Genomic DNA, 56,512 nt, shown 5'->3' on the forward strand with positions numbered 1-56,512 from the left:
AGCGTCGCGAAACACACCCCGCCGTGATCGCGCAGCAGCACCACGCGCCCGGCCACCGAGGTGCGCTCACCAGTCCTCGCGTCCGGCAGCAGGCCCTGGTGGCGAGCGACGACGACGCGGCAGCGTTCGGCGCACGGCACCGCCACCGGGTACGGGTCGATACCTGCTGCCCGCAGCGCCGCCAGCTTGTCCTGGCGCACCTGTTGCTGCTCGGGCTTGGCGCGGCATGGGGCATCCAATTCCGGTTTCGGCACGGTCACTTCCGTCGATTCGTCCAATGTAGACCGGTTATGTGGACCGGGCAGGAACCCCTCCGCCGCAGCTGATGCGATACCCACCCGCGCGAGGTCGCGGCGCTCGGCGAAAGCGACGTAGCGCGGGAACCAGTGCGGCAGGTACTTGACGTTCGACCGGTACAGCGACTCCAGCTGCCACCACCGCGAGAAGAACAGCAGCAAGCCCCGCCAGGCCCGCAGCACCGGACCCGCACCGATCCGCGCACCCTCCTCGAAGGCGGCGCGGAACATCGCGAAGTTCAGCGAGATCCGCTCCACCCCGAGCAGCGGCGCGGCCTGCACCAGCGAGCTGACCATGAACTCCACGACGCCGTTGTCCGCGTCGCGGTCCCGGCGCATGACGTCCAGCGACAACCCGTTGCCACCCCACGGCACCAACGACAACAACGCCACCGGTTCACCGCCGTCGGCCAGCGCTTCGACCAGCACGCACTCGCCGTCCAGGGGATCGCCGAGCCGACCGAGCGCCATCGAGAAACCGCGCTCGGTCTCGGTGTCCCGCCAGGCTTCGGCCAGCCGCGCGATCTCGGCCATTTCCGGTTCCGGCGCCTCCCGATGCCGCCGGACCCGAGCGGTGCACCCGGCGTGCTGCACCCGGTGCACCGCCTGCCGCACCGGCCGCATGTCGTGGCCGTCCAGGCCGAACTCGGCGACCTGCAACACCGCTTCGTCCCCGAGCTGCAAGATCTTCATCCCGGCCCGCGAATAGGCCGTCGCGCCCGGTTCACTGACGCCCATCACCGCCGGCGTCCAGGCATACTCCCGGCACATCGCCAGCCACTTGTCGATCACCGGCGGCCAAGCCTCCGGATCCCCCAGCGGATCGCCGCTGCCCAGGCAGACCCCGGCGACCACCCGGTAGGTGATCGCAGCCTTGCCACTGTCCGAGAACACCACTGCCTTGTCGCGTCGGGTGGCGAAGTAGCCGAGCGAGTCCCGTTCCCCGTGCTCGGCGAGCAGCCAGCGGATGTGCTGCTCCTCTTCGGGGCGCAGCGCGGCGGCCTGTTGCTGCGCGCGCAGGAGCAGGAACAACGTGACGAACAGCGTGGCCGTGCCGAACAGGCCGAGCACCAGGTTGACCCAGCCGGGCGCGTGCCCAACACGCGTGATGTCGAAGTCGACCGCGCCGCCGAGCACTCTTTCGACGGTCCAGGTGAACCGTTGCCACGCATCGCCCAGCGAGCCGGGGAACGTCGTCACCAGTCCGTAGCCGAGACCGACGAACACCGAGACGAGCAGCACGAACACCGTCACCGCCAGCTTCGCGCTGCCGCGTTTGGCACGACCGGAGAACTCGCCGCGCGCCCGCCAGAGCAGCCCGACGAAGATGCCGGTGACCACGATGTTCGCCACGAAGATCCACGTGTGGTCCACCGGCAGCTGGTAACGGCCGCCGATTTCGTCGACCCACAGCGCCTCGGCGTGTTCCGACAGCGCCACGAGCACCACGACGTCGGCGACCGCCTGCAACACCAGGACGGCGAGCAGGATCCGCAGCGCCAACGTCTTGCGGCGCTTCAGCGCCGCCGCGAGCACCGCGAGGAAAGCCGCGTAAGCCAGGTTCGGCGGCGCGGGAAACAGCACGTCGTCGATGAAGCGGCGGACCGGTTGCACGTTGCCGGACACCGCCAGTCCCACTGCGGAGACCGCGCACAGCAGCGCGATGACGAACAGCGCCCCGGCGGCGATACCCGATGCCCGGCCGCGCCACTGCCGCCCGCTGACCGCGTCGCGCCGGACCGCTTGCTGGACCACAGCGTCCTCCCCACTCACGGCCGCTGACCTCATTCCGCAGCCCCAATCTACGACCGCTGGAGCGCGCCGCCGCGCCAGGACGGTCGTGAGTGCGAAAGTCGGTTGGAGCCGGTTTTCGCACTCACGACCCCACGTCAACCTGCCGGGTCGGGCAACGAGGTGGCGGGCCAGACGAGTCGGATCTTGCGGATCCGGGAGAACAGTTCGTGCGCGCCATCCGCGGACGAGCACCTGGCGAACAGCACCCCGTCCAGGTCGAAGACCGAGGCGCGCTCCTCGAACTCCAAGCCCCACGCGAAGAGGGAGCAGTCCGCGCGCTCCCCGTGCTCCTCCACCAACGCGAACACGCGCGGCGGGGAGTCGTCTGCTTCTCCCTGCACGAGCTCGGCGAACTCGTCCTCCGGCATCGACCCCAGCAATATCCCCGACTCGAAGAACGAATCCCGACCAGGCCCGACTACCATCGCTACCTCCCGCAGTTGATCGCATACCGACAGTGACTAGAATGATCTGGACAGTCCATCTGTTCAAGTGGACAGTCCAGATCTCACGCCATTGGGCGAGGCAGACGGAGGAGGCTTGGGATGACTCAGGGCATCGATGGCGGGACTTCGGTGGTACGTCGCTGGCAGCTCGCCGCCGCCTTGAAAGCACTGCGCGAACAAGCAGGCATCCGTCAGGAAGCGGCCGTCGACAAACTCCGGAGAGGCCCCGGACGCTGGTCGAGATCGAAGCTCTCGCGGATCGAAAACCGCGAGCACAACGTCAAACCGCGCGAGGTAGAGCAGCTTCTCGATGCATACGGCGTCGATGATCCCGCGACCCGCGACGACCTGGTGCAACTTGCGAGCGCATCACGAGAACAAGGCTGGTGGGCCAGTTTCAACAACGAACTTCCCGACGACGTCCGGCAGTTGCTCAGCATCGAGGGAGGGTTGGTCGCCCTGCGCGACTTCCAAAGTCAACTCGTTCACGGGCTGTTGCAGACCGCCGACTACGCTCGTGCCGTAATGCACGCGGTCTACCCCGGCACGTTCGCCCCGGACGACGTGGAACGGCGAGTCGCTGCGCGGATGGTCCGGCAGCAGATCTTCGCCAAGGACAAACCACCTCGGATGCACTTCATCCTCGATCAAACGATCCTGGAACGAGTCATCGGACGTCCCTCGATCATGCGAGATCAGCTGCGCAAACTGCTCGACATGACGGAAAACCCGGACGTCACGATTCAGGTCCTGCCCAAGGAGGTGCCGGGAAGTCCGGGCCTGGAGGGCCCTTTCGCTCTCTTGACCCTGCCTGATCCGATCCCGGACATCGGCTACACCGAAGGTCCAGCAGGTAGCCTGTACATCGAAGATCGCGAACAGGTGCGAAGCCGCACACTGCGATTCGGCATCCTCACCGAGCTGGCGCTCTCGCGTGCGGATTCCATCGACGCGATCACCAAGGCAATGAAGGACCACCAGTGAACAACGGAGGTCACCATGGCACCGGTGAACCCCTTAGACGAGCCCCAGTGGCGCAAGAGCAGCTTCTCCGGTGGGGGCAGCAACGGTGGCGGCCAGTGCGTTGAGGCTGCTGCGTTACCTGACGGCCGCATCGCGATCCGCAACAGCAACGCACCCGAAGCAGGCGCGATCCTGTTCACCCGTACCGAGATCGACGCCTGGATCAAAGGGATCAAAGCAGGCGAATTCGACGACCTCACCTAGTGCCTCGTCTCTGAGCATCACCGCAGGACAGCGTCTTCCGCGCTGGCCCACGCGGTCGCGATCCTCCGCAATGCGGCGGCGTCTTCCTCGGTGAGTCGGATGTTGAAGAGATCGGCGGCGACGTCAGGCAGCTCGGCAGGGGCCACGGCTTGGTCCTCGTGCGCGCCGTCCGGCCGGCTGGTGGTGAGCGTGGGAGAAGTGCCCCTCAATGCCCGTCGGAGCTGAGGTTCCGTGCGCTGCAGCACCAGTTGCCTCCGGAACGGCGAGCGGGCGTGCTCGGCGGTGTAGAAGTTGCCCACGCGGTAATCGATCGGGAACTGGCGGTTGTCGGTGAACGCGTGCAGATCGATCCAGTCGTCCCCTTGCTGCTGGCGCAAGACCCAGGTGAGCCCGGTCAGGGCCTGTTCTCGGTCCAGCCGGAAGGTCCAGTCGCCTTGCCGCACCTGCGCACCGTCGTACAGCGGGATCGGTTCGAGGGCCCCGGCCCCGAAACCGACATCGACGAGCCAACGGCCGCCGTCCGCTTCGACGTCCAGGACCGCGTGCGTGGCTACATGGAGCTTGGATGTTCCCATACGTACGCGCGAGGAGTAGGCGTGGAAGCTGAAGCCCAGCTGTTCCAGCACCGCGGCGAACAACGTCGTGTGCTCGAAGCAGTAACCGCCGCGCGGTTGGTGCACGAGCTTTGCTTCCAAGCTCGGCAAGTCCAGGGACACGCCCCGGCCGAGCACGACATCCAGGTTTTCGAACGGGATGCCAGCGATGTGCGCCCGAGCCAGATCGGACAACGTGTGCGCGTTGGGAGTCAGCGATCCGGTGTAGCCGATCCGGGCGAGGTAGGCGTCCAGGTCGACTTCGTCGCCACCCCACAGATACTCGCCCATGTTCCCTCCCAAGTGCGGTTCAACGGAGGCAACACCACCTCGGACAGGGGTATTCCTGGCGTCAACCTTCAGGCGCGCAGGAAGTAGACGACTGTCATGGTGACAGCGGTCGTCAGGACTACGCCGCGTAGCGCCGCCGAAGGGAGGCGTCGGGCCACCTGGGCACCGCCCCAGCCGCCGATGATCGCGCCGACCAGAACGGCAGCGACCGGGACGGCATAGCTCAGCACATCCGCTGCGATGAGGAAGAACACCGCTGCGACGGTGTAGATGGCGGCGAGCTGGACGACTCGCGTCGGGTTGCCAGCCGCCGCGTCGAGTCCGACACCGATGCTCCAGAAGGCCAGCATGAGAATGCCCACCGCGCCGCCGAAGTAGCCACCGTAGATCGCGAGCAGGAACTGTCCGATTAGGACCGCCGAGGTGCTGAGGTCGAACGGACGGCCCAGTGCGGCGTTCAACATCCGCGTGATCTTGCGCCCGAACGCGAGGACCACGGTGGCGAAAGCGAGCAACCACGGCACGGCCGCGTCGAACGACGCCGCAGGCAGCACCAATAGCAGCCCCGCGCCGACGACACTCCCGAGCAGGCTTGACACCGTCAGCGGCAACGTGGCCGTGCTCCCCACTTGGACGACGTCGCGCCGGTAGGCCCACGCGCTCGTCAGCGCCCCTGGCAGGAGGGCGACCGTCGTCGAGGCGTTGGCCGCGACAGGAGGCAGCCCGGCGACGACCAGGGCGGGCAGGACCACGAAAGTGCCGCCGCCGCCCACCGCGTTCAAGGCTCCGCCAGCGACACCGGCCAGCAACAGAGCCACAGTTCCTAACACGCGCCCAGTATTCAGCGCGCGTTTTGCCAGTTCAAACGCGCCACTGCCCGCAGGGCGACATTCTCGACCAACGACCGGGCGTTCTCCGAGGTTCGGCGGACGCCCGATTCATCAATCGATTTCGGAGCTGAATTCCAGCGGAAGGAAGTGTTGGACGCGCTGGCTCGCCGGACCAATACTGGCCGCATGCAAGCCGGTCGTGAGCACCTGGGAAACGTGAACACCTCATCCGAATCCGATGCGGTTCGGCTGGTGCGGGCATTCGCGGTGCGCGCACTGGCTCTCGCGCTCGTCGCCAGCCTCATCGACCAGCAGATGCTCGCGATTTTGCTTGCGCTGGCCGGTTTCGGGCTCCTCTTCGCGCCGACGCCGGACCGCTGGCGAGACGCTTTCCCGTGAGATGTTCCAGCAGCACGCGGGCCGCCGGGTTCGTCATCTCCGACAGCCGCCCGGCCAGGTAGACGGTCCTGTTGAAGTCCACCCGCTCGATCTTGGCGAAGGGCAACCCGGCGCGTTCCGCGACCGCTTGCGGGATGATGGTGACGCCCAGCCCGGCCGCCACCAAATCGACCAGCAGCGGAACGTGCGTTGCGTCGCAGACCGGATTGTGCCGCAGCCCCGCATCGGCGAACCGGCGGCGGACCATCTCCTGCATCCCGCTGCCGACGAAATCCACGAACGGTTCGTCGTCGATCTCCTCCAAGCGGACGAGGCGCCGGTGTTCGAGTCGGTGCCCCGGATAGGTCACCAGCACCAAGCGCTGTTGCCACTGGACGAAGCACGCCAGGTCGGGTGCCGGTGGCCCGTCGGCGGCCAGGTAGGCCAGGTCGAGCTCGCCGTTGCGGACCGCGGCGGCGAGCTCGGGGGCGGTGCCGTCCCGAACGTGGATCTGGATGCCGGGGTGGCGCTTCTGGAACACCCCGAGTTCGCTCGGCAGGTCGATGATCGAAAGCGCCTGGATCGTGCCGATGGACACCCGGCCGCGCGACAGACCGACGACGGCGGACACCTCGCCATGTGCTGCGACGACATCGGCCACGAGCCGGTTGGCGACCGGCAGCAAGGCGCGGCCCGCCTCGGTCAGCATCACCCGGCGAGTGGTCCGCTCGAAAAGCGGTGCGCCCAGTTCGGCCTCCAGCTTCCGGATCGAGGCGCTCAACGCCGACTGGACGATGTGCGCGTCCTGCGCGGCGGCGGTGAAGCTACCGTTGCGGGCCACCGCGAGGAAATGCTCGAACTGCCTCAACTCCATTCAGCGATGCTATCGCGGAATAGCGGCTAACTGAGCACTCAGACCGCAAACCCTGCCCGCTCCAGAAGACCAACGCCCGCATCCTCGACCTCTGCGACGACACTCCCGCTGAGAGCCGGGTGTTCAGCAGCACGCAATCGACCCGAGTGAGTAGTCGCGCGCGCCAGCCGTGGTACTCGGGAGAGCGCATGTGTGTCGGACTTCCGATCAGCCGGTGTTCGCCAAGCGCTGCCGCCGGTGCGCGGCCATCCGGATCGGCGCATTGGCCACCGCGCAGCCTCGGTAGCCGTCGATGCGCTGGACGACCTCGAAGAAGATCCGCGAGCCGAACAGCTCGGTGAACAGGTGCAGGAACTCGCCGTGCTCGTCGCGGTCGTAGAGCACCGAATTAGCCCGCAGCTCGGCAAGCAGCTCCGGATCCAGGTCCACCCGTGCTTCGAGGTCGTCGTAGTAGTTGTCCGGAATCCGCAGGACCGGCGCGCCGCGCTCGTGCAGTGCCCGTGCGGTGGCCAGCGCATCGGCGGTGGCGAACGCGATGTGCTGCGGGTCGCGCACCGCCGGGGCCCATTCGCCACGACGTACCAGCGTTCCGTTCAGCGCGATGCGCACCGAACCCCGGTCGGTCACCCCACGGCTGCGCACCATCCCGAACGGTGCGGCGAATTCCGTGATCGGCTCCGGGTCCAGTCCGACGACTGCGCGGTAGAACAGCGCCGCCTCGTCGAAGTGGTCGAACGGCTGGGTCAACGCGATGTGGTCGATGCCGGTGATGCCCAGTCCCGGCGCTAACGGGGTCGCGGTGCCGGGGAAGTCTGCCAACCAGTCCGCTGCGTTTTCGGCTCCGGTGCGGCAGAAGAACACCTCCGTGCCGTCCGGTGCCGCTACTGACGAGAGGCTGGCCTCTTCGGGTCCACGTGAGCGCGGCAGGATCGGCGCACGCATCGCATCTGCTCGTTGCGCCGAGCGGATCGGATCCGCGCTTTCCACCGCCAGCGCGCCGATCGCCGCTGAGTCCGAAGTGGACGAATTGGAGTTGAGCAGCACGCGGGCTCCGCCCTGCTCCCACAACTGCACCGGTTTGCTCCGGTGCTTCCCGGTGAGCGTGAAGCCGAGCGCGGTGAGTGCGTCGGCGAGCCGACTACCCGCGCCCTCCCCCACCGCCAGTTCCGCGAAGGCGTAACCGGACAACTCCGGTGCTGGCACCAGCCCGGTGACCGGTAACCCGAGCTGTTCCTCCAACAGCCGCAGCGACCGCATCGCGTCCACCGCCGCCGGTTTCGGGTCGGCTTGCCGGAAGACGTCGTTGAAGACCTCCAGCGACAACGGCCCCCGGTAACCAGTGGCCAGCACGTTCGCGACGAAGGTCGGCAGGTCGAACGATCCCTGTCCGGGGAACAGCCGGTGGTGCCGACTCCACTGCAGCACGTCCATATCCATCCGCGGCGCATCGGCCAACTGCAGGAAGAACAGCTTCTCGCCCGGAATCGTGCGGATCAGCGCAGGGTCGCTGCCCCGCGACAGCACGTGGAAGCTGTCCAGGCACAACCCGAGCGCCGGGTGGTCCGCGCTGCGCACGATCCGCCAAGAGTGGTCGTAGGTGGTGACGAACCGGCCCCAGGCCAGCGCCTCGTAAGCGATGCGCATGCCGCGCGCGGCGGCCCGCTCGGCGAGCAGGCGCAGCTGTTCGGCCGCCAACTCGTCGTCGTCCACCGCATCCGGCGATACCGTCGAGCAGACCAGCATCAGGTCCGCGCCGAGCTGCTCCATCACGTCGAATTTGCGCTCGGCGCGGCGCAAGTTGGCCCGCAGCGTCTCCGGTGGCACCGCCTCGAAGTCCCGGAACGGCTGGTACAGGTCGATGGTCAAGCCGAGATCGACGCAGTGCCGCCGGATCTCGGCAGGCGAGGCAGCGGAGGCGATCAGGTCGTTCTCGAAGATCTCGACGCCGTCGAATCCAGCCGCCGCAGCCGCGACCAGCTTGTCCTCCAGCGTCCCGGACAGGCAGACGGTGGCGATCACCCGGCGGGCGTCAGGCGCGGACATGCACACCTCCAGCGAGTTCGGCGAAGTGGCGCAGCATCCGCTCGGCGTCCGGCTCGACACCGGTGAACAGCCGGAAGGAATCAGCGGCCTGGAAGACCGCCATGCCACCGCCGTCGAGCACCCGGCAACCGCTGGCCCGCGCGGCGGCGACCAGTTCGGTATCCAGCGGCCGGTAGACGACCTCGGCCACCCAGAGCTCAGGACGCAGCGCCTCGGCGGGCACCGGGAGGCCGGGATGCGCGAACATCCCGGTCGGAGTGGCGTGCACGACGCCGTTCGACCAGTTCAGCGCCTCGGTGACGGTGTCCAACCGACCCGTTTCGGCCCGATCCGCGCCGAAGCGCGCACGCAGCGACTCGACCAGTGCGGCGCTGCGTCGGAAGTCAGCGTCGAGCACCCGGAGCACTCCGGTGCCCAGCGTCAGCATCGCGTGCGCGACCGCCGCACCGGCACCGCCCGCACCGAGCAGCACCACGCGCTCCAACGACGCATCCGGCAGACCCCGGCTGAAGTTGCGCGCGAAGCCGGACCAGTCGGTGTTGTGGCCGATCGCGCGTCCCCCGTCGAAGACGACCGTGTTGACCGCCCCCAGCACGGCGGCGTCCGGCGAGAGCTCGTCCAAGTGCTCGACGACCACCTGCTTGCACGGGTGCGTGATGTTGAACCCGTCGTAGTCGGCCATGCGGGCGGCGGCCAGCAGCCCACCTATCTCCTCGGCGGGCTGGCCCAGCACGTCCAGGTCCCACCTGCGGTAGATGTACCGGAGCCCGAGCTCATCGGCCTCGCGCTCGTGCAGCGGTGGGCTCAACGACGGACCGATGCCCGATCCGATGAGTCCGATGAGGTAGCTGTCCTGCTTGCGCACCTGGGCTTCTCCGACCTCAGCTAATGAACGAACCAGCTAGTTAATTGTAGGGAGGAAGCCGGGCTTCGGGAAGACCCGCTGCACTACAGTGGGCCCGGAGTGCCCAACCGCAAGGGAGCGCCGTGGCTGCACCGACGTCCGACACCCGCGAGATCCGGCACCGCGATGCCGACCGGACCCGCGCGGAGATCCTCGACGTGGCCACCGAGGAGTTCGCCGACAAGGGCTACGCCGGTGCCCGCGTGGACGAGATCGCCGCCCGCACCAGCACCACCAAGCGGATGATCTACTACTACTTCGGCGGCAAGGAACAGCTCTACCTGGCCGTGCTGGAGAACGCCTACGCGGTGATCCGCGGCATCGAGAGCGAAGCCGACGTCGAGGACCTGGACCCGGTCGAGGCGATCCGCAGATTGGCCGAGCTGACCTTCGACCACCACGAGTCGCACCCCGATTTCCTCCGCCTGGTCAGCATCGAGAACATCCACCGCGCCGAACACCTCACCAAATCGGACCTGCTGCCCGGCCTGGCCAACCCGGCGGTGGAGGTGCTCGGCCGCATCCTGGAGCGCGGCCGAGCCGCCGGGCAGTTCCGCGACGACGTGGACGCCCTGGACGTGCACATGGTCATCAGCTCGTTCTGCGTCTTCCGCACCTCGAACCGCTACACGTTCCAAGCGATCTTCCAACGCGACATGCTCGCCCCGGACCGCCGCGACCACTACCGCAAGATGCTCGGCGACCTGGTGATCGACTACCTCACCACCTGCTGAAAGGGGTCGTGAGTGCCCAATCGGGCTCCAACCCGCTTTTCGCACTCACGACCGCAAACTCGGCGAAACAAACTCTTGACACGGGGCACGGCGCGCTCCAACCTTTGGTGACTAACTAGATGGTTCATAAGTCGCCGGTCTGAGCAACGGTGCACGGACTCCTGGAGTTTCAAGTGACGGACCCCTCGACCGCCACGCAGGGCAAGCCGCGGAAGGCCGCCATCGCCGCGTGGATCGGCAGCGCCCTGGAGTACTACGACTTCTTCATCTACGGCACGGCCGCCGCGCTGGTGTTCAACAAGATCTTCTTCCCGGCCGCCGATCCCGCCACCGGAACGCTGCTCGCGCTGGCCACCTTCGGCGTCGGCTACCTGGCCCGCCCGGTCGGCGCTTTCATCCTCGGTCACATCGGCGACGTCTTCGGCCGCAAGCGGGTTCTCGTCTACACCGTGCTGCTGATGGGCGTGTCGACCGTGCTGGTCGGCTGCCTGCCGACCTACCAGCAGATCGGCGTGACCGCACCGATCCTGCTGGTGGCGCTCCGGCTGTTGCAGGGCCTGTCGGCAGCCGGTGAGCAGGCGGGCGCGAACTCGATGTCGCTGGAGCACGCACCACCGAACCGGCGCGCGTACTACACCAGCTTCACGCTCAGCGGCACGCAGGCCGGGCAGATCCTCGCCACGGCGATCTTCCTGCCGGTGGCCGCGTTGCCCGAGCACCATCTGCTGAGTTGGGGCTGGCGGCTGCCGTTCTGGCTCAGCGCGGGCGTGGTGGTCGTCGGCCTGGTGATCCGCAGCAAGCTCGACGAGACACCGGTTTTCGAGCGGGAAGTCGCGACTGGCGGGACCAAGCGAGCCAAGACGCCGCTCGCCCCGCTGTTCCGCGACCACTGGGCCAGCGTGCTGCGCGTCGTGGTCGCGTCCGTGATCGCCGCGGTCAGCACCATCTTCACCGTCTACGCGCTGAGCTACGCGGTGAACACCGTCGGGCTGGCGAGGACGCCGATCCTGTGGGTCGGTGTGCTGGCAAACGTCGTGGCGCTGTTCGCGATTCCACTGTGGGCGCGGCTGGCCGACCGGATCGGGCGCAAGCCGGTGTTCATCGGCGGGTCGCTGGGTTGCGCGGTGCTGATGTTCGCGTATCTGTGGTCGCTGTCGATCGGCAACTACGGGCTGATCTTCGGTGTTGGGATTCTGATGTTCGGCGTTGTTTACAGCGCTACCAACGGGATCTGGCCTGCCTTCTACGGGGAGATGTTCCCCGCTCGGGTGCGGCTTTCCGGGATGGCCGTGGGGACGCAGATCGGGTTCGCGCTCGGCGGGTTCTCCCCCAGCATCGCCGAGGCCATCGGAGGCGGTCGGGATGGCTGGGTCAACGTTGCGCTTTTCACCGCCGGACTGTGCCTGGTGAACGTTCTCGCAGTGGCCAGCGGTCGGGAGACCTATCGGGTGCCAACCGGGGAACTGGGTTCGCCCAAAGCGAATCGACCGGCTCTCGCGGTGAACGGTTGAAATCGGAACAGATCACGGGGCGTCCGGCGTGTGCCGGACGCCCCTTTTTAGGTCGCCGGACGGCGGCGACTGCCGAACCCCGTTCGGCCGCATCACCTTTGCTCCTCGCACGCCGACTTCGCTCGTATTGGGCCTTTTCGCCGCTCATCGTTGGACACCCTTGCCGAACGCAATACGACGTTCGCCGTAATCGGGAACAAGAGTATTGACGGATCGTTCAACAATCCTTAGCTTTTAGCGATCCGCATCACAGGACGAACGAGATCGGATCGGCACGATGACAAACCCAGTGGAGACCGCTGACCGGCGCTCGTTACGCCGTGCGTTCGTGGCGAGTCTGTCGGGAACCACGCTTGAGTACTACGACTTCGCGGCCTACTCGGTGGCCGCTGCGACATTGTTCGGCAAGCTCTTCTTCCCGTCCGGGGACGACCTCGCGGGCACCATGGCGGCGTTCTCGACCTACGCCGTCGGCTACCTCTCGCGTCCGCTCGGCGGATTCGTGTTCGGTCGGCTCGGTGACGTGCTCGGCCGCAAGCAGGTTCTGGTGCTCACCTTGCTGCTCACCGGCATCGCGACGTTCCTGATCGGCCTGCTGCCCACGCATGCCGCCATCGGCGGGTACGCCGCCGTGCTGCTGGTGATCCTGCGGTTCGCGCAAGGCGTTGGCGTCGGCGGCGAGTGGGGCGGCGCCGTGCTGCTCTCCAGCGAATTCGGCGATCCGCGCAGGCGTGGTTTCTGGGCTTCCGCGGCCCAGATCGGCCCGCCTGCTGGCAACCTGTTGGCCAACGGCGTGTTGGCCCTGCTGGCTTTGTCGCTCAGCACCGCGCAGTTCGAGGCTTGGGGTTGGCGGATCGCCTTCCTGCTCTCCGGTGTCCTGGTCCTGTTCGGGCTCTGGCTTCGGATGAAGCTTGAGGAAACGCCCGTTTTCAAGAAGATCGCCGAACGCGGCGAGCAGCCGAAAGCACCGCTGACCGAGGTCTTCCGGCACGAGCCGCGTGCGCTGCTGGCCGGTGTGCTCGTCCGGATCTGCCCCGACGTGCTGTACTCCCTGTTCACCGTTTTCGTGCTCACGTACCTCACCACCGCGTTGGACATGCCCGCGAGTCAGGGGCTTGCCGCGGTCATGATCGGCTCGGCGTTCCAGTTGTTCCTGATTCCCGCTTCCGGCGCCCTGTCCGACCGCGTCAACCGGCGCACCATGTACCTGATCGGCACCATCGCCGCGGCGATCTGGCCGTTCGTGTTCTTCCCCATGATCAGCGGCGGATCCTTCGTCGCCGTCGCGATCGGCATGATCATCGCGCTGGCCATCCACGCCGTGCTCTACGGGCCGCAGGCCGCGCTGATCACCGAGCAGTTCTCGCCCCGCCTGCGCTACACCGGAAGTTCGCTGGCGTACACCTTGGCCGGGGTGGTCGGCGGGGCGGTCGCACCGCTGGTGTTCACCGCGCTGCTGGCCGGGTTCGGCACCTGGGTCGCGGTCGCGATCTACCTGGTGGGCACCGCCGTGCTCACCGTCGTCGGCCTGATGTTCGCTCGCAATCCGGACGCCGAAGAGCACGTCGCTTACGAGAAGTCCGAATCCGCGGCAGTATCCAGCTAGTCAGCTGCGGTTCGGCTCCGATGGCCGCGTCGGCGTGCTCGGCGACGCGGCCATCGGCATGTCTGCGGCACCTGAACAGTCCGCCACGCGAAGCTCCTCGGCGGGATCTCCGTGGGAGATGACGAAGTGCCTGTCTTTGATCTTGTTGTTGAAGCGGCGCAGCCGCTTAGCCCACCCTCCAAACCGGCACCACCGCGGGTTCTCAGACTGTGCCCACTGGCGTTCTCTGGGAGGACCTACCTCGACGTGGTGTATTGGACATACATGATGTCGGGGATCCCGGACCGAGAAGGCGTCTGAGGTTCCGCTACCCGCACCGCAAACCAAAGTGAGCCTGGAAACAGTCCATGAGCTGTTCAGCGGTGAGCGCCGGGGCGCCCGCCAGCGGGGCGCTGCGGTCGGCCGCCTTGCCCGCCGGGGTTGTTTCGACGCGGCTGGTTCACCGCGCGGGTCGCCCCGTTCCGGGCGGCGTTGTTGCGCGGGTTCGCGCTGTTCGGTGCGCCGCTGTTGCGCGGCGCCGCCGCGCGCTCCGGCGGGGCCGTGCGCGCGGGTCGCCGGGCAGGTGCGCGGCGTGGCGGCTCCAAGTCCAAATCGTCCAGATCGTCCCGGCGCGAGCGGCGCGGCGGCTGGCGGCGCATCGGCGACTTGCGGCGGCTGTTCACCCAGATGTCGAAGCCCAGGATCATCGCCGCCAGGACCAGCAGCACCAAGCCCAGCATGGGCACGCCCATCAGGGCGGTCGCCACGGCCAGAAGTAACATCGGCACCACGGGAATCCAGCAGAAAGGGTCGATCCGGCTCAGGATCCCGGAGGAACCACCACGGTCCCCATCACGTGCCATCGAGACTCTCACTTCCATTCTGCGCCCGGCCGAGGAAGTCTACCGGAGACACTCCGGCGACGACTTCGACGCCATGGACGTCCGCGGCACCACGCACCTCGGCCGTTGACCACGCGTTGTGCACGCGGCGACGGCGCATTAGTCTCATTAGAGAACGGTCCGTTTTCTAACTAGGCCCCAGGAAACGGATGAACCCGAGCGTTCGGGAGAACCGCAGTGCCGTTGGACGACGCCACCGATCACCGCAAGCGACCGCGTCGGCGCGGGAAGGCCCTGGACGACGCCATTTTCCAAGCCGTGCTCGCCGAGTTGGCCGAACACGGCTACGCGAAGTTGACCATGGAAGGGGTCGCCGAGCGCGCGAAGACCGGCAAGGCGTCGCTGTACCGCCGTTGGCCGACCCGGATGGAGTTGGCGATCGACGCGGTGTACCACCTGCTGCCCGACGCCTCGTCCACGCCGGACACCGGCAGCCTGCGAGGCGACCTGCTCGCCGTGCTCCGCGAGATCGCCGAAGTGCTGGCCGGTCCGACGGGTGAGGCGCTGCGCGGCGTGCTCAGCGATGTGCTGCACGAACCGGCGAGCACGGCCAAAGCGCGGCGGTACTCGCAGGGCGCGGGTCGTCGCCGAATGCAGGAGGTCATCCAGCGGGCGGTCGACCGCGGTGAGATCGACCCCGCCGACGTCACCCCGCGGCGGCTGGAGACGGGACAGGCGCTGCTGCGCCACCACTTCCTGTTCGACGGGGGCCCGATTCCGGACGAAGTCATCGTCGAGATAGTCGATGATGTGCTGATTCCATTGTTCAGTCGGCCGACGAACGATCGAGCACGGGCACGCCCCGAATAGTTACGCGACCGCAACTTCGATGCCGAAAAGAGTGGCGTGGCCGGGAAAGCCGGTCACGCCCTCCTCCGTTCTCAGGTATCAGCCAGCGTCGGCCGCGGCGGGAATCCGGGCGAGCGCGTGGCCCACCAACGTGATCAACGCGTTCTTCACCAGCCCCCGCTCGCGCGCGTCGCAGGTCACGACCGGCACCTCCACCGGAATCGCCAGGGCCTCGCGCAGTTCCTCCGGCTCGTAGTGGTACGCGTTGCTGAAGACGTTGACGGCCACCACGAACGGAATGCCACGCCGTTCGAAGAACTCCACCGAGGGGAACGCCTCTTCCACCTTCCGCGTGTCGACCAGCACGACGGCACCCACCGCACCGGCCGCCAGGTCATTCCACAGTGGCCAGAACCGGTCCTGGCCCGGTGCGCCGAACAGGTACAGCACGATCTTCTCCGAGATCGTGATGCGCCCGAAGTCCAGCATGACCGTCGTGGTCTCCTTGCGTTCGACACCGGTCAGGTCGTCGACGCCTTCGCTGGCAACGGTCAACTCCTCTTCGGTGGTCAGCGGCGGGATCTCGCTGACCGCACCGACGAAGGTCGTCTTGCCGACCCCGAAACCGCCTGCTACGACCAGCTTCACCGGAATCGGCGCCGAGTTGGAGTCCGCCTCGGTTCTGCTCGGGTCGTTCGCGTGCTGGCGAGGCCAGCGTTCGGCCCGGCTGGGATCCGCAAAGCTCACAGCGCACCTGCTCCAAGATGTCTCGGCTGACTTCTGCACGGGGCGAGCGCACGAAGATAGCGCCATGGTCGAGCAGGTCGCCACGCAGGCCCCAGGTCACGGCGGCGAACTCGGCGAACGCCACCGGGCGGGTTGGACTGCGGGCCCGGTTCCGGTGTGGGCAACGGATACGTGGTCCCGGTCGGCTTCGGTGCCGATGTGGCGGGCTGGTCGATCATGACACCATTCCAGCATCACCGCCGTGCTCGACGTCGCCGGAGTAACCGTTGCCGTCGGCACGGACGACGACTGCCCGCTGGAATAGGCCGTTCGGCGGCTGGCGGTGGTCGTCGCACTGCCGAAAAGCGGTCGCAGCGCGCAAATCCGGGAGATTTAGCACCGGCTGATCACATTCTTGAACAACGCTTAAGGAAAAAGACGCCAAAATCGTTGGCGGGGTTGACCGATCACCGGTTTCTGGTGTCTGCTCTGGAATTGTCGGAGTTCTCCCGGCGCAGACCGTTCCGCCGCCCGGTCGACGTCGAAACGAACGCGCGCGAAACCGCGCGCAGCAGTCGGATGCGAGGTGTAGGACGTGACGAAACGAAGTGGTGTCCGGCGAAGGCGGCTGATCGGTTTGGCCGGACTCTCGCTGGCCGCGCTGGTGGCGGTGGCGCCGCTACCAGCGAGCGCGGTGCCCACTGCCGCCGAGCCGTGGTCCGGTGGGTTCGCCGACTTCCCCAGCGATTCCTGGCAGCAGAACTGGGGCTACATCGCCGATGGCAACTTCGGCTTCGACCGGATGACCCCGCAGGGCGACGAAGTCGACGTGTTCTACGGCCAGGGCTCGTCGGCGCCGTCCTGCGGCGACTGCCCGAGCGAGGGCGGCGGCCAGTTCTACACCGACCTCCGCTCGATCGGCCGGGACGACTTGGCCGACGCCCCGGTCCTGCACCTGAGCTACCAGGTGCGCTTCCCCACCGACTGGGATTTCGGTGCGCGCGGCGGGAAACTGCCCGGCCTCTACGGCGGTCCGCCCGGCCAGGCCGGTGGCGGCCAGCACGGCCAGGCGTGGTCCACCCGGTACATGTGGCGCATCCGCGACGGCCAGCCGCAGGCCGAGGTGTACGTCTACGACCCGTCGCTGGGCGAAGGTTACGGCAAGGACGTCGGCCTCGGTGCGTGGTCGTGGAGCAACGACGGGCAGTGGCACACCGTGGAGCAGTCGGTGGACCGCAACAGCGGCACCATCACGGTCTGGTACGACGGTCAGGAAGTCCTGCGCGAACAGGCCATCGAGCAGATCGCGGGCATCCCGACCTCGGGAATCTTCTTCTCCACTTTCTTCGGCGGGCACGACACTTCTTGGGGACCGAGCCGGGACGTGCACGCGCAGTTCCGGGACTTCCGGGTCGGCGACACCAAACTGACCTGATTCCGCACTCATCCGTTGGGGCCGGTGGCACCGGCCCCAACGGTTTTTTCGCGCAATTCGAACGGCACATTTCCATTCCGCGCAAAAATTGCGAACCAGGACGAGCCGATCAACCGATGGTCAGAACGCGGGTCGCGCCGAGCGCACCAGCCACCTGGACGTCGATCACCAGGTCCCCGTTGGCGGAAACCACCTCGGCGGTGCCGGGTGCAGCGATGACCGGCATGCCCGCAGCGCCCCTCAGCGTCACCCGGACCACCTCCTGCCGCTGGGTCGGATCGGCGACCGCGAGACGCCGCTCGCGCCCCGCGCGACCGAGCACCAGCGACGCCGGTCCGGACACGGCCACCTCGTCGGCCGCACCAGCAGCGAAGAAGTTCGCCAGCAGAACGTCGTTGCGCCACAACCTGATCGCCTGCACGACCGGATCGTTCACCCGCAGCTGCCACGAGGCCCGCGCGGCGATCGTGGCGGCCGCCGAGGCGCCCGGCAGCACCGCGTACGCATAGCTCGCGTCGGCTGGCTGCGCGCCGTGCTCGATCAGGATCTTCTGGTACCGCCGCGTGTACGGGTTCGTCGTGCCACCGGTGTTCGCGCCCTGGTCCACATCGCGCCAGGACCCGGTGCGGTCCTCCCGCACGGCACGCACTGCGGATTCGGCCAGGAACACGTATCCGCCCACGCCTTCCAGGTGCAGCCAGCCGGGGCTGTTCAACTCCGCCTGCCCCGGTACCGGTACGCCGTCGGCGAGCAGCGCGCCCTGCCCGTTCTCCCCCAGGTTCCGGTTTTCGACGGTCGTGCGGACCGCGGCCGGAGTGCCGTCGGTTATCCCGGCGCCCAGGCACACCACGCCCTCCGGCGTGAAGAACCAGGACTTCCGCGCGGTCAGGGTGCCGTCCTGCGACACGAAATCCAGGCCATGTGCGCCGAAGCGGTCGTCGTAGCGCGCACCACCGGCGAAATCGCGCGGTGCCAGCGGGGTCGACTCCAGCTCGGGCGGCGTCGAATCCTTGGTCGTGGTGCCGGGCAGCAGCGTCGCGTCGACGGTGGGCCAGTAGGCGTCGCTGTAATGGCCCTGGTCCTGCGGCAGGAACACGTACAGCACACCGTCGCCGGTGTACCAGCCGTGCAGGTTCATCTCGTTGATCGACTCGTACCGGCAGATCCGGCTGGAACCGATGCCCAGCGACGCCGACCAGTCCTCGGTCACGTGCACCAGCCGGTCCTGCTGGCCGAAAACCCGGTGCACCGCAGCCACTTCCGGTCGCTGCGGGTTGGCAGCCAGCAGTTCCTGGGCGTATTCGACCTCCGCCACCCCGACGGGGTGCAAACCGCCGGAGAACCGGTCCAGCCCGGAGACCTCCAGGTACGGCGCCCAGGTCCCGCTTTCGATCCAGCTCGCCGCGAGCCCCGCCAGCCGGGACCGCACCGGCTCGGGCGCGGTCCGGGCGAACAGCACCGCGGCGGCGGTCAGCTGGTGTCCCGCGTCGTGCGCGGTTTCGCCTTGGCGGGAGAGGAATCGACCGCGCACCGACTCCATCATCGAACCGGCGAACACGAACGGCGCGCACGCGTCGATCAACGCGGCGCAGCCCGCCTCCCGCACTTCGGTCGCGAGTTCCCATTCGGTGCCCTGGGTGAGCGCCATCAGCCCGGACAGCGACGTCAGCAGCACCAACGCGTAGTGCCCGGCATACGGCACCACCTCGTGCTGCAGGAACGACCCGTCGGTGTGGAAGCCATCGCCCGCGGTCACCCGGCTGACGAGGCTGGCCGCGCCACCACCGGCGACGTCGGTGACGGCGTCGATGCCCAGCTGGATCCGGGCGAGGTCACCGAGCATCGCGCCGGAGACGACCGCGATCAGTGCCTTGTCCGACCGGTTCGCCCCGGTCTCCACCGTGGCCGGATCCTTGGCCCGCCGGTTGGGATCGGCGACGAACCGTAACACCGGCCGCAGGTAGCGCCGCTGCTGCTCGGGTGTCAGCTGCTCGCCCAGCACCGCGATGATCTGCAGCAGCCAGAGCGGAACGCCGATCTCGTAGACGTACCAGTTGCCTTCCTCGGCGGTGTTCTCGTTGTACTGGACCCGGTAGAGCGTGTCGAGCGCGGTGCGCACCCGCTGCGGTAGCTCCGGCCGGTCGGACAACGCCGAACCCGGTGTCGCCCACGCGACCGCGATCACCCGCAGCCGGTAGTACATCTTGGGGAAGTAGGTGCTGCCGGGTCCGGTCGGCAGGTCGTCCCAGAGCTGATCGGATCCGATATCCATGGTCGCGTCGAAGGTCTCGGCGAGTTCGTCGAGCGCGGCGACGGCCTGGTCCCGCTCCGGGGACCGGCGGCCCCGGCCCACCTGGAGTTCCCGGTACCGCGCGACGATCTCGGCGGGCCCGGCACCGGCCGCCGCCGCGGACCGCGCGCCGCCGGACAACAGCCATGCCGCCGTCAGCGCGCTGCTGAGCACGAAACCCCGACGGTTCAACGACATCGTGGTGCCTCCCTCGGTGGGCTCACGTCGGCTGGTGGGCCTGTTCGACGGCACGGCGCAGCTCGGGCCAGCGGGCGGGCCCGGCCAGCCCGAGGTGGTAGAGGTGCAGTTCGTCGGCGCCCGCGTCGCGGAGTTCCTGGACGTACTTGGCGATGTCGGCGAGCTCTGGGCCGACGGCGGTCACGTAGCTCCCGGTGTCCACTGTGTCCGGTAGTGATCCGGCTGCGGCGGCGACGGTCGCCACCGTCTCCGCACCGGCGTTCCAGCAGGGCAGCACGACGGCGTCGACCTCGTGCACGGCCCTCGGCGTCAAACCGGGTAACGCTCCGGTGGCCCACGGATCGGTGCTGCCGTGCAAGACGACCCGGCAATCGATGCTGATCTGCTTGCACACGTCCTGCCGCAGCCAGTCGGTTGCCCGCTGCCGGTTCGCCAGCAAGATCTCCCGGACTTCCGCGGGAAGCCGGTCCTCGGTGGTGCTGAGGTCGCCGTCGGCGATCAGCCGCCGAACCTCGTCCCGCAGCAAGTCGCGGACGGTCTGCGCGGCCACGTCGTATTCCGCCCAACCGGCCGCACAAGCGGCACAGCAGCACACCGACAGCAGCCGCGCCGCAGCAGGCGACCAGACGGCGTCGGTTTTCTCGTGCTGGTGCTGGTGAATCGCGCCGAGCTGCCCGCACGCTTCCAACACCACGGACCGAACATCCAGCTCAGCGAGGGATTCCGCGGTCAACCGCGCGGCGAACTCCCGCACAGCTTCGTGCGCCGGGCACAGCGCCCACGGATAGCTCTCCCCGAAGCAATTCCGCACCGCGAATTCGGGAAACGCCTCGCCCAGCAACGAGTTGTGCGTCAACACCAGCCATGCGGCGACCGGCACACCGGCCGCCGCGAGCGTTCGGATGGCGTCCCCGGCGCTGTCCGGCGAGTCGACCCAGTCGGCCGGTGCGGGACGCAACGCGCCCCACGTGTCCCGCACCGGCCGGTAGAACGCGGCGTGCCGAGCCACGACGCTGGTGCCCCGCCGCGACCACGGCGTCGCCGCTCGCGCGCTGTGGTAGGACACCGCGACCGCGACTTCATCGACGCCGAGTTCCCGGACCCTTTCGGCGAAATCCCCTTCGACGTCCCACGGGTAGCTGTAACCCGTCACATGCATGTCAACCCCTGCTCGTCACCGGCGCGGCTGCCTCCGCCTCGCGGTCCAGCAGTTCGAGCATCTCGTCGATCTGCTGGGTGCGCTCCGAGGCGACCAGACCCAACCCGACGTAGAGCACCAGCGACACCAGGATCGGCGTGGCGACCGTCGCGGTCTGGTTGGCATCGAGGCCGTAGTAGAGCACGCCGTAGGTGAGCAGCCCACCGGCCCACGAGACGATCGCCGCCCGCGATCCGCACCGCCGGAACCACGGCAGCATGCCCAGCAGCAACGGCACCGAGATCGGCCCCATCAGCGCGGCCACCCAGGAGACCACGATGGACAGCACGCCACCGAGGTGCTGCGCCTGGGTGGCCACGATCATGCTCAGCGTGATGAAGCTGAAGGTGGCGATGCGACCGGTGCGCAGCCGCTGGAACTCGGTGAAGTCGCGGGCTTTCCGCCACAGCACCGGCAGCATGTCGCGGGTGATCACCGACGAGATCGCGTTGGCGTCCGAGGCGACCATGGCCATGGTGTGCGAGAACATCCCGGCCAGCACCAGCCCGATCATGCCCGGCGGCAGCAGTTGCTGGGTCATCGCCGCGTACGACGTGGTCGGATCCTCCAGCCCCGGCACGAACAGCGGCGCGGCGAACATCGGGAACATCAGCACCAGCGGCCAGAACAGGTACAGCGCGGCGGAGAGCACCGCACCGCGCCGAGCGGCGTGCGAGTTGGGCGCGGCCATGTAGCGCTGCGCGAGGTTCCACATCCCGCCGTTGTACTCAAGCGTCTTGACCAGCACGTACACCAGCAGGAACACCGTGGTGTACTCGCCGGTGACCGGCGAGGTGTGCCCTTCGGGCAGCCGGTCCCAGAGCGTCCACAGCGCGGAGATGCCGCCGAGTTGGGCCAGCACCGCCCAGATCATCACGATCCCGGCCGCCGCCTGGATGACGAACTGCCCGAAGTCGGTCAGCGCATCGGCCCACAACCCGCCAGCGGTGCAGTACAACAACGTGACGGTGCCGGTGATGATGATGCCCCACAGCAGCGGCAGTCCGGCGAAGGAGTTGAGCAGCACGGCCACCGCGAACCACTTGGCAGCGACGTCGAAGACCTTCAGCGAGGAGCCGCTCCAGGCCAACACCTGCTGGGCGGGGATGTTGTAGCGGCGGGCCAGGAACTCCAGCGGCGAGGCCACTCCGAAGCGAGCTCGCAACCGGTTCCAGCGCGCGGCGAACAGCCACGACCCGATCGCCACGCCGATGCCGATGCTGGCGAATCCCCAGAAGTACACCGTGACGCCGTCGGTGTAGGCGACACCGGCGTAGGCCACGAACAGCACCGCGCTGTAGCCGGACATGTGGTGCGAGATCCCGGCCAGCCACCAGGGCATCCGGCCGCCAGCGATGAAGAAGTCCTTGTCGGTCTTGACCCTCCGGTGCGACCACCAGCCGATGACCAGCATCAAACCGAAATAACCGCACACCATTGTCCAGTCGAGTGCATGCACTGGCCCGACCCTCTCGCGTTCATATTCTTGAACGGAACATGGATTTGTGAATAAATTCGACTGTCCGAAACCTGCCGGAGGACGCTAGTATGATCGCGATCACGTGTCAACCGGCGTATGGGTGTGCCCGGAGCGGAAAGGAAGAACACCTTGCAGCAACGCATCCTGATCACCGGGGCGGCGGGTGGCGTCGGCACCTTGATGCGGCCCAGGCTGCGGCGCGAGGGGCGCGTCCTGCGGCTGCTCGACCGCGTCCCACCACCTCCGGCCGAGCCGGGCGAGGCGGTCGAGACGATCACCGCGGACCTGACCGATCCCGCCGCGATGGCCGAGGCTTGTGAAGGCGTCGACGCGGTCATCCACCTGGGCGGTCACAGCCGGGAGAACTCCTGGGAAGAAACCCTTTCGGTCAACGTGGACGGCACGCACACCGTGCTGGAGGCGGTCCGGCAAGCCGGGGTGCGCCGGGTGATCCTGGCCTCCAGCAACCACGCCGTCGGTTTCCACCCGATCGACGCGGCGGGGCCGAACGGCCTGCCCGCGGACCTGCCCACCCGGCCGGACACCTACTACGGCGTGAGCAAGGCCGCCATCGAGGCACTGGGCAGCCTGTACCACTCCCGGTTCGGCATCGACGTCATCTGCATCCGGATCGGCTCCCTCTTCGAGCGCCCGTCGGACGTGCGCGGCCTGTCGCTGTGGCTGTCCCCCGACGACGGGGCCCGCCTCTTCGAGGCATGCCTGAGCCATCCGTCGCCGGGCTACCGGGTCATCTGGGGCGTGTCGGCCAACACCCGCCGACTCTGCTCCCTGGCCGAGGCCGAAGACCTCGGCTACCAACCCCAGGACGACGCGGAGAAGTTCGCCGCCGAAGTCGCCGACGGCGTGCCATCCCGCTACTTGGGCGGCCCGTTCACCACCGCACTGCTCGGCGAACCGAACTGACCGCCAGCTCCTCGAACGTCGTCTCGATCGCGCACTGAGTTCAGATATGCGAACACCACGCGTCGCTGGTTAGGATCGTGGCACCACGCGTGGCGTCCTGAAGGAGGAACCCAGATGGCGCGGTCGGCAGACCTCTCCAACGCCAACAGCGGTCCCGAGGCCGCCGGGGTGAAGTCCGCCCGCCGCGCGATCGACCTGGTCGAGACCTTCGCCGCGCACACCTCCTGGCTGTCGCTGGCCGACCTGCACGCCCGGACCGGGTTCCCGCGCTCCAGCCTGCACGGGCTGCTGCGCACCCTGCTGGACGCGGGTTGGCTGGAGGCCGATTCCAGCAACACGCGCTACCGGCTCGGGGTCCGCGCCCTGATCTGCGGCACCGCCTACCTGGACCGCGACCCGGCGATCCGGTTCGCCACCGAGGCGTTGGAAGAACTCCGGGAGAAGACCGGCTTCACCACGCACTACGCCCGGCTGGTCGGCAACCAGGTCATCTACCTGGAAACCCGCGAATCGGACAACTCGACGTACCTGTCGTCGAAGATCGGGCGAACGCTGCCCGCCCACGCCACCGCGCTGGGCAAGGCGCTGCTGGCCGAACTGACCCGCGAGGAGGTGGCCGAACTGCTGCCCGGTCCGCTGTCCGCGCTCACCCCGAACACGCTGGTGTCGCTGGAGAAGATCCACGAGGCGTGCGCGACGATCCGGGAGCGCGGCTACGCCGCCGAGATCGAGGAAGGCACGCTGGGCATCCGCTGCGTGGCCGCCGTGGTGCCCTACCGCATCCCCGGCACCGACGCGATCAGCTGCTCCATGCCGATCGAGCAGACCACCGACGCGAAGGCCAGGAAGGCGGGCGAACTGCTCACCGAGGTCACCGCCGAACTGGCCCACCGCCTGCGCCGGGAAGGCATCCGCTGAGGCTCATTCCACCGGTATCTCCACTGTGGATGGTGCGGATGCGGTGGAGTCGAAGACCAGGTTCGATCCGAGCGAGCTTCGACCCTGGTAGCGCGGATCGACGGTGTCCACGACCAGTCCGATCCGGTGGCCCGCCGGTACCTGCCACAACGTCGGTTCCAGACCCAGGTCGAGTTCGACGGGACGACCTGGCGCCGCGTCGCGGACGGTGAACGGCTTGTACGTGATCAGGCTCGCGGCGCCGGAGGGGTCGACGTCGCAGAGATAAGCGAACACCGAGGTGTCCGGGCTGCTCGGGGTGATCGTCGTCCGCAGCCGCGCGGCGCCGTTGACCGTCACCGCTGTGCGGTACGGCTGGCTCGTCCAGACACCGGCGGCACGCCGATCCACCAGCGGCAGCAGCACACCGGTCGGGACGTTGAAACCCTGCAGCGTTCCGTTGACCATGACCGCACCGCTGTCGGCCACCGTGGGCACCCCCGCGGCGATCTCCCGGCTCCACTCCACCGGCGCACTGCCCATCGACCCGTCGGCCTGGAGGTACCGGGTGTCCACAGTGGTCATCGGGAGATCCGGGTAGCCGCGCCACGTGCCGCCGTTGACGGGCTTGAGCTGCACCGGGGACTCGACGTCGATGCCGTTGTCCACACCTCGCAGGTAGCGGTCGAACCAGCGGGCGGTCGATTCCCAGATGTCGTTGGGCATTCCAGCGGCGCCGAACAGCTCCGGCGTGGCGTGGTCACCAGGCGAGAACATCAACCGCTTGGGGCCGCGCAAACCCCGGTACAGGTCGACCATCTGCCGCGGCGGGAACAGCGAGTCCTCCCAGGCGTTGGCGATCAGCACCGCGGTTCCGTTGCCGTTGAGCTCGTCGACGTGCGTCAACGGCGAACGCACCGGCGCCATGCCGAGGCCGTCCTCCGCGTGCCCGGCTCGATAGGCCCGTTCCAGCTCGCGGAGATCGTCACCGAACCTGCCGGTGAGGTGGCCGCTGGCCAGCAGCAGCTCCGCACCCTGGGAACTCACCGTGCGGTTTGGGTACAGCGATGCCACCAGATCGGCCCAACCGCTCATCGCCGAGACGGCCCGGACCCGCGGATCCGCCGCAGCGGTGAGCACGCTGATCCCCGCGCCGTATGAAACGCCTGCCATTCCAACGCGTTCCGGATCGCTCGCGGTGTTCTCCAGCGCCCAGTCGATCACCGCCGAAGCATCCGCCACGTCCGCTGGCCCGGCGACCTCGACCTCGCCCCCGGAGCCGTGGAACCCCCGCGCGGTGTAGCTGACGACGACGTAGCCGGACTGGTAGGCCAGTTTCGCGGCGGCGCCCACGTACTCCTCGCTGGACATCGACCAACTGGCGGGCATCACCAGGACCGGGAACGGGCCGTTACCGCGCGGCTCGACCACCTTGGCGTCCAGCGGCACACCGTCGGCGCCGGGAATGGTCTGCGAGCGGACCGTGCAGCCGGGTTCGGCCTGGGCGGATGCCGCCAGCAGGAACACCAGCAGGACTGCGGTCACTACGGCAAGCGAACGGCGCACGGCGACTCCCGATCTCCCGTTGATCCGGAGCCCGCATTCAACCACTACCTACTCGCGAGTAGCAAGACTGGTCGTGAGTGGAAACGGTCGTTCTAGCGACCATTTCCACGCACGACCAACTCGACGACCGAATACCGCCAGACTCGATCGCCGTTCGTCGCCAGTATCGAACCCGGCCCGGCAACGGCCGGTCCGATACTCGGCTGATCGAGGAAGAGATGGACACGACGCGTTTCCAGTCCAAAGTGGTCGTGGTGACCGGAGCGACCTCCGGCATCGGCGAGGCGGTGTGCCAACGACTGGCCGCCGAAGGCGCGGCAGTGGTGCTCGGCGCCCGCAGCAAGGATGTCGGCGAGCAGTTGGCCGCCGACATCCGCGCGAGCGGCGGTCGGGCATTGTTCGTGCCCACCGACGTCACGGTGGAAAGCGACGTCGCGGCGTTGGTCCGCGCGGCGGTGGACGAGTACGGGCGGCTGGACGGCGCGTTCAACAACGCGGGTGCTGTCAACGCATTCGGCCCCGTGCAGGACATCGACGACACCGGCTGGCGCGCGGACGTCGAACTCAACCTGAGCAGCGTGTTCTACGGGCTGAAGTACGAGGTCCCAGCGATCATCGCCACCGGTGGTGGCGCGATCCTCAACAACGCCTCGAACCTGGGCGTGGTCGGAATGGGCGGTGTTTCGCCCTACGTCGCGGCAAAGCACGGTGTCGTCGGCCTGACCAAGGCGGTCGCGTTGGAGACCGCGAAGCAAGGCATCCGCGTCAACGCGATCGCCGCCGGGGCGGTGAACACCCCGGCATTCCGCACCACCATGGGCGCGACCCCGGAAGGCGTGGCGCAGATCGTCGGCCTGCACCCGATGGGTCGAGTCTCGGGCCCGGAAGAAATCGCAGCGTTCGCGGCATTCCTGCTCAGCGAGGAGGCGAGCTTCATCACCGGCGCCAACCTGTCGATCGACGGCGGCTTCACCGCGCAGTGACGCACCTGGTGCGGTTTCGCTTGAAGCGGTGCTGTGGTCGGCAGCCACCGACCACAGCACCGTCATTCCGGCTTGCGCAACCGAGGCCCGGCGGAGCGCCGGAGTTGCAGAATCCGCGCCGTGCCAACGAGTGCGACCAGCAGAGCACCGGCGAGCACGGCGAAGAGCATCGCCACGCCCAACGGCAGGTTGCCCGCGGTCCACAGGAAGCGCACGGTCACGCTCTCGGCGTTCTGCACGACGAAGACCAGCAGGAACACCAGCACGATCACCGCGACGACGACCGAGACCCAGATCCCGCCGGTCCGCGTCCGCGCCACCTGCCGAGCTCGCTCGCGCTTCGGTCCGTGCCCATTCCCGGCTCCCCCGGCCCCGCGCGCCCCATCCTCAACCATGGGGATCATCATCGACGCCAAACCGCCCGAAACGGCACACGCACGCCGACCCCCTCCCCCTGTCGTGTAGTCGTGAGTGCCGAAGCGCGTTGGAGCGTGCTTCGGCACTCACGACCTTCAGGCCCAGCGGGAATGGCCCTCGTTCACCAGGGTGTTGGCGTTGGTGGCCAGCAGGTCGAACGGGTCCAGTTCGGTGCTGTCGATTTCGGCTACGTGCCAACGGATCCCCGTGGTGCCGCGCAGGGCCTCGGCGTTGTTGACCTTGCCGGTGCCGAGCGGGGTTTGCGCAGCGCCCGGTTCGGCCGGGCCGTCTTTGAGGTGCACCGCGACCGTTCTGGCTCCCAAGGTCGTCAGGACTTGGGCCGGGTCGGCACCCGCCGCGACCGCCCAGTAGACGTCGAGCTCCGCCAGCAGATCGTCGCTGGTGCGAGCCCAGAAGCGGTCGTACCCGGTGCTGCCGTCGGGCAGTTCGGCCCATTCGAACCAGTGGTTGTGGTAGCCGAGGCGCAGCTCAACGGACACCTCTCGGGCCGCCGAGCCGAGCGCGTCGGCGAAGGCGTCGACCTGTCCCGGATCCGCGAAGGTGCCTTCGCCGAAACCGGCGACCAGCCGCGGATGCGGGACGAACGCCGTGTCGGCGCCGATGATCGCGCACTCCTCGGCGAGTTCCGCCACGTCGTTCGGCAGCCCGGCGTGCACCGCCGAGACCGACAGACCCGCCGCGTCGAGACCGGCGCGCAGCGACCGGGCCGCGGCGAGGCGGTCCGCGAGCGGCTTGTCCGGGGAGCCGAGCCCGAACGGTTCGACGTAGCGGAATCCGATCTCGGCCAACCGGTCGAGGGTGCCGTTGCGGTCCACGGCGAGCTGCTCGCGGACGCTGTAGAGCTGGACGGAAAGCGTGGCCAAAGCGAACTCCCGAGGTCAGGCGACGATCAACGTGCGGATGGTGCGATGCGCGGGACGTGGAGCATTCCCAGCCGCATCATCACACCTTCGTCCAGGAACGGTTGTGCGCGGAGCGGAGGACTGCGTCGACCAGCCGCGCGGAGCGCAGCCCGTCGTCGAAGGTGGGCAGCCCCTCCGGGCTGCCGCCGTCGATCGCGGCGTAGGCGTCCGCGACGAACGCTTCGAAGCACTGCGCATATCCCTGCGCGTGCCCTGCGGGCAGCGTCGAAAGCCGACGCTGTTCCGGCGAGCCGTGTTCGGGATCGCGGACCAGGATCCGGTTGCCGTCGGTCCCGCCGAGCCAGATCCGTTCCGGGTTCTCCTGGTCGAACACCGCGCTGCCGAGCGTTCCGTCCAATTCGAACCACAGCCGGTTCTTCCGGCCCGCGGCGACCTGCGAGATCGTGGCCGTGCCGAGCACTCCCCCGGCCGTCCGCAGCAGCAACGCGGCTGAATCCTCGGTGCGCACCTCGACCCGGTCGCCGGAAACCGCCGCCGGACCGGTGAAACTCGGTCCCGCGGTTGCAGGTCGGGTCGGCACCGCGATGGACAGCTCGGCCAGCACGTCGGTGAACTCCTCGCCGGAGACCCACTGGACGAGGTCGCACCAGTGCGAACCGATATCGGCGAACGCCCGCGACGGCCCGCCCAGTCCGGGGTCGACCCGCCAGCTCGACGCATCCGGCGACAACATCCAGTCCTGCAGGTAACTGCCGTGCAGCAGGTTCCAGTCCCCGAACTCCCCCGCCTGCCGCCGGGCTCGGATCTCCCGCACCACCGGGTGGTAGCGGTAGACGAACGGAACCGCGGCGACCCGGCCGCTTCCCGCTGCGGCGACGGCCATCCGCTCGGCCTCGGCCAGCGAAACACCCAGCGGCTTCTCGCAGATCACGTGCTTGCCCGCGCGCAGGGCGGCCTCAGCGAACGGCGCGTGGGTGGCGTTCGGGGTGCAGACGTGCACGACATCGACGCGCTCGTCGGCCAGCACTTCGGCTAGGTCCTGGTAGGCACGCACGCTCCATCCGCTGGCCACCTGACGCGACCGCTGCGGGGATGACGCCAGGACGCCGACCAGGTCGGCGCCCGCGAGGATCGCAGCGCGCCGATGCACCTCGCCGATCATCCCGGCGCCCAGGATCGCCACACCCCGTCCGGACGGTGCGCGTTCAGGGCCCACCAAGAGCCTCCTTCGGTTGGATCAGTTGACAGCTACGGGTGTCTCACGCCCGATTTACGTCGCGGTCAAAGCTAGATCGCTGGGTTTTAGGTCGGCAAGAGCTATGATTTATTTTCTTTTCGGTCAATAATCGACGGATATTCGAGCAGGAGCAACGACGATGGGGTGGGAACCGGTCCGGTTGGCAGTGCCGAGGACGTCCGGACGGGCCGACGGCAACCTGGTGCACAGCGGCCTGGCTCGACTGATCGCCTCGGGAGCAGCGGAAAGCCGCGTCGAGTTGGTGCGCGCCACCGGCCTCGCCCGGTCCACGGTCAACAGCCACCTCGACGCGTTGATCGCGGCCGGAGTGGTCGGCGACCGCGGCCCGACGGGCAACGGCGGTCGCGGGCGGCCCGCGAACCGGCTGGCCATCGCGCCCCGCGCCGGGGTCGTGCTGGCCGCCGACGTCGGCGTGCACAGCACCCGGCTCGCAGTCGCCGATCTGGGCCAGAACGTGCTCGCCGAACGGCAGGTAGCGCTCGATCTGGCCATCGGCCCGCAGCGTTCGCTGGACGTCCTCACCGAACACCTGCGCGACCTGCTGACCGGCTCCCAAGTAGCGCGAACCGAGGTGAAAGCCCTCGTAATGGGCTTGCCCGGACCGGTGGATCCGCGGATGGGCATGCCGGTGCGCCCGCCGATCATGCCCGGCTGGGACGGTTTCCCGGTCGGCGACACGATGGCCGAGCGGTTCGGCTGCACCGCTTCGGTGGACAACGACGTCAACCTGATGGCCCTCGGCGAAGCACGTGCGCTACCGGCCAGCGAATCACCCCTGCTGTTCCTCAAAATCGGCACCGGCATCGGCGGTGGCGTCGTGTTGGCCAGCGGCGAACTGCACCGCGGTTCCGACGGGGCGGCTGGCGACATCGGCCACATCCGGGTGCCCGGCGCGGACGACGTGATCTGCCAGTGCGGCAACGTCGGCTGCGTCGAGGCGGTCGCGTCGGCCGACGCGGTGATCAGAGCCCTGCGCACCGAACAAGCCGGGCCGCGGAACATCGAGGACCTCGCGCGGCTGCTGCGCGACGGCGATGCCATCGCGGTGCGCCGGGTCCGGTCCGCTGCCGCCACCATCGGCGAGGTGGTGGCCATGCTGGTGCACTTCTACAACCCGAAGCGAATCGTCCTCGGTGGACTCATCACCGCCGCCGGTGACGACATGCTCGCTGGGATCCGCAGCGCCGTCTACCGCCGGGCGCTGCCGCTGGCGACACGGCACTTGTCGCTGGCCAACAGCACATTAGGACGCTCGGCGGGACTCGCTGGCGCGGCGGTCGCCGCGATCGAGGAAGTGCTGTCCCCGGACGGGATCCACGACCTGATGAACGAGATGTCTTGACACGCCACAGGCGCGCCACTAACCATGTGAGCCGTCTCACGCCGCAGTTCTGAGAACCTGTTCCTGGACCCACTTCGCGTGGGTGGCCAAGCGGCTCCGCCGCTTCAAGAACAGGTTCTCAACGGAATCCCGGGAACGCCCGCCTCGCCGCGCGATCTCGATGCCATCCACCGAAGAACCGCGAAGCGGAGATGACCACGATGCAGTTGAGAAGCGCCACCTCCCGAGCAGTCGCCGCCACTGCCGCCGTGCTCGCGCTGGCGAGTTGCGCGGGCGGACCGGCCGAAGGCCCGGTCGCCGAACAGGCACCCGAAGGCAAGGTCGTCGAACCCGGTGCCGCGCAGGGCGCCAGCGGCGAGGTGACCGTCTGCGGCATCCGGGACACCGGAGTGTTCAAAACGCTCACCGATTCCTTCAACGCACGCGGAACCGGCGTCACCGCGCGCTACGTCGAACTCGGCCAGGACACCGACGCCGCTCGCGCACAAGCCATCCAACGCCTCGAAGGCGGCTCGGCCGAGTGCGACATCTACCTGATGGACGTCACGTGGGTCAGCGAGTGGGCGGCGCAGGGCTGGGTGCAGGACCAGACCAAGGTGGTCGAGCAGCACAAGGCCGATTTCATCCCGGCCACCCTCGAAACCGCGCGGTACGCGCAGCGGTACTGGGCCACGCCCTTCTACACCAACGCGGGTCTGCTGTTCTACCGCAACGACCGGGTCCAGCCGCCGACCACCTGGAAGCAGGTGTACGAGCAGGCCGCTCGCGATCCGCGCAACCAGGTCGAGATACAGGCCAAGCAGTACGAGGGCCTGACCGTGAACTTCCTCGAAATGCTCTACTCGGCGGGCGGCTCGGTGCTGGACGAGCACGGCAACGTCACGATCGACTCACCGCAGACCCGAGCGGTGCTCAACTTCATGGCCGAGGGCGTGAAATCCGGTGCGGTCGATCGCGCCGGGCTGACCTACAACGAAGATGGTTCCCGGCGCGCCTACGAATCCGGTGTCGCTGGCCAGCACCGCAACTGGCCCAGCGCGTACAAGCTCATCCAGCAGACCGACGCCGGTCCGAGCACGGCCGTGGCACCGCTGCCCGCGTTCGACGAAGCCAGCAAACCCGCTGCGGTGCTGGGCGGTTGGAACTTCGGGATCGCCACGGCATCCGACAACCCCGGCGCGGCGGTAGCGTTCATCGACTACGCCAGCAGCGCGGAGTTCCAGAAGACGATAACCCTCAAGCACGCCCAGGCGCCGGTGGTGGCGGCCATCTACGACGATCCCGAGGTGCAGGCAGCGATCCCGTTCATCACGCAGCTCAAGCAGTCGGTGCTCAGCGCCAAGCCACGCCCGAAGTCGCCGGTGTACGCGCAGATCTCGAAGGCGATCTACAGCAACGTCTACCCGGTGATCGCCGGGGAGGCCGACGTGGCGACCGCGGTGCCGAAGATGGCCGCCGACATCAAGGCCGCCCAGGAGACCTTCTGACCGCCATGAGCACTTGGACGAAACCGAAGCGGCAACGGGTCGACTTCCAGCAGCGGCGCACCGCGGTGTGGATGGTCACCCCCGCGCTCGTCGCGATGTTCCTGGTGGCGGCGGTGCCGATCGGCTACGCCGGTTGGCTTTCGCTGAACGTATACAGCCTGCGCCAGGCGGGTCTGTCGAAGTTCGTCGGGCTGAGCAACTACTGGGCGGCGCTGACCTCGTCGGCCTGGTGGCAGGCGTTCGGTCAGACGTTCTTCTTCGCCTTCGTCTCGGTGGCCCTGGAAGTGGTCCTCGGGATCGCGATGGCGCTGCTGCTCAACATGGCCTTCCGCGGCCGGGGTCTGCTGCGCTCCACCCTGCTGATCCCCTACGCGGTGCTCACCGTGGTCAGCGCCATCACCTGGCAGGCGATGTTCGAGTCCAACCTCGGCCTGGTGACCGCGATCCTGCGGGCGCTGGGGCTGCCCGGCGGCGATCTGGTGTGGCTCGCCGAGCCGGGCTACGCGATGGCGGTGCTCATCGTCGCGGACGTGTGGAAGACGGCGCCGTTCGTCGCGCTGCTCGTGCTGGCCGGACTCCAGGTCATCCCCGCCGACGTGTACGAGGCGGCGGACCTCGACGGGGCCAGCCGGTGGCAAACGTTCTGGCAGGTCACGTTGCCGCTGTTGCGGCCCGCGATCGCGCTCGCGGCCATCTTCCGGCTGCTGGACGCACTGCGGATCTTCGACCTGCCGTTCGTGCTCACCAAAGGGGCCAACGGCACGCAGACCATGTCCATGCTCGCCTACCAGGAACTGCGCGAGGGCAGGCTGATCGGGCAGGGCTCGGCGCTGTCCATCCTGACCTTCTGCACGGTCATGCTGGTGTCGTTGGTCTACATCCGGTTCGCGGGCGGCAACATTCGCGACGTCGCGAGGGAGCACTGATGTCGACGACCATCGAGATCGCGAAGCCCGTCCCGCCGCGGGTGCCGACGGTGCGCGGACGAAGAGACCGCAACCGGCTGCGGCCGGTGACGTTGATCTTCGTCGTGCTGGTCATGCTGGGCTCGCTGGTGCCCTTCTACTGGCTGATCAACACATCGCTGAAGACCGGCGGCGATCTGTCCGCCGGGTCGCTCTACCCCACCAACCCCTCGGCGCAGAACTACCTGGAAGTCATCCGCAACGGCAATTTCCTCACCGCGCTGGGGAATTCGGTGCTGGTCGGGGTCATCACGACCAGCCTCGCGCTGCTGTTCGCGTCGTTGGCCGCCTACGCGCTGGCACGGCTCAAGCTCCGCCGGAAGGGGCTGATCCTCAGCCTCGTGCTATCGGTCACCACGTTCCCGGTGATCGCCATCGCCGCGCCGATCTTCACGATCTGGAGCGACATCGGCCTCTACGACACGTTGGCCGGGCTCATCATCCCCAAGCTCACCTTCGCGCTGCCGATGGCGATCTTCGTGCTCACCTCGTTCTTCCGCGAAATCCCCTTCGAACTGGAGGAATCCGCGCTGATCGACGGTGCGACCCCGTTCCAGGCATTCCGCAAGATCATCCTGCCGCTGGCGGTGCCCGGCATCGCCACCACCGCGATCCTGGTGTTCATCTCGGTGTGGAACGAGTTCCTGCTGGCCGTCACGCTCACCTCCACCCCGGCGGCCCGGACCGTGCCGGTGGCCATCGCGTTCTTCTCCGGCAGCAACGAGTTCGAGCAGCCGATCGGCACCATCAGCGCGGCATCGGTGCTGGTCACCATCCCGCTGCTGATCGTGGTGCTGATCTTCCAGAAGCGCATCGTGGCCGGTCTGACCGCCGGTGCGATCAAAGGCTGAACACACCTGTCACAGTCGAAGGAGCCCGTTCATGAGTGACCCAACGCTTCGGGTCGGTGTCGTCGGCGTCGGTTGGGCTGGCCAGCAGCACCTCGCCGCCCACCACGCGCTGCCGAACGTCGAGATCGTGGCCATCGCCGGTAAGGAACCCGACCTGCTCAGCTCGCTCGGCGCGCAGTACGGCGCGCCGATGTTGTTCGACAGCTGGGAAAAGCTCGTCGAGGTGCCAGAACTGGACGCGGTCAGCATCGCCGTCCCCACCTTCCTGCACGCCCCGATCGCCATCGCCGCCCTGAAGCGCGGCTTGCACGTGCTGAGCGAGAAACCGCTGGCGCGCAACGCCGTCGAGGGCCAGCAGATGGTGGACACGGCGCGCGCCGCCGGTCGAGTGCTCGACGTCGTGTTCAACCACCGGCTGCGCGGCGACATCCAGACCCTCGCCGAGATCATCCGCCGGGGCGAGGTGGGGCGGCCGTACTACGCGAAGGCGTCCTGGCTGCGGCGGCGCGGAATCCCGAGTCTGGGCAGCTGGTTCACCAACCAGGAGATGTCCGGGGGCGGCCCGTTGGCCGACATCGGCGTGCACGTGCTCGACTACGCGCTCTTCCTGCTCGGCGAGCCGCGCGCGATTTCGGTCAGCGCGGTCACCTACGCCGAGCTCGGGCACCGCAACATCGGTGAGATGAAGTGGAGCGCCAAGAGCAGCGCCGACTCGAAGTTCGAGGTGGAGGACTTCGCGGCAGCCTTCATCCGGTTGGAAGGCGGTGGCACGCTGGTGCTGGAGACGTCGTGGGCGGCGTTCCGGGATCCGACCGACCTGATCGATTTCAGCCTCCTGGGCACCGAAGGCGGCGCCGAGCTCAGGGCCGTCGGCGCGACGAAATGCCCGGTCGCCGACTTGCGCGTCTACAAGGACACCGACGGTGAGATAGCGGACTACTCGCCGACGGCGGAGCCGGGCCGAGCGCACGCCGGGGTGGTCGAGAACTTCGTCCGCGTGCTGCGCACCCCGCAGGAGTGGGCGGCGAACGACGGCTCCCTCGCCCTGAAACGGGCTCGCGTGATCGACGCCTGCTACCAATCCGCCAACGAGAAGAGGGAGATCACGGTCGAATGAGCCAGTCGCTGCGGATCACGGTGTGGAACGAGGGTGTCCACGAGTCCACGAAGGACCCTGCCGGGATGGCCGCGTACTACCCGGACGGCATCCACGGTGCCATCGCCGCCGGAATCGGCGGTCAGCTGCCGGATGCGACCGTTCGTACCGCACTGCTCAGCGATCCGGAGCACGGACTGGGCGAGGCCGTGCTGGCGGAGACCGACGTGCTGCTGTGGTGGGGCCACAAGGCGCACCGCCAGGTCGACGACGACGTGGTCGACCGGGTGCAGCGGCACGTGCTCGGCGGGATGGGACTGCTGGTGCTGCACTCCGGGCACTTCTCGAAGATCTTCACCCGGCTGCTGGGCACCACCTGCTCGCTGAGCTGGCGCAACGCCGCCGAACGGGAAGTGCTGTGGACCGTTGCCCCGACGCACCCGATCGCCGAGGGGGTGCCCAACCCGCTGGTGATCCCCGAACAGGAGACCTACGGCGAGTTCTTCGACATCCCAACGCCGGACGAACTCGTCTTCATCAGCTCGTTCACCGGCGGCGAGGTGTTCCGCTCCGGAGTGACGTTCCACCGCGGCCAGGGCCGCATCTTCTACTTCAGCCCAGGCGACGAACGCTACCCGGTCTACAACCAGCCGGAGATCCACCGGATCCTCGCCAACGGCATCCGCTGGGCCGCACAACCCGATCTACCCCGCGCGGCACCAACCGTCTCCAACCCACCCCGCAACTGGTTCGACCCGGAGTGACGCGAGTGAAGGGCACCTTCGACCGGCATAGTCGGTCAAAGGTGCCCTTCACTCTTCACCCGGTCGCGTGCTCAGAACGTGACGCTGAGGATGCGGTCATCATCGGGGACGGGAACGCCGTTGTTGTCGCGGTTGGACGTGGTGACCCACAGGGTGCCGTCGGGTGCTGGGAGGACGGTGCGCAACCGGCCGAACTCGCCCTGGAACAACGCCGTCGGCTGCCCCAGCGTGCCGTCGTCGTTCAGCGGGATCTGCCACAGCCGCTGGCCGCGCAGCGCCGCGACGTAAACCGCACCCTGGTGGATCGCCAGGCCGCTGGGCGACGCCTCCGCGGTCGGCCAGGTGACCAGCGGGTCCACGAACTGGTCGTTGCCGCACTGGCCCTCGCACACCGGCCAACCGTAGTTCTTGCCAGCATCGATCCGGTTGACCTCGTCCCAGGTGTTCTGCCCCAACTCCGCGGAGAACAACCGACCCGCGCCGTCCCAGGCCAGGCCCTGCGGGTTGCGGTGACCCATCGAGTAGACCAGCGAATCCCCGAACGGATTGCCCGGTGCTGGGGCGCCGTCCGGGGTCATCCGGAGGATCTTGCCGTTGAGCGAGTTCACGTCCTGCGAACTGTCCGGGTCCTGCGCGTCACCGGTGGTGGCGTAGAGCATGCCGTCCGGACCGAAGGCCAGTCGACCGCCGTTGTGGTACTGGTTCTTCCGGATGCCGGTCAGGATCGGTTGCGGGGCCTCACCTAGGCGCAGCTTGGCGATCCGGTTGTCCTCGGCGGTGCTGTAGAAGATGAACACCGTCTGGTCGGACTCGAAGTTCGGCGACGCGGCGAGCCCCATCAGGCCGCCTTCGCCGTCGGTGGGTTGCGAGTCCTCGATCCGCTGCACCTCGGTGACCTGCCCGTCTTTCCACGACATGATCTGCCCGGTGTCGCGCTGGGTGAACAACGCCGAGGAATCCGGCAGGAACGTCAGGCCCCAGGGGATCTCCAGCCCGGTGGCGACCGGCGTCGCCTCGGCCGCCGAAGCGGTCAGGGGGAACACCAGCGTCAGTGCTGCGGCACAGGCGACGATCGCACTGGTGCGACGGATCATCGCAGCCTCCTTCCATCGCGGACGCCGACGACGGCGGCGTGGGTGGTGGTGAGGCGGCGGATCACCACGAATGATCCAAACACGGCAAAACCACCCTCCGTACCGCCGCCAGGACGCATCGAACGCCGACGTTCAGGGCCCATCCCGGCGAATCCGGCCACCCAGCACGACCCGGCGCGCAACATGATCATGTGCGTGGTCGCATTCCGGCGTTGGAGGGGAATTCCGTTGGACAACACCGACATCCTGGTTCATCGACTAGCGAAGCTGCCCGTCGCCAACATCTCCGATGCGATGGAGCGCCTCAACGTGTGCGACTCGGGTATTCGCACGACGTGGCCGGGCGCGGTGCTCGTCGGCCGAGCCCGCACCGTGCTGACGCGATCAGGTGACAACCTCTGGGTGCACCACGCGGTCGCGGCGATCCAACCCGGCGAGGTGCTGGCGGTCGCTGGTGGTGGCGACGTCTCCCGAGCCCTGGTCGGCGAACTCGTCGCCGGTCGCGCCAAGGCCCGCGGTTGCGCGGGAATCGTGATCGACGGCGCGGTCCGCGACGTGCCCGCGTTCCAGCGGCTCGACATCCCGGTCTTCGCCCGCGCCGTGACCCCGGCGGGCCCGTACAAGTTCGGCCCCGGCTACCTGGACCGCCCGATAGCGGTCGGCGGAGTGGTGGTCGCCCCCGGCGACTACCTGGTCGGCGACGCGGACGGCGTCGCGGTGGTGGCCGCGGACCAAGCAGCGGAAGTCGCAGCGGCGGCAGAGCGCCAGTCGGCCAAGGAAGAACTCGAACGAACCCGAATAGCCCAATCCCTAGCCGAACCCAACTGACCGAGTACGGCCGCCTCCCTCATCGAGATCGATATCGCTGGTCGCGGCGTCGGTCTATGGACTCAAACACCTACACTGCGGAGGTGAACGTCTGTGGGAGGGTGGTTCGGGAGTGATCAACAGGAGTCGGCTCACCGTTTTGTTGGTGCGCACGTCGCTGTTCTTCGTGGCCGCCCTCGTCCTGGGCGTCGTCTACGGCTGGCCGTGGTTCGCGGTCGTCGCCGCGGCGCTGACCGGTGGCGCCGCGCTCGTGCAACTCGGCGGGGTCCTGTGGCTGCGGCGCGCCGAGCAGCGGCATCCGGAGTCGGCGAAAGAGCAGGTCACACCGGGCGGGTTCTTGTGAGCGGGGTTTGCCGAAATTACCCCCCTAGGGTATAAAGGCGGGTAGCGCGGAGCACTCGGGAGGATTCGATGCACGGCTACACGCACAACAAGGACGACTACGCCAAGCGACTGCGCCGGATCGAGGGTCAGGTGCGTGGCTTGGCGCGGATGATCGACAACGACGAGTACTGCATCGACGTGCTCACCCAGGTCTCGGCCACCACCAAGGCGCTGCAGGCCGTCGCCCTCGGTCTGCTCGACGAGCACCTCAAGCACTGCGTGTCCGAGGCGCTAGTGGAGGGCGGCGGGCAGGCCGACGAGAAGATCCGCGAGGCCAGCGACGCGATCGCGCGCCTGGTCAAGTCCTGACAGGCGGATCGATCCGGTCTCAGTAAGGTGGAGCCCGTGCGAGCTCGGTCGGAGCTGATCAAGTGGGGACTGCTGGTGGTCCTCGCGCTGTGCGTGGTGCTGATGCACCACGTGCCCGCGCAGCACGACCAGGCCCATCCTCCCGCAGCGGTCGCGACGCATTCCGCGATGGCGGCCGAGCACAGCGCCCCGTCTCCGATGCCGGATCACGGCCTGTTGCACCTGTGCCTGGCGATCGCCGCTGGGTTCGTCCTGCTCCTGCTCCCGCTGCTGCGCCGCATCGCCAGCGCGTTGGCCGAGCCGTCGAGGCTGCTCATGCGGACGGCGCTCGAGCAGCTCCGACCGCCCACCCCGGTACCTCGTCGCCTCGCGGTTTTGTGCGTGCTCCGGCGCTGATGGACAGCTGAACAGCCGCGGACCCGATGCCGTGGCTGGACCCGCCATGTCTTGATTCAGCGCACGAAAGACGAGGAAAACCATGAAACGCACACGCGTGCTCAGCATCGCGATCGGCGTGGTCGCGGCAGCGGCCGTGCTGGCCGGTTGCGGTGGTGGCGAGGACATGGGCAACATGCCCGGCCACGGAGCGCCGACCAGCACGGCCCAACCGGAGGGCAGCGGCCAAGCCGCGCACAACGCGGCCGACGTGACCTTCGCGCAGGGCATGATCCCGCACCACCAGCAGGCGATCGAGATGGCCCGGCTGGCGCCGGAGCGCGCCCAGTCCGAGGAGGTCAAGAACCTCGCCCGGCAGATCGAGGCCGCGCAGGGCCCGGAGATCGAAACGCTCACCGGCTGGCTGCGCGACTGGGGTGCCGCGGAGTCCATGCCCGGTATGCAGCACGGTGACATGGGCCACGGCGGCATGATGTCGGACGAGGAGATGGGTCAACTCAGCCAGGCTCGGGGCGCGGACTTCGACCGGCAGTTCCTGGCGATGATGATCAAGCACCACGAGGGCGCGGTCGCCATGTCGCAGACCGAGCTGAGCAGCGGCCAGTTCCCAGCGGCCAAGCAACTGGCCCAGCGGATCATCGACACCCAGCAGGCCGAGATCAACACCATGCGGGGTCTGCAGTCCCAGACCTGATCGGATGACGAGTGAGGGGCACCCGTGACCAAGTAACTGGGTCACGGGTGCCCCTCACCTCGTCTCGTTCAGGATTTGACGAGCCGGGCGATGGCTTCGCTGGCCTCCCGCACCTTGTCGTCGGCGTTCCGGCCGCCCTCGGCCAGGGCTTCGGCCACGCAGTGCTTGAGGTGCTCGTCCAGCAGCCGCAGCGACACCGCCTGCAGCCCCTTGGTCGCCGCGGAGATCTGGGTCAGGATGTCGATGCAGTACTTGTCTTCCTCGATCATCCGGGCCAACCCGCGGATCTGCCCCTCGATGCGCGCCAGGCGCTTGAGGTAGTTGTCCTTGTCCTGGGTGTATCCGTGCATCTCCCGCTCCCATCACCGGCCAGCCGCTCAAGCGTACCGACGACCGGAAGCGCGACAGCCGCGTCGACCAGCGGACTTCTCGCGCCCGGACCGCACCTGTTGGCCAGATATGCGAACACATCGGTGAACTGGCCCGATCAACGGAGATCGTTGCCCGGCGCAGGTGTGCCGTCGCGCTTCGCCGGGTAGGGCAACTGGGCGCCAGCGAACCCCACCGTTACCGGAGGTGGTAGCAATGGCCGCAACAGCTCGGTTGCCCGAACCGGTCAGCGAAGCCTGGCACTGGCAACTCCACGCCGCCTGTCGCGAGCTGAGCACGAGCCGGTTCTTCCATCCGGAGAACGAACGCGGCAGCGCCCGGGACAACCGCGAACGGCGGGCGAAGCTCGTCTGCCACCAGTGCCCGGTGCTGCCGCAGTGCCGGGCGCACGCGCTGAAAGCCCGCGAACCCTACGGCGTCTGGGGCGGTCTGGGCGAACGCGAGCGGCGGGACCTCATCGCCCGCGGCCGAACCGCCTGACCGCATGTCCCTGTGCTGCCCAATGGAAATCCACGACGCGAATTCCGTTGGGCAGCACAATGATCAGTTCGGCGGCACTTGATTCTCTTCAGGTGGGGCCGGTCCGGAAAAATTCATTTGACATTCTCGCGGTACATCATTTTCGTCCACAGTGGATATTTAGCGACGTTAACCGTAACGTGCGCGAAACATGGCCTGGAACAACGTGTTCTCGCTGATGGCACACCGATGTAGTCCGCATCACAGCAGATTCAGCACGCCCTCGGGAACAAAACGATCGAGCCGCTTGCTGAAGCCCGAGTCAGTTTCTCCTCACCCACCCGCGGTGAATTCGAAAGGTAACGATGGACAACGTTGCGGTGCACAGCACACCTGCACACCGTGCGCATCCGGTGACCGATGAACCGACCGGATTCGACCGATTCCGGGTAATCCTGGTGCTGGGGGCGCTCATCGCCCTCGGACCCCTGACCATCGACATGTACCTGCCCGCGTTGCCCGCGATCGGCAACGACCTGCAGGCATCCGCTTCCACCGTGCAGCTGACCTTGACCGGCACGCTGCTCGGGCTGGGGCTGGGCCAGCTGTTGATCGGCCCGTTCTCCGACATCGTCGGTCGGCGAACTCCGCTGATCGCGGGCACCGCCCTGCACATCGTGGCCTCGCTGGCCTGCCTCGTCGCGCCGAACGTGCCGGTGCTGGGGACGCTGCGCACGCTGCAGGGCGTCGGCGCGGCCGCGGCCATGGTCGTCGCGCTGGCCGTGGTCCGCGACCTGTTCAGCGGGCGTGCCGCGGCCACCGCGCTGTCCCGGCTGATGCTGGTGATGGGCGTGGCGCCGATTCTCGCGCCGAGCCTGGGCGGCGCTCTCCTGCTGACCGGGTCGTGGCGCGGCGTGTTCGCCGCACTGGCGGTACTCGGCGTGATCCTGCTGGTCGTCGCGATCGTCGCGCTGAAGGAGTCGCTGCCGCCAGAACGCCGCCAAGCCGCGGAATTCCGGCCCGTGCTGCGCCTCTACCGGAACCTGCTCACCGACCGCGACTTCGTGCTGCTGGCGATCGTGGCGGCACTGGCGATGTCGGCGCTGTTCTCCTACATCTCCGGCTCGTCATTCGTGCTGCAGGAGCAGTTCGGGCTCAACCAGCAGGCATTCGGGCTGGTCTTCGGCGTCGGTGCGGTGGCACTCATCGGAGCTTCGCAGTTCAACGTCGTGCTGCTCAACCGGTACACGCCCAAGCAGATCGTCATCGGCGCGCTGGTCGCGGCCACGGTCGCCGGGCTGGTGCTGACCGTCCTGACCACCACCGAAACCGGCGGTCTGTTCGGCTTCATCGTCCCGTTGTGGCTGGTGCTGGGCGCGATGGGTTTCGTGCTGCCCAACGCCCCGGCCCTCGCCCTGTCCCGGCACGGCGAAGCCGCCGGAACCGCAGCAGCGCTGCTCGGCGCCGGGCAGTTCGGCCTCGGTGCGCTGATCGCACCGCTGGTCGGCGTCCTCGGCAACGACGGACCGGCGATGGCGATCACCATGACCGGCGGCGCGGCAGTCGCCCTGCTGGCCCTCGGCGTGGTGGTCAAGCTGGACCGGGCCAGCGAGCCCGCGATTTGACGTCGAGCGGGACACGCCACGACGGGCGGGATTAGCATCACGGCTGGGCGGTGGGCCGCACCGCCCAGCCGTGAGGAGGAACCGATGCCCGACCTGCCGCCCGAGTCGGATGACATCGACTTGGACAAGCCCAACGCGGCCCGCGTCTACGACTACTACCTGGGCGGTGACCACAACTTCGCGGTCGACCGGCAGATGGCTGAGGAAGCCATCCGGATGTGGCCGGAACTCCCGCTGATCATGCAGGCCAACCGCGCCTTCCTGCGCCGGGCCGTGCAGTACTGCACCGACCAGGGCATCCGGCAGTTCCTCGACCTCGGCTCGGGCATCCCGACCGTCGGCAACGTGCACGAGGTCGCCCAGCAGGCGGCGCCGGGCACCCGCGTGGTCTACGTGGACACCGATCCAGTCGCCGTCGCGTACAGCAAAAACCTCCTGCGGGACAACCCGAACGCCGCGATCGTACGAGCTGACCTGCGAGAACCGGACAAGGTGCTGGCCGCACCGGAGGTCTCCGAACTGCTCGACCTGAGCCAGCCGCTGGCGGTGATGATGGTCGCGGTGCTGCACTTCGTCGGCGACGCGGACCAGCCGGGCGCCATCGTCGCCCGGTACCGGGACGCGTTGGTCCCCGGAAGTTTCCTGGTCATCTCGCACGCCACCGACGAAGGGCGGCCCGACGTCGCCGCGTCCCACGCCGATCTCTACCGGCAGCGCACCGCCACGCCGATGACGATGCGCCCGCATGCCGCCGTCACCGGGTTCTTCGAAGGATTCGAACTGGTGGAGCCCGGTGTGGTGCACCTGCCGCTGTGGCGGCCCACCGCCGCGACCGATGTCGGGGCGCGCCCCGAGCGGTTCACCGGGCTGGCCGGTGTTGGCCGCAAGCTCTGATCAGGAGCGGATCCTGCGCTTGCGGCCGGTGATCTTGTTGTAGATCACCAACACGATCACCGCGCCGATGACCGAACCGATCCAACCCGCCGGTTGGAAATCGCGGATCCCCACCGTGAGCAGGCCGAACAGGAAGCCGCCGACCACCGAGCCCGCGACGCCCAGCAGGATCGTCCGGATCAGGCCGATGTCGTCCTTGCCGGGAACCAACGCTCGGGCGATGAAACCGGCGATCAAGCCGAAGACGATCCAGCCGAGGATTGTGAAGAACACCGCAGTCACCCTGTCTCGATCGAAGATCTCTTGCGTTCAGGGTACCCGTGTCCGCGGCGCTGGTCGGGTCACGAAGCCGATCGATGGGCCACCGATCATCAAGAACCCGTAGCTCATGCTGAACAGGGCCAACGCCATCCACTGCGACGGGGCCAGCACCGCGAGCGCGATCACCGACGCCAGCAGCATGCCGAGCACCAGCGGCGTTTTCCGCACCACCGTCACACTCACGCCGGAGTTCCACATGCGCGATCGCGCGGCCACCCCGGAGCTCGGCGCCGAAATCGTCCGCACCGTCGACAAAGCGGCGCGCTACTACGCGGTGCTGGGGCACGCCAGCATCGCACCGGGCAATGTGGACGGTGGGCTCACCACAATCGAGGAGAAGTCGATGGGCGCGTACGCCAAGAGCGGGTCGTCGCGGATCCGGGGCATCCTGAAACCGGGTGATGTGCCGCCCTCCGCCGGGCTGTACCTGCTGGACGTGGTTCCCGACGGCGAGCCACGGTACGGCTACCCGAACATGAACGACACCGTGGAGATCGTGGAGCTCATCGCCTGCGGCCGCACGTCGTCCTGTTCACCACCGGGCGGGGCTCGGTGGTCGGCTCGGCGATCTCGCCGGTGGTGAAGGTGTGCGCGAACCCGGACACCTACCGCCGGATGAGCGGCGACATGGACGTCGACGCCGGGCGGATCCTGGAAGACGCGGCAACGCTCGACGAGGTCGGCGCTGAGATCGTCGACGTCATCGCCGACTGCCTGCACGGCGAGCCGACCAAATCCGAAGCGCTGGGGCACCAGGAGTTCCAACTCGGCTACAAGACCTTCGAACCCATCGGCCCCGCCTGCCTCGCCGGATGATGAGGGCTGCTCACCCGAACTCGCACTGTGACGTGGCTACCGGGTTTCGAAGAAGAGGATCGCCGCGTACATCAGGCAGCACGGCACTAGTAGCGCGAAGCCGGTCAACAGGGTGTTCTTCAGGTTCGTCGACCTCGCCAGGCTCATCGCACCGACCATGTTGGCGTTCGGGAACGGTCCGTAGGTGTCCGCCTTGGACGCGAACAGCAGGACCACGACCCAGGCGCCCGCACCGATTCCGACGCTCGCCGCCAAGCCGCCGAAGACCTTGTCCAGCAACACCACCTGCGCGGCGGTCGCACCCGGCACACCGACCCAGCCGAGGACGGCGATGAGCAGCGCGAACACGAACGGCGACAGGCCCCGCATGCTGGTGCCGTAGGTGTCGAGCAGCACCTGGAACGGCTGCAGCGCGTCGATTCCGGCGAACAGCACGGCCAGTAGCCAGAACAGCAGGAAGACATGCACCAGCCGGGCCGCGCCCGCGTACATCTGCGCGGCGATCTGGGTCGGGCCGAGCCCACCGGCCAGTCCCGCCACGATGCCCAGCACCGGCAGCGCGAGCAACGGGAACGTGGTACCTGCCCCGGAAACGACGGCGTAGCAGACGCTGGCGACCAAGGCGATGGCGAATGCCGCGGTCGCGCGGCCACGGCCCGCCACCGGGTTCTCGTCGGTGGCACCAAGATCCGCTGCATCGTAATGGTCTGCCGCGCCTTCGGTGCGCCGCTGCATCCACGGCACTATCAGCAGACCCGCGACCAGCGACAACACCGCCAGCGGCCCCGCGCCATAAAGCAGGTACAGCGGGTAGCCGACCTCGGCGGCGCTCATGATCGCGACGTTGGATCCGGCGAACGGTGCGAGCGCGAGACCTGCGCAGCCGCCGATGAACATCATCGACGCCGTCGCAGAGCGGGTGAAGCCGAGTCGGGCGACCACCGGCAGCAGCAGCGGCGCGGCGATCGCCAGCGCACCGGCCAGCGTGCCGAGGCTGGCGACGAGGACGAGGCAGGAGAGCATCACGCCGAGCGTCGCGGCGGTGCGGTTGCGCTCCCCGACCACGCGCATCACCCCGCGCACGATGGTTGCCGCGATACCGGTGGTGCGCAGGATCTCGCCGACCCCGGCTCCGAGCATGATCACCATGCCGATCACGGTGACCTGGTCACCGAGCGATTCGCCGAGCAGGTCACCGATCTGCGCCGGAGTGGGCAGCATGATCAGCAGCGCGGAGATCACCGCGATCACGGTGGCCACCACGATGTCCATGCCGACCAGCGCGAGCACGGCGTAGAGCACGATCGGCACCAGCCCCCACAGCGTCGGGGCCTGCACGAACGGACCCACCACCGCGGATAGGGCCAAGCCGGTGACGGCACCGGCGGTGCCGATCAGCGCACGGCTTCGGGACCTGCCAGCATCGACGGGCGAACTGTCCACAGTGCTCATTCGGGGCCGCTTTCGGTGGTGCTGGCAGGACTCGTCCGGCATCGGCCGGGATCGCGGATCAGCCCGACCCGCGACGGCGGTAGGCAGATCATCCAGGGCGTCGACCGATTCGTCCAGGACTCATCCGGCCGTCGAGGCCCGGATCTTCAGCTCGCCGGTCAGGCGCACGTGGGTCGGGGTGTCGCGGTGCGCCGGATCGGCCAGCCGGGCCAGCAGCAGTTGAGCCGTGATCATGCCCATCTCCGCCAGCGGCAACAGGTAGGTCGTGATGGGCGGGTCGCACACCTCCGCCCACTCCCGGTTGCCGAACCCGGCCAGCGCCATGTCGCCGGGGATCCGCAGCCCCGCTTCGCGGGCCGCGCGCAGCGCACCGAGCAGGAGTTGGTCGCTGGTGGCGAAGATCGCGGTCGGCCGGGGCCGCATGGTCAGGATCCGCTGCGCGGCGCTGGTGCCCCAGGACTGCGAAAGGGTTCCGGTCAGCACCAGTTCCTCGTCCAGCGGCAGGTCCGCGGCGCTCATCGCTGCGCGGATCCCGGCCAGCCGGTTGCGCGTCGTGCTGAACTTGGACTGGCCCATGATCACCGCGATGCGGGTGTGCCCGAGCGCCAGGAGGTGCTCGATCACCGACCGGGTCCCTTCGGCCTCGTCGCATTCCACCGTGTCGACGATCTTGGACCGGGATCGCCGGTTCATCTCCACCACTGGCAGCGGTGTCCCGTCCGGGCTCGGCGCCGCACCGGTCGACGAACTCGGCACCAGCACGATGCCGTCCACCTGGGCGCCGCGCAGCCGGGCGATCGCCTGCTCCTCGCGCACCGGATCGTTCTCCGTGGCGGCCAGCACCAGGCCATAACCGTGTTGTTCCAAGTGGTTCTGCAGGACTGCGGCGCTGGATGCGTAGAACGGGTTGAGGATGTCGGGCACCACCAGCCCGATGGTGTGGGTGCGGCTGCTGCGCAGGGCTTGCGCCAGCGCGTTCGGCCGGTAGCCGAGGCTTTCGGCGGCGGCCAGCACGCGGGATCGCGTCCGCTCGTCCACGTGCGGATGGCCGTTGAGCGCGCGGGAAACCGTCGACACGGCTAGGTCGAGCTGAACCGCGATGTCCTTCAGCCGAGCCATGCTGCAAACGTTACCAGCTTTGTTGCAGACGTTTTCCGAGGTCATCCCATTGACATCGGCATTTCGCTGGCATGAACTCTGGAATCGATTGTTGAACCGTCCTGGACAGGGAAGAGGCACCGCATGGGTTCCGCCGATCGTCGAACGCCCTTCGGGCTGCTGTCGCACCTCTACGGGGATCCCGCGATGGCGGCGATCTTCTCGGCGGAGTCCGCCGTGCAGTCCTGGCTGCGGACCGAGGCGGCGCTGGCCCGCGCCCAGGCCGAGGTCGGGGTGCTCACCGCCGCCGACGCCCAGGCGATCGCGGCTGCCGCACGGCTGGACAACATCGACCTCGACCTGCTCTGGTCGCAGGCGCGCAACGTCGGCTATCCGATCCTCGGGCTCGTCCGCCAGATCAGCGCCGCGCTGGACGGCCACGCCTCGGGGCGCGTGCACTTCGGCGCGACCACCCAGGACATCATGGACACCGGTCTCGCGCTCCAACTCGTCCAAGCGCTGGATCTGCTGACCGAGCGGGTGACCGAGTTCGGCGACGCGCTGGCCCGGCAGGTGGCCCGGCACCGGGACACCGTGCTGGCCGCCCGCACGCATGCCCAGCAAGCTGTTCCGACCACGCTCGGCGCAACGTTGGCAACGCTGCTGGAAGAACTGCGCCGACACCGGTCGCGGCTGGCCGAAGCACGACCCCGGATCGGTCTGATCTCCAGCCACGGCGCTGGCGGGACCTCCGCCGCGCAAGGCCCAACCGCATCCCAGGTGCGCGATCTGCTGGCTGCCGAGCTCGGGCTCACCACGACTGCGGTCCCCTGGCACACCGCACGTGACGGCGTCGCCGAGTTCGGTTGGCTGTGCAGCACGCTCGCTGGAACGTGCGCCCGCTTGGCGCGCAACGTCGCCGACCTGTCGCGCACCGAGATCGGCGAGGTGCACGAACCCGCCGGTCACCACCGCGGCGCCTCGTCGACGATGCCGCAGAAGGCCAACCCGATCTTCTCGGAGGCGATCATCGGGATGGCGGGAACCGCTGGTGCGCTGTCCTCGGCGCTGGTGCGGGCACAGGAAGCGGGCCACGAACGTTCCGCGGGCGAGTGGCAGATCGAGTGGGAAGTGGTACCGCAGCTCGCGGTCCTCGCCGGTGGCGCGCTGCGCCTGGCCGGTGAGATCGCTCGGGATCTCGTGGTGGACACCGAGGCCATGCGGCGCAACCTGGCGCAGGACGGCGGCCTGCTGATGGCCGAGGCGTGGATGATCAACCTCGCCGAGTCCCTCGGCAGGGAGACCGCGCACGACCTCGTCTACACGGCGGCGCGGGAGGTGCGCGAGGGCGGCGGCGCGCTCGGCGAAACCGTGCAGCGGCTCGCGGCTGAACGCGGCATCACCGTGCGGGTCGAGGGCCTCGAACCGGACTCCTACCTCGGCGAAGCCGGGCTGATCTGCGACACAGCCGTCGCCCGGTGGGAGAAAGACGAGCTCTGATGCGGATCAAGGAGCTGCGGGAGCAGACCGTTCGGCTGGACGGGGACATCGCCAACTCGTCGGTGAACTTCGCCGAGCACACGGTGTCAGTGGTCGCGGTGATCAGCGACGTGGTGCGCGGCGGACGACCGGTGGTCGGGGTGGCCTTCGACTCCATCGGGCGCTTCGGCCAGGGCGGCATCCTCCGGGAGCGCGTCTTCCCCCGGCTGATGGCGGCCGAACCCGGCGAACTGCTCGCCGAAACCGGCGATCGGTTCGACCCGGCGGCCGTGGCGCGGATCGCCGCCCGCAACGAGAAGCCGGGTGGGCACGGTGACCGCGCCGCCGCGATCGCCGCCGTGGAGCTGGCCTTCTGGGACCTCAACGCCAAGCTCGCCGACGAACCCGCGTACCGGCAGATCGCTCAGCACTTCGCCCGCCCCTTGCCGTCCACGGTGGACGTCGATGTCTACGCGGCCGGTGGTTACTACGTCCCCGGCGAGGGCACCGCGCGGATCGCCGAGGAATTCCGCCGTTACCAGGACCTGGGGTTCACCGCGTTCAAGATGAAGATCGGCGGCGCACCGCTGGTCGAGGACCAGGCCCGCATCGAAGCGGCCCTGACCGTGGCTGGCTCCGGGGACAAGCTCGCGGTGGACGCCAACGGGCGCTTCGACATCGACACCGCGCTGCGCTACGCCGAAGCCATCGCGCCGTACCAACTCCGCTGGTACGAGGAGCCGGGCGATCCGCTGGACTACCGGCTCAACCGCCGGATCACCGCGGCCGGTGCGCTGCCGGTGGCCACCGGGGAGAACCTGTTCTCCATCGCGGATGTGCGAAACCTGGTGCGGCACGGTGGAATGCGCCCCGGCAGGGACATCTTCCAGATGGATGCCGGACTGTCCTACGGCCTCGTCGAATACGCCGAGATGCTGACCGTGCTGGAGGAGCACGGGTTCGACCGCGGACAAGCGCATCCGCACGGCGGCCACCTGATCAACCTGCACATCGTCGCCGGACTCGGGCTCGGTGGCTGCGAAGCCTATCCCGGCGTGTTCCAACCCTTCGGCGGCTATCCGGCGGGCTGCCTGCTGGGCGCTGGCAAGGTCCGGCCGACCGAGGAACCCGGCTTCGGCCTGGAAACCAAACCCGGCCTGCGCGAAGTGCTCGCCGAACTCCGCGCCCCCTGACGAACCGAGCCGCGTCGGAGCAAGAACTCAGCGTTGAGGAGAATCTTGTGAACACACCGTCCAGCCCCGCACCGACCACCTCGCCACCGGACGAACTGCTGTCCCCCGCCGAGCAGCGCTTCGAACGGCGCCGCAACACCGCTGGCCTGGTCCTCGGCCCCGCGATCCTGCTGGTTTTGCTGCTGGTACCGCTGGGCATGGAGCCGCACCAGCAGCGGCTGCTCGCCGTGCTGGGCTTCGTCATCGTCATGTGGATCACCGAGGCGCTGCCGATCCCGATCACCTCGATCGTCGGGCTCTGCCTGTGCATCCTGCTGCAGGTGCCGAGCGTGGAATCGGCCGGTGACGCGGCGGACGTGGTCTTCGGCGCGTTCTCCTCGTCGACGATCTTCCTGGTCATCGGCGGTTTTCTGATCGCCCGCGCGATGACCGTGCACAGGCTCGACCGCCGGTTCGCCCTCTGGGTGCTGGCGCTGCCCGGTGTCACGCGCAGCACCTCGCGCGTCATCATCGCCTTCGGCGCGATCGCCGCCGCGATCTCGGCCTTCGTGTCGAACTCGGCCGCCGCGGCGATGCTGCTGCCCATCGGTGTCGGCATCGTCCGGGCACTCGGTCCCGCGGTGACCGGCGCGGACTCCGGCAAGCGAAGCCGCTTCGCCACCGCGACGATGCTGGTGATCGCGTACGGGGCGAGCATCGGCGGGCTGCTGACACCGATCGGTTCCACCGCCAACATCCTCGGCCGCGACCTGCTCTCCGAGGCGACCGGCCGGGAGATCACCTTCGCCCAGTGGAGCGCCACGACCGCGCCGATCGTGCTGCCGATGTTCGTGGCGATGTGCCTGATCACCCTGTGGCTGAACCGCCCGGAAACCCGGCGCCTGCGCACTGCGGCGAGCTACGTCGCCGAGCAGCGCCAGTCCCTCGGCCGGATGTCGCGCGGTGAACGCAACACCACCTGCGCGTTCGTCCTGGCGGTGCTGTGCTGGATCGGCCCCAGCGCGCTGGCACTGGTGGTGGGCCAGGAATCCGCGAGCTACGAATCCGTGGCCGGTCGATTGGACGAAGGTGTGGTCGCCGTGGTGGCCGCGGCACTGCTGTTCGTCCTGCCGGTGGACTGGCGCGCCCGGCGGTTCACGCTGAGCTGGACCGAAGCCGCCAAGATCGACTGGGGCACCGTGCTGCTGGTGGGTGCGGGCCTGTCCCTGGGCACCTTGATGAAGGACACCGGCTTGGCGAAGGTGATCGGCGAGTCGATGGCCGCCGCCACCGGGGTGTCGAGCCTGTTCACCTCACCCTGCTCGCCGTGGTCATCGCGGTGCTCATCTCGGAGACCACCAGCAACACCGCCAGCGTCGGCATCGTCGTGCCGATCGTGGTGCCGATCGCGGCCGCGGTCGGCGTGTCCCCGGCGATCCCCGCGATCGCGGCGGTCTTCGGCGCCTCCTACGGCTTCATGCTGCCGGTGTCCACCCCGCCGAACGCGATCGTCTACGGCTCGGGCATGGTGCCGATCACCCGGATGATCCGCACCGGGGCGACCTTCGACGTCGTCGGCATCTGCCTCGTCGTGCTCGGCACCCTGCTCATGGTCCCGCTGGTCGGCCTGGCGTGACCAGCGGCGAACCCGATTCCGGGCGGACCGACCCGTGCTCGGCATACGTCGCGGTCCAGACCTCGTTGCAGCGGGAGACGATTTCCCGTGCCGTCACGCCGCGCCGGACCATCCGGTGGATCTCCTCGGCGACCCGGCGGTGCACCACCGGGTAAGCGACATCCCGCGGCCGCGCGAAGGCCCGGTCCAAGGTTCGCAGGGTCGCGGAGAAGAACCCGCCCGCCGCCGCGTCCACGTCCGGATCGGTCCACGCCGCCCGGTTGCCGGGCTGGCCACCCGCTCGGACGTATTCGCCGCGCTGGCACTCGGCGCTGACGGCATGTGCCAAGAACCGGGCGGCGGCGAGGGTCTTCTCGCTGGTCGCTGAGATCGCCAGGCCGATGCCGTCGAACAGCGAACCCGCCAGGGCACCGTTGGGCGAGGGGATGTCCGCGTAGCGGAGTTCGCGGGCGTAGCTCACGTCGCCGAACACCATCGGCGCGTAGGCCACTGCACCGGTGGACATCGCCTCCAACGCCTCGACCGCGCCGACGTCGAGCGACCAGGGCTCGACCAGTTTCAACAGGTGCAGCAGCCGCTCGGCGGCCGGAACCGCCACGTTGGGGTCCAGCCCGGTGCCGTCCAGCCAGCCGCTGCCGCCGAGCTGCGCGCACAGCGTCAGCAGACTGCACAGCAGATGGATCGGATCGGCGGGTAGCACGGCCTTGTGCCCTGGGGGCAGCGCCTTCAGGCAGGCCGTCACCTCGTCCCAGGTAACCGGTGGGATGTGCCAGCCGAGCAGATCGGCGCGGTAGGCGGAGACTTGGGCAGTGGCGTCCACCGCCACCGCCCACTGGCTGCCTGCCCAGGTGTAGCTGGCGAAGCTCGGACCGACGCTGCTCTCCCGCTGCTGCGCCAGCACATGTGCGGGCAGCACCGTCTCCAGCGGTACCAGCGCGGCGTCGGCGTGCGCCTGGCCGATGTAGGGGTGCTCCATCGCGATCAGGTCGTACTCGTTGGCTCGGTGGGCGCCCTCGAACTCCGCGGGCGACACCCGGTCCCAGTTGATCCGCACGCCGGGATGCCGCCGCGCGTAACCGGCCGACACCGCCTCCAGGCAGCCGAGGCCGCGCTGGTGGCTCCATGCCATGCCGTTCAGCACCGTCATCGGGCAACCTCCTCCGTGGGACCGAGCCGCGGAGATCTCCGGCACGGGCGCCCGGATGGCCACGAGTTGGTAAACCGATTTATCGCAACCGGTATGCTCGCCGACGTGTCGGAGCGCTGTCAACCCGCCGACCCGCCGCCGCCCAGCAACGGCCGGGCCAAGATGAGCGACGTGGCCCGCATCGCCGGGGTGAGCCAGGCCGTGGTGTCCCGGCTGCTGCGCGGCGATGAGACGCTGCGGATCCGGGATGAGACCCGCGACCGCGTGTTGGCGGTGGCCGCTGAACTGCGGTACACGCCGAACGAGGTCGCGCGGGCGCTGCGCCGCGCCGAGTCGAGCATCATCGGAATGGCAGTGCACGACACCAGCAACCCGGTGTACAGCGACATCCTGGTCGGCGCGCAGCAAGAGGCCAGCGCTTCCGGATACGCCCTGCTGCTCGCCGACGCCGAGGAACTGGCGCGCAGCGACCGGACCTTCGAGCGCATCGTGCGCGGCAAGCGCATCGACGGGCTGCTGTTGCAGCGCGGCCGGAGCACCGCTGATGTCACCATCCCCAAAGTCGCCGCAACGCGCCTGCCGTTGGTGCTGGTCAACGACCGGACACGCGGTGAGATCGGCAGTGTGGCGCTGGACGATGACGCCGCGACCTACCTGGCGACCCGGCATCTCGTCGAGCTCGGGCACGTCGCGATCGCGCACCTCAAGCTCGGCTCGCCGAACGCCCGCTCCGAGGCGCGTGTCCGGGGCTGGCGCCGGGCGCTGCGAGAGGCCGGGCTGCCGGACGCGCCGCAACTGCGCGGCGGGCACACACCTGAGGAAGGCGCGGCGGCGCTGCACCGCCTGCTCGCGGTTGACAGCCTGCCAACCGCCGTCGTGGTCAGCAACGTGCTCGCGGCGGTGGGCGCGATGACGGCGGCACGCGAAGCGGGACTGCGGATTCCGGATGATCTGTCCATTGTGGCCGTGCACGACGTCTTCTTCGCCATGCACCTCTCGCCGCCGCTGACCGTGGTCCGGCTCCCCCTGCGCGAGCTGGGGCGACGCTCGGTCGCCGCGATCCTCCGGCAGCTCGACGGCGGCCCGCCGCAGCACGAGATCATCGACGAGCCCGCGCCGGAGCTGGTCGTGCGCGGCTCCACGACCAAGCGATGAGCCGCGCGCAGTGGCACGAGGCCCGGTTGCTGTGGTCGAGTCGACCCGCGCTGTTCGTGCTGTTGCGGCTCGCCGGGCTCGGCGGTCCGATCCGGCGGGTGCCCAAGCTCGGTTGGCTGGTGAGCGATCCGGTGCTGGCTCGCCGGATCCTCAACGACAGCGCGCATTTCACGCTGCTCGGCGAAGGCGGCGTCGGACATCTGTGGGCGCAGGTGCTCGGCGACTACGTGTACCGCATCTTCGACGGTCCGGGGCATGCCGACCTGCGTTCGCGCGCCCGCGACCTGTTCACCGACGCCACCGCGCGTCCGCTGGTGCGCCGGGTGTTCGATCCGGCGTTGCAGCCCGCGGTGGACCGGTTGCGGGCCGGTGTGGTGGTCGATCTGGCCGACCTGTCGCGGGTGCTGGTCGGACGGATGATGGCGGATCTGCTCGGGCTGGATCTGCCGCCGGAGGACGAGCACTACCGAGCCGTGTTCGGCACCGGCGAGCGGCTGGCGAAGCTGGCGTTGGGCAGCGCCGCGTCCACCGAACTGCCGCCGGAGGTGGTCGCGCAGGCCAAGCCGATCATCGCCGCGCTCACCCGCAACGTGCCCATCGCCCATGCCGAAGCACCTGCCGAAACGCTGTTGGGACGCTGCCGGGAACTCGGTCTGTCGCTGGAGGAGACCTCGGGATTGGCGGCGCTGCTCATGGTGGCGGGCACCGAAACCGCCGCCACCGCGATGACCCGCACCGTCGCCCTGCTGCACGACACCGGCCAGCAGCACCAGCTGCGCGAGTCTCCCGAGCTGCTGCCGGATGCGGTGCGCGAAGGCTTGCGGGTGACCACTCCCGCTCCGCTGATCGGCCGCAGCGTAAGCGCGGACGTGGTGGTGCGCGAGGCCCTGCTGCGGGCCGGTGAGCGCGTCATGCTGCTGACCTACGTGGCCAACAACCGCGTCGGGCGCTTCGACATCAACCGGCCTTACGTGCCGGAGAACCGCCAGCTCTGGTTCGGCGCCGGGCGGCACCTCTGCCTCGGCGCCGCACTGGCGAGGGCGGAGATCTCCCATGCGCTGCAAGCACTTCTGGACGCCGGGCCGATCCGGGTGGTGTCCCGGCGCCCGGCCCGCGGGGTGCTCATCCCGTCCTACGCAGAGCTGCGCATCGCTACCACTCGCGCGCCCCGGTGAACGACGTCGGCGACGGCCGGTAGCCGAGGTCGCGCCGGGCGGCGGTGATGTCGAGGGTGCGTTCGAAGCCGAGGTGGCTCACCGCGTAGCGGCTCAGCTGCGCCAATCTCGGCGGGCGCCAGGTGTTTTCGGCAACCGCAGCCAGCAACCACGCCAGGCGCACCGGCAGGTGCCGGATGCGGACGTGGAGTCCGCGCTCGGCGAAGATCTCGGGCAGCGCCTCCTCCAGGACTACCGGTTCGGCGTCGGCGACGTTGTAGGTGCCGGGTTTCGCCGTCGGGGCACACGCGAGCAGCACCGCGTCTGTCAGGTTGTCTATCGAGGTCAGCGAATGCCGGGTGCGACCGTCGCCGACGATCACCAGGTTGCGGCCGCGGATCGCGCCGAGCAGCCGGGGCAGCAACGTCGTGTCGCCAGGCCCGTAAACGGCGTGCGGGCGCAGCACGACGGTGTTCGGCCGATAGGTCAGCAGCCGCTCGGCCGCGGCCTTGGACTCGCCGTAGGCGTTGAGGTACCGGGCGACCGGTGCCGCGCTCTCGTCGGCGTTGACCGTGGCGGTGAACGGGTCGTACACGCTCGCGGTCGAGACGTGCACCAGGCGCGTTCCGGGGAAGGTGTCCGCCACGTTCCGGGTACCGTCCACATTGGTCCGCCACATCGCTGCCGACTCGGTCTCGTCGGCGACCGATGCCGCCGCGTGCACGACGGCATCGACTTCCGGCGGATCCGCCAGTGGACCGCTGGTGATGTCCCAGTGGCGCACGCCGGGTCGCCTCCCGAAGGGGTGCACCTGCCATCCCCTGGCCTCGGCGGCGCGGCACACCGCGCTGCCGACGAATCCGGTCGCACCGGTCACCGCGATCCGCACCGGCCCACCATCGCCCGCAACGCGTTCCGGTCGAGTTTCCGAGTCCGCCCCGATACCGGAAGTCCTTCCACCACAACGACTTCATCGGGCAGCGCGGCGGCATCGATGAGCTGGGGCAGCGCGGCGCGGACCGACTCCGCCAGCCCCGGTCGGGTGCCCACCAAGGCGAGCACGATCCGTTCGTCGCCGATCTCGTCCGGCACGCCCACCATCGCAGCCGCCTCTACACCCGGCAGCGCGGCGATCGACGGTTCGTAGAGTCCCGGATAAACATTGGTCTTCCCGCGCAGGATCATGTCCTTCTTCCGACCGATCAAGACGATCCCGCCGTCCTCGATGCGCGCCAGGTCACCCGTCGCGTGCTCGGTCAGCGGCGGCTGGCCCAGGTAACCGCGACACATGTTCGGCCCCGAAACCACCAGCTCACCGTCCTCAGCCACGCGTGCTCGCACGCCGGGCAACGGCTCCCCCACCAAATCGCCCTCGCCTTGGTAGCTCAGCTTGTCAGCGGCAGAGGTCACTGCGATGGGCAGGATCTCGGTCATCCCGTAGACCGCCAGGAACTCGACGCCGGGAAGCGCCGCTTGCGCCCGGCGCAGCAGTGGCGGCAACACCGGCGCGGCACCGAGCAACACCTGGCGCAGCGAATGCGGCCACGCGACGTCTCCGCGCTCCGCCGCGTCCAGGAGGGTGGCCAAGTCGGCTGGCACCAGGAAGGTGTGCGTGGCGGTGGAAAGTCCGCTGGCCACCGAGGAAAGGTCGGCGGTGGGCGAGAATCCGTAGCGCGGCATCGTCCAGTGCGCACCCGCGACCAGGCTCGGCAGGCCCAGCAGGAACTGATCGGTGTGCACCCGCGCGCCTGGCGCCAGCGAGCAACGGGACGCCAGTACTTCCAGGGCCGCGCCGAGCGAACCTCGGGTGTGCACAACGGCTTTCGGATCGCTCGTGGTGCCAGCGGTGAACACCACGACGGCGTCCTGATCCTCCGCCGCTGGCCAGTCCGGCGACGACCGGGCGGTGGGCTTGGCCAGCGCCTTCGCCGACACCGCGCGCAGCGGAGCACCGGGCAGCCACGGCCCGGACCGCACGTGCCGCACCGGCAGGGCCGAATAGTCCGGCAGCAGCACGCCACGCCGCCGCGCCAGTGCCCGGCCCGGTCCCG

General features: G+C 68.5%; 54 protein-coding genes and 2 pseudogenes (1 of these 56 cut by a window edge). 31 read left to right on the plus strand and 25 right to left on the minus strand.

Annotated elements, in window-relative coordinates:
* Both lysX and MOQ72_RS30185 read right to left on the minus strand, forming a co-directional pair.
* Window positions 1-2,051 (minus strand): bifunctional lysylphosphatidylglycerol synthetase/lysine--tRNA ligase LysX (gene lysX, locus MOQ72_RS30180; RefSeq protein WP_242189140.1); only part of this gene is annotated, 2,051 nt, incomplete at its 3' end.
* Between the two features lie 134 nt (window positions 2,052-2,185).
* Entirely contained in the window at window positions 2,186-2,515 is a 330-nt protein-coding gene (locus MOQ72_RS30185) for a hypothetical protein (RefSeq protein ID WP_242189141.1), read from the minus strand.
* Between the two features lie 120 nt (window positions 2,516-2,635).
* Between MOQ72_RS30185 and MOQ72_RS30190 the strand changes: the two genes are divergently transcribed.
* Both MOQ72_RS30190 and MOQ72_RS30195 read left to right on the plus strand, forming a co-directional pair.
* Window positions 2,636-3,520: a helix-turn-helix domain-containing protein gene (locus tag MOQ72_RS30190; RefSeq protein ID WP_242189142.1), complete on the plus strand. Its 885-nt coding sequence runs from the start codon at window positions 2,636-2,638 to the stop codon at window positions 3,518-3,520.
* A gap of 15 nt (window positions 3,521-3,535) precedes the next feature.
* Window positions 3,536-3,763, plus strand: a complete 228-nt coding sequence (locus MOQ72_RS30195; protein WP_242189143.1) for a DUF397 domain-containing protein — start codon at window positions 3,536-3,538, stop codon at window positions 3,761-3,763.
* A 17-nt stretch (window positions 3,764-3,780) separates the two neighbouring features.
* Here MOQ72_RS30195 and MOQ72_RS30200 read toward each other — a convergent pair whose 3' ends face one another.
* The 5 genes from MOQ72_RS30200 to MOQ72_RS30220 all read right to left on the minus strand — a co-directional run bounded on the left by MOQ72_RS30200 (window position 3,781) and on the right by MOQ72_RS30220 (window position 9,637).
* A complete protein-coding gene (locus tag MOQ72_RS30200; RefSeq protein ID WP_242189144.1) occupies window positions 3,781-4,647 on the minus strand; it encodes an arylamine N-acetyltransferase family protein in 867 nt (288 codons plus the stop codon).
* A gap of 68 nt (window positions 4,648-4,715) precedes the next feature.
* Complete coding sequence (locus MOQ72_RS30205) at window positions 4,716-5,477, minus strand: sulfite exporter TauE/SafE family protein (protein ID WP_242189145.1); 762 nt, start codon at window positions 5,475-5,477, stop codon at window positions 4,716-4,718.
* Window positions 5,478-5,778: 301 nt separating this feature from the next.
* The gene (locus MOQ72_RS30210; RefSeq protein WP_242189146.1) at window positions 5,779-6,729 is read right to left on the minus strand and encodes a LysR family transcriptional regulator; all 951 of its coding nucleotides are present in this window, start codon (window positions 6,727-6,729) and stop codon (window positions 5,779-5,781) included.
* A 207-nt stretch (window positions 6,730-6,936) separates the two neighbouring features.
* The gene (locus MOQ72_RS30215) at window positions 6,937-8,772 is read right to left on the minus strand and encodes a bifunctional sugar phosphate isomerase/epimerase/4-hydroxyphenylpyruvate dioxygenase family protein (protein WP_242189147.1); all 1,836 of its coding nucleotides are present in this window, start codon (window positions 8,770-8,772) and stop codon (window positions 6,937-6,939) included.
* A complete protein-coding gene (locus MOQ72_RS30220; RefSeq protein WP_242189148.1) occupies window positions 8,759-9,637 on the minus strand; it encodes a shikimate dehydrogenase in 879 nt (292 codons plus the stop codon). The genes MOQ72_RS30215 and MOQ72_RS30220 overlap by 14 nt, the downstream gene beginning before the upstream one ends.
* Window positions 9,638-9,759: 122 nt before the next feature.
* Here MOQ72_RS30220 and MOQ72_RS30225 point away from each other — a divergent pair, with 122 nt between their 5' ends.
* From MOQ72_RS30225 to MOQ72_RS30235, 3 genes are all read left to right on the plus strand, one after another.
* Complete coding sequence (locus MOQ72_RS30225; protein WP_242189149.1) at window positions 9,760-10,410, plus strand: TetR/AcrR family transcriptional regulator; 651 nt, start codon at window positions 9,760-9,762, stop codon at window positions 10,408-10,410.
* 173 nt (window positions 10,411-10,583) lie between these two features.
* A complete protein-coding gene (locus MOQ72_RS30230; RefSeq protein WP_242189150.1) occupies window positions 10,584-11,921 on the plus strand; it encodes an MFS transporter in 1,338 nt (445 codons plus the stop codon).
* A 277-nt stretch (window positions 11,922-12,198) separates the two neighbouring features.
* Window positions 12,199-13,527, plus strand: a complete 1,329-nt coding sequence (locus MOQ72_RS30235; RefSeq protein WP_242189151.1) for an MFS transporter — start codon at window positions 12,199-12,201, stop codon at window positions 13,525-13,527.
* Between the two features lie 356 nt (window positions 13,528-13,883).
* Here MOQ72_RS30235 and MOQ72_RS30240 read toward each other — a convergent pair whose 3' ends face one another.
* Window positions 13,884-14,294: a hypothetical protein gene (locus tag MOQ72_RS30240; protein WP_242189152.1), complete on the minus strand. Its 411-nt coding sequence runs from the start codon at window positions 14,292-14,294 to the stop codon at window positions 13,884-13,886.
* Window positions 14,295-14,585: 291 nt separating this feature from the next.
* Here MOQ72_RS30240 and MOQ72_RS30245 point away from each other — a divergent pair, with 291 nt between their 5' ends.
* The gene (locus tag MOQ72_RS30245; protein ID WP_242189153.1) at window positions 14,586-15,218 is read left to right on the plus strand and encodes a TetR/AcrR family transcriptional regulator; all 633 of its coding nucleotides are present in this window, start codon (window positions 14,586-14,588) and stop codon (window positions 15,216-15,218) included.
* A gap of 78 nt (window positions 15,219-15,296) precedes the next feature.
* Here the strand turns inward: MOQ72_RS30245 and MOQ72_RS30250 are convergent, their stop codons facing one another.
* Complete coding sequence (locus tag MOQ72_RS30250) at window positions 15,297-15,851, minus strand: GTP-binding protein (protein ID WP_242189204.1); 555 nt, start codon at window positions 15,849-15,851, stop codon at window positions 15,297-15,299.
* A 667-nt stretch (window positions 15,852-16,518) separates the two neighbouring features.
* Here MOQ72_RS30250 and MOQ72_RS30255 point away from each other — a divergent pair.
* A complete protein-coding gene (locus tag MOQ72_RS30255) occupies window positions 16,519-17,358 on the plus strand; it encodes a polysaccharide lyase (RefSeq protein ID WP_242189154.1) in 840 nt (279 codons plus the stop codon).
* Between the two features lie 109 nt (window positions 17,359-17,467).
* Here MOQ72_RS30255 and MOQ72_RS30260 read toward each other — a convergent pair whose 3' ends face one another.
* Genes MOQ72_RS30260 through MOQ72_RS30270 form a run of 3 tightly spaced genes read right to left on the minus strand, consistent with a single transcriptional unit; the run spans window position 17,468 to window position 22,503 of the window.
* Window positions 17,468-19,846 (minus strand): polysaccharide lyase 8 family protein, encoded by a 2,379-nt coding sequence (locus MOQ72_RS30260; RefSeq protein ID WP_242189155.1) that lies wholly within the window; start codon window positions 19,844-19,846, stop codon window positions 17,468-17,470.
* A gap of 22 nt (window positions 19,847-19,868) precedes the next feature.
* Window positions 19,869-21,005 carry a hypothetical protein gene (locus MOQ72_RS30265; protein ID WP_242189156.1) on the minus strand — a complete coding sequence of 379 codons (1,137 nt, stop codon included), beginning with the start codon at window positions 21,003-21,005 and terminating at the stop codon, window positions 19,869-19,871.
* A 1-nt stretch (window position 21,006) separates the two neighbouring features.
* On the minus strand, window positions 21,007-22,503 hold the full coding sequence (locus MOQ72_RS30270) for a sodium:solute symporter family protein (protein WP_242189157.1): 1,497 nt from the start codon (window positions 22,501-22,503) through the stop codon (window positions 21,007-21,009).
* A 150-nt stretch (window positions 22,504-22,653) separates the two neighbouring features.
* Here MOQ72_RS30270 and MOQ72_RS30275 point away from each other — a divergent pair, with 150 nt between their 5' ends.
* Together MOQ72_RS30275 and MOQ72_RS30280 are read left to right on the plus strand one after the other, a co-directional pair.
* Window positions 22,654-23,448: an NAD-dependent epimerase/dehydratase family protein gene (locus MOQ72_RS30275; RefSeq protein WP_277954898.1), complete on the plus strand. Its 795-nt coding sequence runs from the start codon at window positions 22,654-22,656 to the stop codon at window positions 23,446-23,448.
* A gap of 114 nt (window positions 23,449-23,562) precedes the next feature.
* Window positions 23,563-24,366 carry an IclR family transcriptional regulator gene (locus MOQ72_RS30280; RefSeq protein ID WP_242189158.1) on the plus strand — a complete coding sequence of 268 codons (804 nt, stop codon included), beginning with the start codon at window positions 23,563-23,565 and terminating at the stop codon, window positions 24,364-24,366.
* A 3-nt stretch (window positions 24,367-24,369) separates the two neighbouring features.
* Here MOQ72_RS30280 and MOQ72_RS30285 read toward each other — a convergent pair whose 3' ends face one another.
* A complete protein-coding gene (locus MOQ72_RS30285) occupies window positions 24,370-25,890 on the minus strand; it encodes a CocE/NonD family hydrolase (protein WP_242189159.1) in 1,521 nt (506 codons plus the stop codon).
* Between the two features lie 239 nt (window positions 25,891-26,129).
* Here MOQ72_RS30285 and MOQ72_RS30290 point away from each other — a divergent pair, with 239 nt between their 5' ends.
* Window positions 26,130-26,894: an SDR family NAD(P)-dependent oxidoreductase gene (locus tag MOQ72_RS30290; RefSeq protein WP_242189160.1), complete on the plus strand. Its 765-nt coding sequence runs from the start codon at window positions 26,130-26,132 to the stop codon at window positions 26,892-26,894.
* Window positions 26,895-26,956: 62 nt separating this feature from the next.
* Here the strand turns inward: MOQ72_RS30290 and MOQ72_RS30295 are convergent, their stop codons facing one another.
* The 3 genes from MOQ72_RS30295 to MOQ72_RS30305 all read right to left on the minus strand — a co-directional run bounded on the left by MOQ72_RS30295 (window position 26,957) and on the right by MOQ72_RS30305 (window position 29,411).
* Window positions 26,957-27,289 (minus strand): LapA family protein, encoded by a 333-nt coding sequence (locus MOQ72_RS30295; protein WP_242189161.1) that lies wholly within the window; start codon window positions 27,287-27,289, stop codon window positions 26,957-26,959.
* A gap of 117 nt (window positions 27,290-27,406) precedes the next feature.
* Window positions 27,407-28,195: a sugar phosphate isomerase/epimerase family protein gene (locus MOQ72_RS30300; RefSeq protein ID WP_242189162.1), complete on the minus strand. Its 789-nt coding sequence runs from the start codon at window positions 28,193-28,195 to the stop codon at window positions 27,407-27,409.
* Between the two features lie 79 nt (window positions 28,196-28,274).
* Window positions 28,275-29,411: a Gfo/Idh/MocA family protein gene (locus tag MOQ72_RS30305; RefSeq protein WP_242189163.1), complete on the minus strand. Its 1,137-nt coding sequence runs from the start codon at window positions 29,409-29,411 to the stop codon at window positions 28,275-28,277.
* Window positions 29,412-29,571: 160 nt separating this feature from the next.
* Here MOQ72_RS30305 and MOQ72_RS30310 point away from each other — a divergent pair, with 160 nt between their 5' ends.
* The 6 genes from MOQ72_RS30310 (at window position 29,572) to MOQ72_RS30335 (ending at window position 35,958) form a co-directional block, all read left to right on the plus strand.
* Window positions 29,572-30,795: an ROK family transcriptional regulator gene (locus MOQ72_RS30310; protein ID WP_242189164.1), complete on the plus strand. Its 1,224-nt coding sequence runs from the start codon at window positions 29,572-29,574 to the stop codon at window positions 30,793-30,795.
* Between the two features lie 200 nt (window positions 30,796-30,995).
* Window positions 30,996-32,282 (plus strand): ABC transporter substrate-binding protein, encoded by a 1,287-nt coding sequence (locus tag MOQ72_RS30315; RefSeq protein ID WP_242189165.1) that lies wholly within the window; start codon window positions 30,996-30,998, stop codon window positions 32,280-32,282.
* Between the two features lie 5 nt (window positions 32,283-32,287).
* Window positions 32,288-33,208, plus strand: a complete 921-nt coding sequence (locus tag MOQ72_RS30320) for a carbohydrate ABC transporter permease (RefSeq protein WP_242189166.1) — start codon at window positions 32,288-32,290, stop codon at window positions 33,206-33,208.
* Entirely contained in the window at window positions 33,208-34,098 is an 891-nt protein-coding gene (locus MOQ72_RS30325) for a carbohydrate ABC transporter permease (RefSeq protein ID WP_372495583.1), read from the plus strand. The genes MOQ72_RS30320 and MOQ72_RS30325 overlap by 1 nt, the downstream gene beginning before the upstream one ends.
* A gap of 31 nt (window positions 34,099-34,129) precedes the next feature.
* On the plus strand, window positions 34,130-35,215 hold the full coding sequence (locus tag MOQ72_RS30330; protein WP_242189167.1) for a Gfo/Idh/MocA family protein: 1,086 nt from the start codon (window positions 34,130-34,132) through the stop codon (window positions 35,213-35,215).
* Window positions 35,212-35,958 carry a ThuA domain-containing protein gene (locus MOQ72_RS30335; RefSeq protein ID WP_242189168.1) on the plus strand — a complete coding sequence of 249 codons (747 nt, stop codon included), beginning with the start codon at window positions 35,212-35,214 and terminating at the stop codon, window positions 35,956-35,958. The genes MOQ72_RS30330 and MOQ72_RS30335 overlap by 4 nt, the downstream gene beginning before the upstream one ends.
* Before the next feature lie 71 nt (window positions 35,959-36,029).
* Here MOQ72_RS30335 and MOQ72_RS30340 read toward each other — a convergent pair whose 3' ends face one another.
* Window positions 36,030-37,052 carry a PQQ-dependent sugar dehydrogenase gene (locus tag MOQ72_RS30340; protein WP_242189169.1) on the minus strand — a complete coding sequence of 341 codons (1,023 nt, stop codon included), beginning with the start codon at window positions 37,050-37,052 and terminating at the stop codon, window positions 36,030-36,032.
* Between the two features lie 228 nt (window positions 37,053-37,280).
* Between MOQ72_RS30340 and MOQ72_RS30345 the strand changes: the two genes are divergently transcribed.
* The 5 genes from MOQ72_RS30345 to MOQ72_RS30365 all read left to right on the plus strand — a co-directional run bounded on the left by MOQ72_RS30345 (window position 37,281) and on the right by MOQ72_RS30365 (window position 39,663).
* Window positions 37,281-37,880, plus strand: a complete 600-nt coding sequence (locus MOQ72_RS30345; protein WP_242189170.1) for an RraA family protein — start codon at window positions 37,281-37,283, stop codon at window positions 37,878-37,880.
* Between the two features lie 112 nt (window positions 37,881-37,992).
* The gene (locus MOQ72_RS30350) at window positions 37,993-38,223 is read left to right on the plus strand and encodes a hypothetical protein (RefSeq protein WP_242189171.1); all 231 of its coding nucleotides are present in this window, start codon (window positions 37,993-37,995) and stop codon (window positions 38,221-38,223) included.
* Between the two features lie 68 nt (window positions 38,224-38,291).
* Entirely contained in the window at window positions 38,292-38,573 is a 282-nt protein-coding gene (locus MOQ72_RS30355) for a metal-sensitive transcriptional regulator (RefSeq protein ID WP_242189172.1), read from the plus strand.
* Between the two features lie 36 nt (window positions 38,574-38,609).
* The gene (locus MOQ72_RS30360) at window positions 38,610-38,969 is read left to right on the plus strand and encodes a hypothetical protein (RefSeq protein ID WP_242189173.1); all 360 of its coding nucleotides are present in this window, start codon (window positions 38,610-38,612) and stop codon (window positions 38,967-38,969) included.
* 82 nt (window positions 38,970-39,051) lie between these two features.
* Window positions 39,052-39,663: a DUF305 domain-containing protein gene (locus MOQ72_RS30365; protein ID WP_242189174.1), complete on the plus strand. Its 612-nt coding sequence runs from the start codon at window positions 39,052-39,054 to the stop codon at window positions 39,661-39,663.
* A 68-nt stretch (window positions 39,664-39,731) separates the two neighbouring features.
* Here the strand turns inward: MOQ72_RS30365 and MOQ72_RS30370 are convergent, their stop codons facing one another.
* On the minus strand, window positions 39,732-40,013 hold the full coding sequence (locus MOQ72_RS30370) for a metal-sensitive transcriptional regulator (RefSeq protein WP_242189175.1): 282 nt from the start codon (window positions 40,011-40,013) through the stop codon (window positions 39,732-39,734).
* A 235-nt stretch (window positions 40,014-40,248) separates the two neighbouring features.
* Here MOQ72_RS30370 and MOQ72_RS30375 point away from each other — a divergent pair, with 235 nt between their 5' ends.
* The 3 genes from MOQ72_RS30375 to MOQ72_RS30385 all read left to right on the plus strand — a co-directional run bounded on the left by MOQ72_RS30375 (window position 40,249) and on the right by MOQ72_RS30385 (window position 43,031).
* Window positions 40,249-40,533 carry a WhiB family transcriptional regulator gene (locus MOQ72_RS30375; protein WP_242189176.1) on the plus strand — a complete coding sequence of 95 codons (285 nt, stop codon included), beginning with the start codon at window positions 40,249-40,251 and terminating at the stop codon, window positions 40,531-40,533.
* 392 nt (window positions 40,534-40,925) lie between these two features.
* Window positions 40,926-42,137: a multidrug effflux MFS transporter gene (locus tag MOQ72_RS30380; RefSeq protein ID WP_242189177.1), complete on the plus strand. Its 1,212-nt coding sequence runs from the start codon at window positions 40,926-40,928 to the stop codon at window positions 42,135-42,137.
* 84 nt (window positions 42,138-42,221) lie between these two features.
* Window positions 42,222-43,031, plus strand: coding sequence for an SAM-dependent methyltransferase (locus tag MOQ72_RS30385; protein WP_242189178.1), 810 nt, complete (start codon window positions 42,222-42,224; stop codon window positions 43,029-43,031).
* Here MOQ72_RS30385 and MOQ72_RS30390 read toward each other — a convergent pair whose 3' ends face one another.
* Window positions 43,032-43,304, minus strand: coding sequence for a GlsB/YeaQ/YmgE family stress response membrane protein (locus tag MOQ72_RS30390; RefSeq protein ID WP_242189179.1), 273 nt, complete (start codon window positions 43,302-43,304; stop codon window positions 43,032-43,034).
* Window positions 43,305-43,340: 36 nt separating this feature from the next.
* Window positions 43,341-43,535, minus strand: a complete 195-nt coding sequence (locus MOQ72_RS30395; RefSeq protein ID WP_242189180.1) for a hypothetical protein — start codon at window positions 43,533-43,535, stop codon at window positions 43,341-43,343.
* A 13-nt stretch (window positions 43,536-43,548) separates the two neighbouring features.
* Here MOQ72_RS30395 and MOQ72_RS30400 point away from each other — a divergent pair.
* A pseudogene (locus MOQ72_RS30400) lies at window positions 43,549-44,168 on the plus strand (hypothetical protein).
* A 36-nt stretch (window positions 44,169-44,204) separates the two neighbouring features.
* On the opposite strand, the gene MOQ72_RS30405 reads toward MOQ72_RS30400, so the two are convergent.
* Entirely contained in the window at window positions 44,205-45,620 is a 1,416-nt protein-coding gene (locus MOQ72_RS30405; protein WP_242189181.1) for a Na+/H+ antiporter NhaC family protein, read from the minus strand.
* Between the two features lie 120 nt (window positions 45,621-45,740).
* Window positions 45,741-46,739, minus strand: coding sequence for a LacI family DNA-binding transcriptional regulator (locus MOQ72_RS30410; protein WP_242189182.1), 999 nt, complete (start codon window positions 46,737-46,739; stop codon window positions 45,741-45,743).
* Between the two features lie 123 nt (window positions 46,740-46,862).
* Here MOQ72_RS30410 and MOQ72_RS30415 point away from each other — a divergent pair, with 123 nt between their 5' ends.
* From MOQ72_RS30415 to MOQ72_RS44720, 4 genes and pseudogenes are all read left to right on the plus strand, one after another.
* Window positions 46,863-48,218, plus strand: a complete 1,356-nt coding sequence (locus MOQ72_RS30415; RefSeq protein WP_242189183.1) for a class-II fumarase/aspartase family protein — start codon at window positions 46,863-46,865, stop codon at window positions 48,216-48,218.
* The gene (locus MOQ72_RS30420; RefSeq protein ID WP_242189184.1) at window positions 48,218-49,390 is read left to right on the plus strand and encodes an enolase C-terminal domain-like protein; all 1,173 of its coding nucleotides are present in this window, start codon (window positions 48,218-48,220) and stop codon (window positions 49,388-49,390) included. The genes MOQ72_RS30415 and MOQ72_RS30420 overlap by 1 nt, the downstream gene beginning before the upstream one ends.
* Window positions 49,391-49,587: 197 nt before the next feature.
* A pseudogene (locus MOQ72_RS30425) lies at window positions 49,588-50,616 on the plus strand (SLC13 family permease); the annotation flags it as partial.
* Window positions 50,617-50,708: 92 nt separating this feature from the next.
* Window positions 50,709-51,005, plus strand: coding sequence for an anion permease (locus MOQ72_RS44720; protein ID WP_308197994.1), 297 nt, complete (start codon window positions 50,709-50,711; stop codon window positions 51,003-51,005).
* On the opposite strand, the gene MOQ72_RS30430 is transcribed toward MOQ72_RS44720, so the two are convergent.
* Complete coding sequence (locus MOQ72_RS30430) at window positions 50,977-52,152, minus strand: extracellular solute-binding protein (protein WP_242189185.1); 1,176 nt, start codon at window positions 52,150-52,152, stop codon at window positions 50,977-50,979. The two genes, MOQ72_RS44720 and MOQ72_RS30430, sit on opposite strands and share 29 nt — an antisense overlap.
* A gap of 105 nt (window positions 52,153-52,257) precedes the next feature.
* Here MOQ72_RS30430 and MOQ72_RS30435 point away from each other — a divergent pair, with 105 nt between their 5' ends.
* Both MOQ72_RS30435 and MOQ72_RS30440 read left to right on the plus strand, forming a co-directional pair.
* Window positions 52,258-53,307, plus strand: a complete 1,050-nt coding sequence (locus MOQ72_RS30435; RefSeq protein WP_242189186.1) for a LacI family DNA-binding transcriptional regulator — start codon at window positions 52,258-52,260, stop codon at window positions 53,305-53,307.
* Complete coding sequence (locus MOQ72_RS30440; protein ID WP_242189187.1) at window positions 53,304-54,482, plus strand: cytochrome P450; 1,179 nt, start codon at window positions 53,304-53,306, stop codon at window positions 54,480-54,482. Before MOQ72_RS30435 ends, MOQ72_RS30440 begins: the two co-directional genes overlap by 4 nt.
* Here MOQ72_RS30440 and MOQ72_RS30445 read toward each other — a convergent pair.
* Both MOQ72_RS30445 and MOQ72_RS30450 read right to left on the minus strand, forming a co-directional pair.
* On the minus strand, window positions 54,460-55,350 hold the full coding sequence (locus MOQ72_RS30445; protein WP_242189188.1) for an NAD-dependent epimerase/dehydratase family protein: 891 nt from the start codon (window positions 55,348-55,350) through the stop codon (window positions 54,460-54,462). The two genes, MOQ72_RS30440 and MOQ72_RS30445, sit on opposite strands and share 23 nt — an antisense overlap.
* On the minus strand, window positions 55,335-56,512 hold the 3' portion of the coding sequence (locus tag MOQ72_RS30450) for a class I adenylate-forming enzyme family protein (RefSeq protein ID WP_242189189.1). The gene runs 346 nt beyond the window's last position; the window shows 1,178 of its 1,524 coding nt (coding positions 347-1,524); its start codon lies off the right edge, out of view; it ends in the stop codon at window positions 55,335-55,337. The genes MOQ72_RS30445 and MOQ72_RS30450 overlap by 16 nt, the downstream gene beginning before the upstream one ends.

Source organism: Saccharopolyspora soli (assembly GCF_022678645.1).
Taxonomy (GTDB): Bacteria; Actinomycetota; Actinomycetes; order Mycobacteriales; family Pseudonocardiaceae; genus Saccharopolyspora; species Saccharopolyspora soli.

Coding starts and splice junctions, on each gene's coding strand:
- MOQ72_RS30185 (WP_242189141.1), bottom strand. CDS start 2,515: ATGGTAGTCGGGCCTGGTCGGGATTCGTTCTTCGAGTCGGGGATATTG.
- MOQ72_RS30190 (WP_242189142.1), top strand. CDS start 2,636: ATGACTCAGGGCATCGATGGCGGGACTTCGGTGGTACGTCGCTGGCAG.
- MOQ72_RS30195 (WP_242189143.1), top strand. CDS start 3,536: ATGGCACCGGTGAACCCCTTAGACGAGCCCCAGTGGCGCAAGAGCAGC.
- MOQ72_RS30200 (WP_242189144.1), bottom strand. CDS start 4,647: ATGGGCGAGTATCTGTGGGGTGGCGACGAAGTCGACCTGGACGCCTAC.
- MOQ72_RS30210 (WP_242189146.1), bottom strand. CDS start 6,729: ATGGAGTTGAGGCAGTTCGAGCATTTCCTCGCGGTGGCCCGCAACGGT.
- MOQ72_RS30215 (WP_242189147.1), bottom strand. CDS start 8,772: ATGTCCGCGCCTGACGCCCGCCGGGTGATCGCCACCGTCTGCCTGTCC.
- MOQ72_RS30235 (WP_242189151.1), top strand. CDS start 12,199: ATGACAAACCCAGTGGAGACCGCTGACCGGCGCTCGTTACGCCGTGCG.
- MOQ72_RS30260 (WP_242189155.1), bottom strand. CDS start 19,846: ATGTCGTTGAACCGTCGGGGTTTCGTGCTCAGCAGCGCGCTGACGGCG.
- MOQ72_RS30265 (WP_242189156.1), bottom strand. CDS start 21,005: ATGCATGTGACGGGTTACAGCTACCCGTGGGACGTCGAAGGGGATTTC.
- MOQ72_RS30280 (WP_242189158.1), top strand. CDS start 23,563: ATGGCGCGGTCGGCAGACCTCTCCAACGCCAACAGCGGTCCCGAGGCC.
- MOQ72_RS30290 (WP_242189160.1), top strand. CDS start 26,130: ATGGACACGACGCGTTTCCAGTCCAAAGTGGTCGTGGTGACCGGAGCG.
- MOQ72_RS30295 (WP_242189161.1), bottom strand. CDS start 27,289: ATGGTTGAGGATGGGGCGCGCGGGGCCGGGGGAGCCGGGAATGGGCAC.
- MOQ72_RS30310 (WP_242189164.1), top strand. CDS start 29,572: ATGGGGTGGGAACCGGTCCGGTTGGCAGTGCCGAGGACGTCCGGACGG.
- MOQ72_RS30315 (WP_242189165.1), top strand. CDS start 30,996: ATGCAGTTGAGAAGCGCCACCTCCCGAGCAGTCGCCGCCACTGCCGCC.
- MOQ72_RS30320 (WP_242189166.1), top strand. CDS start 32,288: ATGAGCACTTGGACGAAACCGAAGCGGCAACGGGTCGACTTCCAGCAG.
- MOQ72_RS30325 (WP_372495583.1), top strand. CDS start 33,208: ATGTCGACGACCATCGAGATCGCGAAGCCCGTCCCGCCGCGGGTGCCG.
- MOQ72_RS30330 (WP_242189167.1), top strand. CDS start 34,130: ATGAGTGACCCAACGCTTCGGGTCGGTGTCGTCGGCGTCGGTTGGGCT.
- MOQ72_RS30335 (WP_242189168.1), top strand. CDS start 35,212: ATGAGCCAGTCGCTGCGGATCACGGTGTGGAACGAGGGTGTCCACGAG.
- MOQ72_RS30340 (WP_242189169.1), bottom strand. CDS start 37,052: ATGATCCGTCGCACCAGTGCGATCGTCGCCTGTGCCGCAGCACTGACG.
- MOQ72_RS30355 (WP_242189172.1), top strand. CDS start 38,292: ATGCACGGCTACACGCACAACAAGGACGACTACGCCAAGCGACTGCGC.
- MOQ72_RS30365 (WP_242189174.1), top strand. CDS start 39,052: ATGAAACGCACACGCGTGCTCAGCATCGCGATCGGCGTGGTCGCGGCA.
- MOQ72_RS30370 (WP_242189175.1), bottom strand. CDS start 40,013: ATGCACGGATACACCCAGGACAAGGACAACTACCTCAAGCGCCTGGCG.
- MOQ72_RS30375 (WP_242189176.1), top strand. CDS start 40,249: ATGGCCGCAACAGCTCGGTTGCCCGAACCGGTCAGCGAAGCCTGGCAC.
- MOQ72_RS30385 (WP_242189178.1), top strand. CDS start 42,222: ATGCCCGACCTGCCGCCCGAGTCGGATGACATCGACTTGGACAAGCCC.
- MOQ72_RS30405 (WP_242189181.1), bottom strand. CDS start 45,620: ATGAGCACTGTGGACAGTTCGCCCGTCGATGCTGGCAGGTCCCGAAGC.
- MOQ72_RS30410 (WP_242189182.1), bottom strand. CDS start 46,739: ATGGCTCGGCTGAAGGACATCGCGGTTCAGCTCGACCTAGCCGTGTCG.
- MOQ72_RS30415 (WP_242189183.1), top strand. CDS start 46,863: ATGGGTTCCGCCGATCGTCGAACGCCCTTCGGGCTGCTGTCGCACCTC.
- MOQ72_RS30420 (WP_242189184.1), top strand. CDS start 48,218: ATGCGGATCAAGGAGCTGCGGGAGCAGACCGTTCGGCTGGACGGGGAC.
- MOQ72_RS30430 (WP_242189185.1), bottom strand. CDS start 52,152: ATGACGGTGCTGAACGGCATGGCATGGAGCCACCAGCGCGGCCTCGGC.
- MOQ72_RS30440 (WP_242189187.1), top strand. CDS start 53,304: ATGAGCCGCGCGCAGTGGCACGAGGCCCGGTTGCTGTGGTCGAGTCGA.